At 72.4% G+C, this 57,078-nt stretch carries 48 protein-coding genes and 1 tRNA gene; 27 read left to right on the forward strand and 22 right to left on the reverse strand.

The window, feature by feature from the left end; translation table 11 throughout:
- Positions 1-321: 321 nt before the first annotated feature.
- Both ACFY3N_RS31000 and ACFY3N_RS31005 read left to right on the forward strand, forming a co-directional pair.
- Positions 322-408, forward strand: a tRNA-Leu gene (locus ACFY3N_RS31000).
- Between the two features lie 378 nt (positions 409-786).
- Positions 787-1,680 carry a Bax inhibitor-1/YccA family protein gene (locus tag ACFY3N_RS31005; protein ID WP_390820107.1) on the forward strand — a complete coding sequence of 298 codons (894 nt, stop codon included), beginning with the start codon at positions 787-789 and terminating at the stop codon, positions 1,678-1,680.
- A 64-nt stretch (positions 1,681-1,744) separates the two neighbouring features.
- Here the strand turns inward: ACFY3N_RS31005 and ACFY3N_RS31010 are convergent, their stop codons facing one another.
- Entirely contained in the window at positions 1,745-1,975 is a 231-nt protein-coding gene (locus tag ACFY3N_RS31010; protein ID WP_184765993.1) for a DUF4287 domain-containing protein, read from the reverse strand.
- Between the two features lie 102 nt (positions 1,976-2,077).
- Between ACFY3N_RS31010 and ACFY3N_RS31015 the strand changes: the two genes are divergently transcribed.
- Positions 2,078-2,389 carry a hypothetical protein gene (locus ACFY3N_RS31015; protein ID WP_390820108.1) on the forward strand — a complete coding sequence of 104 codons (312 nt, stop codon included), beginning with the start codon at positions 2,078-2,080 and terminating at the stop codon, positions 2,387-2,389.
- 11 nt (positions 2,390-2,400) lie between these two features.
- On the opposite strand, the gene ACFY3N_RS31020 is transcribed toward ACFY3N_RS31015, so the two are convergent.
- The 3 genes from ACFY3N_RS31020 to ACFY3N_RS31030 form a co-directional block, all read right to left on the reverse strand.
- Positions 2,401-3,180: a hypothetical protein gene (locus ACFY3N_RS31020; protein WP_390820109.1), complete on the reverse strand. Its 780-nt coding sequence runs from the start codon at positions 3,178-3,180 to the stop codon at positions 2,401-2,403.
- 285 nt (positions 3,181-3,465) lie between these two features.
- Positions 3,466-4,686, reverse strand: a complete 1,221-nt coding sequence (locus ACFY3N_RS31025; protein WP_390820110.1) for an acetyl-CoA C-acetyltransferase — start codon at positions 4,684-4,686, stop codon at positions 3,466-3,468.
- Between the two features lie 604 nt (positions 4,687-5,290).
- Positions 5,291-6,316: an SGNH/GDSL hydrolase family protein gene (locus ACFY3N_RS31030; RefSeq protein WP_390820111.1), complete on the reverse strand. Its 1,026-nt coding sequence runs from the start codon at positions 6,314-6,316 to the stop codon at positions 5,291-5,293.
- 162 nt (positions 6,317-6,478) lie between these two features.
- On the opposite strand from ACFY3N_RS31030, the gene ACFY3N_RS31035 reads away from it, so the two are divergent.
- Entirely contained in the window at positions 6,479-7,867 is a 1,389-nt protein-coding gene (locus ACFY3N_RS31035) for a cystathionine beta-synthase (RefSeq protein WP_390820112.1), read from the forward strand.
- Between the two features lie 445 nt (positions 7,868-8,312).
- On the opposite strand, the gene ACFY3N_RS31040 is transcribed toward ACFY3N_RS31035, so the two are convergent.
- Together ACFY3N_RS31040 and ACFY3N_RS31045 are read right to left on the reverse strand one after the other, a co-directional pair.
- On the reverse strand, positions 8,313-8,735 hold the full coding sequence (locus ACFY3N_RS31040) for a hypothetical protein (RefSeq protein WP_390820164.1): 423 nt from the start codon (positions 8,733-8,735) through the stop codon (positions 8,313-8,315).
- An 85-nt stretch (positions 8,736-8,820) separates the two neighbouring features.
- Positions 8,821-10,512, reverse strand: coding sequence for an LCP family protein (locus ACFY3N_RS31045; RefSeq protein ID WP_390820113.1), 1,692 nt, complete (start codon positions 10,510-10,512; stop codon positions 8,821-8,823).
- Between the two features lie 277 nt (positions 10,513-10,789).
- Between ACFY3N_RS31045 and ACFY3N_RS31050 the strand changes: the two genes are divergently transcribed.
- On the forward strand, positions 10,790-11,632 hold the full coding sequence (locus ACFY3N_RS31050) for a MurR/RpiR family transcriptional regulator (RefSeq protein WP_390820114.1): 843 nt from the start codon (positions 10,790-10,792) through the stop codon (positions 11,630-11,632).
- A gap of 101 nt (positions 11,633-11,733) precedes the next feature.
- A complete protein-coding gene (locus tag ACFY3N_RS31055) occupies positions 11,734-12,318 on the forward strand; it encodes a hypothetical protein (protein WP_390820115.1) in 585 nt (194 codons plus the stop codon).
- 49 nt (positions 12,319-12,367) lie between these two features.
- Here ACFY3N_RS31055 and ACFY3N_RS31060 read toward each other — a convergent pair whose 3' ends face one another.
- Positions 12,368-13,780, reverse strand: coding sequence for a diaminopimelate decarboxylase (locus tag ACFY3N_RS31060; RefSeq protein ID WP_390820116.1), 1,413 nt, complete (start codon positions 13,778-13,780; stop codon positions 12,368-12,370).
- A gap of 139 nt (positions 13,781-13,919) precedes the next feature.
- Between ACFY3N_RS31060 and hutU the strand changes: the two genes are divergently transcribed.
- From hutU to hutI, 4 genes are all read left to right on the forward strand, one after another.
- A complete protein-coding gene (gene hutU, locus ACFY3N_RS31065) occupies positions 13,920-15,584 on the forward strand; it encodes a urocanate hydratase (protein WP_390820117.1) in 1,665 nt (554 codons plus the stop codon).
- An 80-nt stretch (positions 15,585-15,664) separates the two neighbouring features.
- Positions 15,665-16,867: an allantoate amidohydrolase gene (locus ACFY3N_RS31070; protein ID WP_390820165.1), complete on the forward strand. Its 1,203-nt coding sequence runs from the start codon at positions 15,665-15,667 to the stop codon at positions 16,865-16,867.
- Positions 16,864-18,207, forward strand: coding sequence for a formimidoylglutamate deiminase (locus ACFY3N_RS31075; protein WP_390820118.1), 1,344 nt, complete (start codon positions 16,864-16,866; stop codon positions 18,205-18,207). The genes ACFY3N_RS31070 and ACFY3N_RS31075 overlap by 4 nt, the downstream gene beginning before the upstream one ends.
- A gap of 20 nt (positions 18,208-18,227) precedes the next feature.
- On the forward strand, positions 18,228-19,400 hold the full coding sequence (hutI, locus tag ACFY3N_RS31080; protein WP_390820119.1) for an imidazolonepropionase: 1,173 nt from the start codon (positions 18,228-18,230) through the stop codon (positions 19,398-19,400).
- Between the two features lie 75 nt (positions 19,401-19,475).
- Here hutI and ACFY3N_RS31085 read toward each other — a convergent pair whose 3' ends face one another.
- Positions 19,476-20,402: an RNA polymerase sigma factor SigF gene (locus ACFY3N_RS31085; protein ID WP_390820120.1), complete on the reverse strand. Its 927-nt coding sequence runs from the start codon at positions 20,400-20,402 to the stop codon at positions 19,476-19,478.
- 239 nt (positions 20,403-20,641) lie between these two features.
- Here ACFY3N_RS31085 and ACFY3N_RS31090 point away from each other — a divergent pair, with 239 nt between their 5' ends.
- Both ACFY3N_RS31090 and ACFY3N_RS31095 read left to right on the forward strand, forming a co-directional pair.
- The gene (locus tag ACFY3N_RS31090; protein WP_030870057.1) at positions 20,642-21,019 is read left to right on the forward strand and encodes an STAS domain-containing protein; all 378 of its coding nucleotides are present in this window, start codon (positions 20,642-20,644) and stop codon (positions 21,017-21,019) included.
- A gap of 239 nt (positions 21,020-21,258) precedes the next feature.
- Complete coding sequence (locus ACFY3N_RS31095; protein WP_390820121.1) at positions 21,259-21,822, forward strand: ATP-binding protein; 564 nt, start codon at positions 21,259-21,261, stop codon at positions 21,820-21,822.
- 388 nt (positions 21,823-22,210) lie between these two features.
- On the opposite strand, the gene ACFY3N_RS31100 is transcribed toward ACFY3N_RS31095, so the two are convergent.
- The gene (locus ACFY3N_RS31100) at positions 22,211-23,707 is read right to left on the reverse strand and encodes an oligopeptide:H+ symporter (RefSeq protein ID WP_390820122.1); all 1,497 of its coding nucleotides are present in this window, start codon (positions 23,705-23,707) and stop codon (positions 22,211-22,213) included.
- Between the two features lie 514 nt (positions 23,708-24,221).
- Here ACFY3N_RS31100 and ACFY3N_RS31105 point away from each other — a divergent pair.
- On the forward strand, positions 24,222-24,899 hold the full coding sequence (locus ACFY3N_RS31105) for a response regulator transcription factor (protein WP_030821646.1): 678 nt from the start codon (positions 24,222-24,224) through the stop codon (positions 24,897-24,899).
- Between the two features lie 40 nt (positions 24,900-24,939).
- Positions 24,940-26,214: an ATP-binding protein gene (locus tag ACFY3N_RS31110; protein WP_390820123.1), complete on the forward strand. Its 1,275-nt coding sequence runs from the start codon at positions 24,940-24,942 to the stop codon at positions 26,212-26,214.
- A 3-nt stretch (positions 26,215-26,217) separates the two neighbouring features.
- Here ACFY3N_RS31110 and ACFY3N_RS31115 read toward each other — a convergent pair whose 3' ends face one another.
- Complete coding sequence (locus ACFY3N_RS31115; protein WP_390820166.1) at positions 26,218-26,706, reverse strand: GtrA family protein; 489 nt, start codon at positions 26,704-26,706, stop codon at positions 26,218-26,220.
- Between the two features lie 153 nt (positions 26,707-26,859).
- Here ACFY3N_RS31115 and ACFY3N_RS31120 point away from each other — a divergent pair, with 153 nt between their 5' ends.
- From ACFY3N_RS31120 to ACFY3N_RS31135, 4 genes are all read left to right on the forward strand, one after another.
- Positions 26,860-27,999: a 5-(carboxyamino)imidazole ribonucleotide synthase gene (locus tag ACFY3N_RS31120; RefSeq protein WP_390820124.1), complete on the forward strand. Its 1,140-nt coding sequence runs from the start codon at positions 26,860-26,862 to the stop codon at positions 27,997-27,999.
- Positions 27,996-28,574, forward strand: coding sequence for a 5-(carboxyamino)imidazole ribonucleotide mutase (gene purE, locus ACFY3N_RS31125; protein WP_390820125.1), 579 nt, complete (start codon positions 27,996-27,998; stop codon positions 28,572-28,574). Before ACFY3N_RS31120 ends, purE begins: the two co-directional genes overlap by 4 nt.
- Positions 28,575-28,588: 14 nt before the next feature.
- The gene (locus tag ACFY3N_RS31130) at positions 28,589-29,767 is read left to right on the forward strand and encodes a dipeptidase (protein WP_390820126.1); all 1,179 of its coding nucleotides are present in this window, start codon (positions 28,589-28,591) and stop codon (positions 29,765-29,767) included.
- Positions 29,768-30,477: 710 nt separating this feature from the next.
- Positions 30,478-31,623, forward strand: a complete 1,146-nt coding sequence (locus ACFY3N_RS31135; protein ID WP_390820167.1) for a dipeptidase — start codon at positions 30,478-30,480, stop codon at positions 31,621-31,623.
- A gap of 19 nt (positions 31,624-31,642) precedes the next feature.
- On the opposite strand, the gene ACFY3N_RS31140 is transcribed toward ACFY3N_RS31135, so the two are convergent.
- Positions 31,643-32,035 carry a VOC family protein gene (locus tag ACFY3N_RS31140; RefSeq protein ID WP_390820127.1) on the reverse strand — a complete coding sequence of 131 codons (393 nt, stop codon included), beginning with the start codon at positions 32,033-32,035 and terminating at the stop codon, positions 31,643-31,645.
- A gap of 22 nt (positions 32,036-32,057) precedes the next feature.
- The gene (locus ACFY3N_RS31145) at positions 32,058-32,417 is read right to left on the reverse strand and encodes a VOC family protein (protein WP_390820128.1); all 360 of its coding nucleotides are present in this window, start codon (positions 32,415-32,417) and stop codon (positions 32,058-32,060) included.
- Positions 32,418-32,674: 257 nt separating this feature from the next.
- Between ACFY3N_RS31145 and ACFY3N_RS31150 the strand changes: the two genes are divergently transcribed.
- The 3 genes from ACFY3N_RS31150 (at position 32,675) to ACFY3N_RS31160 (ending at position 34,715) form a co-directional block, all read left to right on the forward strand.
- Entirely contained in the window at positions 32,675-33,097 is a 423-nt protein-coding gene (locus ACFY3N_RS31150; protein ID WP_390820129.1) for a peptidase inhibitor family I36 protein, read from the forward strand.
- Between the two features lie 75 nt (positions 33,098-33,172).
- Complete coding sequence (locus ACFY3N_RS31155; protein WP_390820130.1) at positions 33,173-34,132, forward strand: hypothetical protein; 960 nt, start codon at positions 33,173-33,175, stop codon at positions 34,130-34,132.
- Positions 34,133-34,208: 76 nt separating this feature from the next.
- Positions 34,209-34,715 carry a CGNR zinc finger domain-containing protein gene (locus ACFY3N_RS31160; RefSeq protein ID WP_390820131.1) on the forward strand — a complete coding sequence of 169 codons (507 nt, stop codon included), beginning with the start codon at positions 34,209-34,211 and terminating at the stop codon, positions 34,713-34,715.
- A gap of 90 nt (positions 34,716-34,805) precedes the next feature.
- On the opposite strand, the gene ACFY3N_RS31165 is transcribed toward ACFY3N_RS31160, so the two are convergent.
- Positions 34,806-36,149 (reverse strand): UDP-glucose dehydrogenase family protein, encoded by a 1,344-nt coding sequence (locus tag ACFY3N_RS31165; RefSeq protein ID WP_390820132.1) that lies wholly within the window; start codon positions 36,147-36,149, stop codon positions 34,806-34,808.
- Positions 36,150-36,331: 182 nt separating this feature from the next.
- Between ACFY3N_RS31165 and ACFY3N_RS31170 the strand changes: the two genes are divergently transcribed.
- Positions 36,332-37,489 (forward strand): acyl-CoA dehydrogenase, encoded by a 1,158-nt coding sequence (locus ACFY3N_RS31170; RefSeq protein WP_390820133.1) that lies wholly within the window; start codon positions 36,332-36,334, stop codon positions 37,487-37,489.
- Between the two features lie 73 nt (positions 37,490-37,562).
- Here ACFY3N_RS31170 and ACFY3N_RS31175 read toward each other — a convergent pair whose 3' ends face one another.
- Positions 37,563-38,726 (reverse strand): phosphatidylserine/phosphatidylglycerophosphate/cardiolipin synthase family protein, encoded by a 1,164-nt coding sequence (locus ACFY3N_RS31175; RefSeq protein WP_390820134.1) that lies wholly within the window; start codon positions 38,724-38,726, stop codon positions 37,563-37,565.
- Positions 38,727-38,964: 238 nt separating this feature from the next.
- On the opposite strand from ACFY3N_RS31175, the gene ACFY3N_RS31180 reads away from it, so the two are divergent.
- Positions 38,965-39,330 (forward strand): four-helix bundle copper-binding protein, encoded by a 366-nt coding sequence (locus tag ACFY3N_RS31180; protein ID WP_390820135.1) that lies wholly within the window; start codon positions 38,965-38,967, stop codon positions 39,328-39,330.
- A gap of 48 nt (positions 39,331-39,378) precedes the next feature.
- On the opposite strand, the gene ACFY3N_RS31185 is transcribed toward ACFY3N_RS31180, so the two are convergent.
- The gene (locus ACFY3N_RS31185) at positions 39,379-40,650 is read right to left on the reverse strand and encodes an LCP family protein (protein ID WP_390820136.1); all 1,272 of its coding nucleotides are present in this window, start codon (positions 40,648-40,650) and stop codon (positions 39,379-39,381) included.
- Positions 40,651-40,769: 119 nt separating this feature from the next.
- Between ACFY3N_RS31185 and ACFY3N_RS31190 the strand changes: the two genes are divergently transcribed.
- Positions 40,770-41,327 carry an acyl-CoA thioesterase gene (locus tag ACFY3N_RS31190; protein ID WP_390820137.1) on the forward strand — a complete coding sequence of 186 codons (558 nt, stop codon included), beginning with the start codon at positions 40,770-40,772 and terminating at the stop codon, positions 41,325-41,327.
- Between the two features lie 184 nt (positions 41,328-41,511).
- On the opposite strand, the gene ACFY3N_RS31195 is transcribed toward ACFY3N_RS31190, so the two are convergent.
- Entirely contained in the window at positions 41,512-42,873 is a 1,362-nt protein-coding gene (locus tag ACFY3N_RS31195) for an LCP family protein (protein WP_390820138.1), read from the reverse strand.
- A 242-nt stretch (positions 42,874-43,115) separates the two neighbouring features.
- On the opposite strand from ACFY3N_RS31195, the gene ACFY3N_RS31200 reads away from it, so the two are divergent.
- A complete protein-coding gene (locus tag ACFY3N_RS31200; RefSeq protein WP_390820139.1) occupies positions 43,116-44,153 on the forward strand; it encodes a glycosyltransferase family 2 protein in 1,038 nt (345 codons plus the stop codon).
- 53 nt (positions 44,154-44,206) lie between these two features.
- Here the strand turns inward: ACFY3N_RS31200 and ACFY3N_RS31205 are convergent, their stop codons facing one another.
- The 6 genes from ACFY3N_RS31205 to ACFY3N_RS31230 form a co-directional block, all read right to left on the reverse strand.
- Complete coding sequence (locus ACFY3N_RS31205) at positions 44,207-45,781, reverse strand: LCP family protein (RefSeq protein ID WP_390820168.1); 1,575 nt, start codon at positions 45,779-45,781, stop codon at positions 44,207-44,209.
- Positions 45,782-45,930: 149 nt separating this feature from the next.
- Positions 45,931-47,664: an LCP family protein gene (locus tag ACFY3N_RS31210; RefSeq protein ID WP_390820140.1), complete on the reverse strand. Its 1,734-nt coding sequence runs from the start codon at positions 47,662-47,664 to the stop codon at positions 45,931-45,933.
- A 202-nt stretch (positions 47,665-47,866) separates the two neighbouring features.
- Positions 47,867-49,549: an LCP family protein gene (locus ACFY3N_RS31215; protein ID WP_390820141.1), complete on the reverse strand. Its 1,683-nt coding sequence runs from the start codon at positions 49,547-49,549 to the stop codon at positions 47,867-47,869.
- A 161-nt stretch (positions 49,550-49,710) separates the two neighbouring features.
- Positions 49,711-51,450 carry an LCP family protein gene (locus tag ACFY3N_RS31220; RefSeq protein ID WP_390820142.1) on the reverse strand — a complete coding sequence of 580 codons (1,740 nt, stop codon included), beginning with the start codon at positions 51,448-51,450 and terminating at the stop codon, positions 49,711-49,713.
- A gap of 271 nt (positions 51,451-51,721) precedes the next feature.
- Positions 51,722-52,915 carry an LCP family protein gene (locus ACFY3N_RS31225; RefSeq protein WP_390820143.1) on the reverse strand — a complete coding sequence of 398 codons (1,194 nt, stop codon included), beginning with the start codon at positions 52,913-52,915 and terminating at the stop codon, positions 51,722-51,724.
- A gap of 316 nt (positions 52,916-53,231) precedes the next feature.
- The gene (locus ACFY3N_RS31230) at positions 53,232-53,993 is read right to left on the reverse strand and encodes a TIGR03089 family protein (RefSeq protein ID WP_390820144.1); all 762 of its coding nucleotides are present in this window, start codon (positions 53,991-53,993) and stop codon (positions 53,232-53,234) included.
- A 129-nt stretch (positions 53,994-54,122) separates the two neighbouring features.
- Between ACFY3N_RS31230 and ACFY3N_RS31235 the strand changes: the two genes are divergently transcribed.
- On the forward strand, positions 54,123-55,601 hold the full coding sequence (locus ACFY3N_RS31235; protein ID WP_390820145.1) for a peptidoglycan recognition protein: 1,479 nt from the start codon (positions 54,123-54,125) through the stop codon (positions 55,599-55,601).
- Between the two features lie 96 nt (positions 55,602-55,697).
- Positions 55,698-56,780 (forward strand): sugar phosphate nucleotidyltransferase, encoded by a 1,083-nt coding sequence (locus ACFY3N_RS31240; protein ID WP_390820146.1) that lies wholly within the window; start codon positions 55,698-55,700, stop codon positions 56,778-56,780.
- Positions 56,781-57,078 lie beyond the last annotated feature (298 nt).

Genomic DNA, 57,078 nt, shown 5'->3' on the forward strand with positions numbered 1-57,078 from the left:
GTGTAGTCACCCGCTGCTCCGGTTCCGGGGGGCGACTCGGGAGGGACCACCGGACGCGGTGTCATACCTGGGGATGACGGCGGCCTCTGAGCCGGGGGCGCGCGGAACAGGTGGAGCGCCCCTGTTCAGGCGGTGAAATTCCGTCATTCCGCGTGCGTGACGAAGTGCCACACGCAAGGCTGGTGGCATGTGCTGACGGCGAGTCCGTGGTGCTGATGCACCATCAGGCGCCAATAAAATAAGACAAGATCGGCCCCTCCCGTCGCTGTCGGCGGGAGGGTCACCGATAGGCTCGGGACCGCGAAGCGGAGCCCACGGCCTGCCCGGATGGTGGAATGCAGACACGGCGAGCTTAAACCTCGCTGCCCCTATGCGGGCGTGCCGGTTCGAGTCCGGCTCCGGGCACCATCACGTATGCCGCGCCCCCTCGCGCGTGCGACGCCCCCGTTCCGGACGCTCCCGTGTGATCGCGCGACGGGGCGCCCTCCCGGCGGTCACGTCCCGCGGATCCTCCGGCCGGCGCGCGTCCCGCCGCCCGGGCCCGCCCCGGAGGCGCCGGGCCACCGCGTGAGCACCGGGCCGGGGCGGACGGATGATCTCCGGCCGGTCCCGGGGAGGTACCGGGTCGGTCATGGTTCGGTGTCCCGCGGTGGAGGGAATCACCCGGCCGCGTAGCGTGTTGCGCAGCACAACGAGGGAAAGATCCTCCCCAAGCATTAGGGTCATTCCTTTGCCTACCTATTACTCTTGAGCCAAGGCCGCGCCGCGCGGCCATGGAGGAGTGAAATGAGGAGCAGTAACCCGGTCTTCTCGCGACGGGGGTTCGGCCGCGACAACGGCTACGCGGGCTTCAACACCGCGCCGCAGGCCGGGGGCCCCGCTGTCGCCACGCAGGCCAACCCGTACGCGCAGCCGACGGGCAACCCGTACGCCCAGAACCCCTACGCCCAGCAGGACCTGCAGTACGGCGCCCCGCCGCAGGCGCCGGCCACCACCGGCCGGATGACCATCGACGACGTCGTCATGCGCACGGGCACCACGCTCGGCGTGCTCATCGTCACCGCCGCGCTCTCCTGGGCCCTGCTGCCGGTCGACGACGCCAACATCAGCCGGTCCTACGGCATCGGCATCGGCGCCGCGCTGATCGGCATGGTCCTGGCGCTCGTGCAGTCCTTCAAGCGCAAGGCCTCGCCGGCGCTGATCCTGACGTACGCCGCGTTCGAGGGCGTCTTCCTCGGCGTCATCTCCAGCATCGTCGACAACCGCATCGCCGACGGTGCGGCCATGCAGGCAGTGATCGGCACCATGGCGGTCTTCGCCGGTGTGCTGGTGGCCTACAAGGCCGGCTGGATCCGCGTCAACCGCCGCTTCTACGGCTTCGTGATGGCGGCCGCGCTCGGCTTCATCCTGCTGATGACCGTGAACCTGCTGTTCGCGGTGTTCGGCGGCGGTGACGGCCTCGGCTTCCGCAGCGGTGCGCTCGGCGTCGTCTTCGGCGTCATCGGCATCATCCTCGGTGCCTGCTTCCTCGCCCTGGACTTCAAGCAGGTCGAGGACGGCATCGCCTACGGTGCCCCGCGCGAGGAGGCCTGGCTCGCCGCCTTCGGCCTCACGCTGACGCTGGTGTGGATCTACATGGAGTTCCTGCGACTCATCTCGATCCTCAACAGCAGCGACTGACGCCCAGCAGCGCGGACGAGGGCCCCGGGTTCCCACCCGGGGCCCTTCGCCGTGCCGGCGTGCGTCAGAGCAGTTTGCGCGCGGCCCTCCTCAGGTCGTACTCGTGGACGATCGCCTTGGCGTGGCCGTACGCCAGGTCGTACTCGTGCCGGAGCCAGCTGACCTTCTCCTCGAAGCGGAAGAGCGCCGGGCCTTCTTCGACGGTGCGCAGCCAGTCGGAGATCTCACGACCGGTGCAGTGGGGGATGCGGGCGAGCATGTTGCGGTGGGTCTCGGCGGAGAAGACTTGGGACATCGGCGCCTCCGGACGCATGGGGTGTGAGCCGGTCCTTCAGGTCACCGTGCCTGAGCGTTCGCCCGTTGGCAACAGTCCCGCCGCGCCGCGTACGCTCGCCGCGTGGTTGATACGACGCCCTTCACCCGTGCCGTGGATCATTTCGCCGACCGCCTGCGGGCCGCGCCGCAGAGCAGGCTGCAGCGGGGCGGGGCCGCCGAGGCGCTCGCCCTGGCCAGGGAACTGGCGCGGCGCACCCAGCGCGTCGAGGAGCCGGGCACCGAGCCCCGCGAGATGCCCGACGCGGGCATGTTCGCCGCCGCCGACCAGATCACCGTCGCCGGCCACGACCTGGCGCTCGTCCTGCGGAGCGAGGACGAGGTGCGGGAGGCCGTACGGCTGGTGGAGGAGGCGCGGGAGCGCGCCGGGGTGTAGCCGCCCCGGAGTCAGAGGGACGCGATGACGCGGTCCGCCAGGATGTAGACGTTCTCCTCGCCGCAGGAGAACGTCAGCGTGTACGCCCCCGAGATGCCGGAACCGCCCAGCAGGAACGGGGTCTCGCCCGCGCGCAGGGCCGCGGCCAGGCGCTCCGCGGTCTCGCGGTGGCCCGGCGTCATGCACAGCGTCGTCCCGTCGGCGAAGACGTAGACGTCGAGGGTGCCCAGCGGGCCCGGACGGACGTCGGTCAGCTCGGTCCGGGCGGCGGCCAGCCCCTCCAGGGCGGTCACCGTGCGCTCGTGGTCGTTGACGACCGGTGAGGGGTTCGGCACGAAGTCCGGGTGCGAGGGGTGGCGGCGGCGGGCCGCGGCCAGCTCCGGGGAGTCCCCGGAGTACTCCTCGGCGTCCGCGCCCGGCTCGCTCACCGGCTCCAGACCCACGAAATCGGCCTGCCGGGGCAGGAACAGCTCGCTGTCCGCCAGACCCAGCAGGGACGGCGCGTCGGACGCGTCACGCGCCTCCTGGGCGGCCCAGAAGGCCCGCGCCTCGGCGAGCTCGCGCTCCCGCTCCTCGGCGAGCGCCTCCGCCACGGCGGTGCGTATCTCGTCGGTGCCCGCCGTACGGGCGGGGGGAACGTGCGCGCGCGTGGCCGCGGCGCCGTCCTCGGCCAGTGCGGTGTGCAGGGCCGCGACCTGTCGGCGCAGCACCATGATGCTGCGCAGGACGGCGACGCCCACGGCGCCGGTGGCGGCCGTGGTGACCAGCAGGGCGATCGGCATGGCGCTCACTGACGTACTCCCGGTTCAAAGTCGACCCCCGACTTCCTACATCAGCTTGAAGGGTGGACTAACCATCTGTCAGTGCGTAACGTCACGAAACGGACAGTCCTTTGGGGGTGCACCCGAGAGGGGCCCGGTCCTGACCTGCGTGAATCCCTGCGGCGAGGGAGATAGGTCACATCCTGGGGGAGATTGGATCACGAATCGGCCCGGGCCTCCGGGGGTTCCGAAGGTCCGGGCCATTGACTGACGCAGCGTGTCGTGACGGCTACGGTGCGCCCACGGTGCGGGGGTTCAGCTGAGGCGCTCGATGACCATCGCCATGCCCTGGCCGCCGCCGACGCACATCGTCTCCAGGCCGAACTGCTTGTCGTGGAACCGGAGGGAGTTGATGAGCGTGCCGGTGATGCGGGCGCCGGTCATGCCGAAGGGGTGGCCGACGGCGATGGCGCCGCCGTTGACGTTCAGCTTCTCCAGCGGGATGCCGAGGTCGCGGTAGGAGGGGATCACCTGGGCGGCGAACGCCTCGTTGATCTCGACCAGGTCGATGTCGTCGATGGTGAGACCGGCGCGGCCCAGCGCCTGCTTGCTCGCCTCGACCGGGCCGAGGCCCATGATCTCGGGGGAGAGGCCGGAGACGCCGGTGGAGACGATCCGGGCGAGCGGGGTGAGACCGAGCTCGCGGGCCTTGGTGTCGCTCATGATGACGAGCGCGGCGGCGCCGTCGTTGAGCGGGCAGCAGTTGCCGGCGGTGACCAGGCCGTCGGGGCGGAAGACCGGCTTCAGGCCGGCCACGCCCTCCATGGTGACGCCCGCGCGGGGGCCGTCGTCCTTGGAGACCACCGTGCCGTCGGGGAGCGTCACCGGGGTGATCTCGCGCTCCCAGAAGCCGTTCTTGATGGCCTCCTCGGCGAGGTTCTGCGAGCGGACGCCGAACTCGTCCATGTCCTGGCGGGTGACGCCCTTGAGGCGGGCCAGGTTCTCGGCGGTCTGGCCCATCGCGATGTACGGGTCCGGCATCAGGCCGTCCTCGCGCGGGTCGTGCCAGGTGGAGCCCTCCGACTCGGCGACGGCGGCGGTACGGGCCTCGGCCTCGGCGAACAGCGGGTTGCGGGTCTCCGGGAGGCTGTCGGAGTTGCCCTTGGTGAAGCGCGAGACCGTCTCGACGCCGGCCGAGATGAACACGTCGCCCTCGCCGGCCTTGATGGCGTGCAGGGCCATGCGGGAGGTCTGCAGCGAGGACGAGCAGTAGCGGGTGATGGTGCAGCCGGGAAGGTGGTCCATCCCCATCTGCACGGCGACCACGCGGCCGAGGTTGTTGCCCTGCTCGCCGCCGGGGAGGCCGCAGCCGAGCATCAGGTCGTCGATGTCCCTCGGGTCCAGCTCGGGGACCTTGGCGAGGGCGGCCTGGATGATCGTGGCGGTCAGGTCGTCCGGGCGCAGGTCCTTCAGGGAGCCCTTGAAGGCGCGGCCGATGGGGGAGCGGGCGGCAGAGACGATCACGGCTTCGGGCATCACGGCTCCAGTGGTGAGGGGCGGCGCGTAGCGCCTCGTCGAGGGGTGGTGGTCGGGCGACGGGAAGGCGTACCGGGTGGTCGGTGCGGGGCTTCTTGGGAAGTTACCCGGACGTATGAGCGGGGTCACGGGTGGCGCGGTGTGACATGGACCGCAACTGTCTAAGCGCTTGCTTGGCTTACGTCCGCGGGCAGCCGTGCCGCCCACCGCGTCCGCGGGCAGTCGTGCCGCAGGGCGGCACGGGTGGGCGCGACGGCGCCCCGTGAGCGCCGGGCCGCGCGACACCCCCCGCCCCGCACCGGCACTGCTGACCGGTGTCGGCCGGGTGCTGAGACGCTCACGGCGCTCGCCGGGTGCCTCCCCCACTCTCGACTTCTCCCCCACTCTCGACTTCTCCCCCACTCTCGACTTCGCTCGAGCGGGGGGACCCCCATCGCCCACCCGTGCCGCCCTGGGGGTACCTCCCAGGCCCTTGAGGCACTGGGGGAGGCGCGACTTGCCCGTAGCTGCGTGGGGCCGGCGCTGACTGCCCGCAGCTGCGTGGGGCCGGTGCCGGCGGTCCGCGGCTGCGGCGCTCCGGCGAGGTCGCGGCGGTCGTCCGGCGCTACGACGGCTGGGGCGAGGGTTCCGGCTCCGTCTCCGCCACCCGCCGGCGCCGGCGGCGTTTCAGCAGGGCCCACGGCCCCCGCGGACCCGCCGGCATCACCGCGGTGACCTCCGTGCCCGCCTCCGCCGCCGCCTCCGCCGCCGCCTGGGCCACCGGCAGGAACCCCTCGCGGCGGGCGGCGTCCGGGCGCTCCTCCTCCGCCGGCCACAGGCCCAGCGCCGCGCACACCGTCGGCAGCACCGCCATCGCCGCCGTGGCGTACCCCTCCACCGAGGGGTGGTAGCTGTCCGGCCCGAACAGCTCGCGCGGGTTCGCCGCGAACTCGGGCCCCAGCAGATCGCCCAGCGACACCGTGCGCCCGCCCTGCTCGACGGCTCCGATCGTCTGCGCCGCCGCCAGCTGCCGCGAGGCCCGGCGGGCCAGCCAGCGCAGCGGCTGCCGCACCGGCTCGATCGTGCCGAGATCGGGGCAGGTGCCGACGACCACCTCCGCGCCGGCCGTCCGCAGCCGCCGTACCGCCGAGGACAGGTGGCGCACGGACCGGGCGGGCGGCATGCGGCGGGTGACGTCGTTGGCGCCGATCATGATCACGCAGATGTCGGGCGTCCGGGACGGATCCGCCAGCGCCCTCGTCACCTGCCGGTCCAGATCGTCGGAACAGGCCCCGGGCACCGCGACCGTGCTCAGCCCCACCGGACGTTCCGCGACCGCCGCGACGCCCGACGCCAGCAGCGCGCCCGGCGTCTGCCCGGCCCGGTGCACGCCCTGCCCGACCGCCGTGGAGTCGCCCAGCATCGTCAGCCGCAGCGCCGGCTCGCCCGGCACCGTGTACGCCGCGCCGTACAGCCCGTCCGCGTTCGGTACGTGGGGAGTCGTGCCGTTGCCCACGTGGCGCCGCGCCAGCTGGGCCTCGGCCATCAGGAGCCCCACGGTGGCCGCCCCGGCCAGACCGATCCCCCCGCCGCCGTACGCCGCGCCGGCGGCGATGCGCCGGGCCACCCTCGCCCTCGACAAGCCCGTCATGCCTCGCCGCCACCTCCTCGAACCCGTACACCCAGTGCTTGCCCCGTACGGACCGTGGTCCAATCCTTACGGCGAGTGAACGATCCGGCCGGGTTCCGACCGGCGAGGGCCTAGGCTGGCATCACCACTACGACCACCCTTTTGCAGCATCCGGAGACAACGGTGCAATTCCACGACTCGATGATCAGCCTCGTCGGCAACACCCCGCTGGTGCGGCTCAACAGCGTGACCAAGGGCATCAGGGCGACCGTCCTGGCCAAGGTGGAGTACTTCAACCCGGGCGGCTCCGTGAAGGACCGCATCGCCCTGCGCATGATCGAGGCGGCGGAGAAGAGCGGGGAGCTGCGGCCGGGCGGCACCATCGTCGAGCCGACCAGCGGGAACACCGGGGTCGGGCTCGCCATCGTGGCCCAGCAGAAGGGCTACAAGTGCATCTTCGTCTGCCCGGACAAGGTGTCCACGGACAAGATCAACGTACTGCGGGCCTACGGGGCCGAGGTCGTCGTCTGCCCGACCGCCGTGGCGCCCGAGCACCCCGACTCCTACTACAACGTCTCCGACCGGCTGGTGCGCGAGACGCCGGGGGCCTGGAAGCCCGACCAGTACTCCAACCCCCACAACCCGCTCTCCCACTACCACTCCACCGGCCCCGAGCTGTGGGAGCAGACCGAGGGGAGGATCACCCACTTCGTGGCCGGCGTCGGCACCGGCGGCACCATCTCCGGGACCGGGCGCTACCTGAAGGAGGTCAGCGACGGGCGGGTGAAGGTCATCGGCGCCGACCCCGAGGGGTCCGTGTACTCCGGCGGCTCCGGGCGGCCGTACCTGGTGGAGGGCGTCGGTGAGGACTTCTGGCCGAGCGCGTACGACCGTGACATCGCGGACGGGATCGTCGCCGTCTCCGACAAGGACTCCTTCCAGATGACCCGGCGGCTCGCCAAGGAGGAGGGCCTGCTGGTCGGCGGCTCCTGCGGCATGGCGGTCGTGGCGGCGCTGGAGGTGGCCTCGCGGCTCGGTGAGGACGACGTGGTGGTCGTCCTGCTGCCGGACAGCGGGCGTGGCTACCTCAGCAAGATCTTCAACGACGAGTGGATGGCCGACTACGGCTTCCTGGAGGACGCCGGCCCCAGCGCCCGCGTCGGCGACGTCCTCGAGGACAAGGAGGGCGGCCACATCCCCTCCCTCGTCCACATGCACCCCGACGAGACGGTCGGCCAGGCCATCGAGGTGCTGCGCGAGTATGGCGTCTCGCAGATGCCGGTGGTCAAGCCGGGCGCCGGCCACCCGGACGTGATGGCCGCCGAGGTCGTCGGCTCGGTGGTGGAGCGGGAGCTGCTGGACGCGTTGTTCAGCAAGAGCGCCTCGCTCGACGACCCGCTGGAGAAGCACATGTCCGCGCCGCTGCCGCAGGTCGGCTCGGGTGAGCCCGTCGCGGACCTGATGGCCGTCCTGGGCGAGGCCGACGCGGCGATCGTCCTCGTCGAGGGCAAGCCGACCGGTGTGGTCAGCCGCCAGGACCTGCTGTCCTTCCTGGCCAGGACCGGGAAGTGACGGAGCCTCGGGCGAACCGCCGGTGAAGCGGCGGTGAACGGCCGGGCGTCGACGCGGCGATGATCTTCGTGGACTTCGCGGAAGTGGTACGAGCGCGTCACGTTCGCGCAGCACTCGCTTAACACGGGTCCGGCAGATTGATGGGTGTCGGCGGAACGGGAGCGGCTCCCCGTTCCGGCCGGCGGCCAAACGGCGTCGAAGGACCTCCGGAGCGGCTCCCGGACCTCCATGGACGCCTCGGGCGCGCAGCCTGCCTCAACGGGCGCGCGTCCCCCGCGGGGACCGCCGTCGTCCCGCCCCCCGGTGACGGGGGTGCGGCGGTCCCCGCGCAGCACTCTCCCGCGCCCGGACCGGCGCCGCTCCCGCGGATGCGGCCGCCCGCCGTCGGGGTCGCCCGGCCGGTGGTCGCGGCCGTCGTCGCCCCGAACCGCCGCGCACCGCGGCCTCAGTCGTCCCAGTCGCCGTCCTGCGCCGGCTTGCGGCGGCCGAACAGGCCCGGGTTGCTCCGGACGGCCTGGACGACGTTGACCCCGACGATGCCCAGCCAGGCGACCACCAGGCCGGGCAGATTGCCCACGCCCCCGCCGATGGCGGACAGCGGCACCGCCAGGACCAGCGAGACGATGCCGAAGCCGAAGCGCTCGCCCCAGGTGTCCGTGGCCTTCGGGGACCGCGAGTCCCGGGCCGCCGTCATCTGCCGCTCGGCGAACTGCCGGCGCACCCGGCGCTCCACCGCGCCGTCGATGCGCTGGTCGACCTTCTCCAGGAACGAGTCGACCAGCGCGGACTCGTACTCCTCGCCCAGCTCCCTGCGGGCCTGCAGGGAGGCGTCGAGTTCCTTCTTCAGCTCGGTGTCCCGCGCGTCCATTCCGGTCATGCGTCCCACGGTAGGGAGGCGGGAGGCAGGTGGCACTGGGGGTAACCCCCCACTCGTTCTCGGGTTCGCCGCGCTCCTACTTCTTGCACATCTTCTCGTCGGCCCGGGACTGTTCGACGTCGACCTTCTTCGGCGGGGCGATGGGGACGCCGGCCTCCGTGAAGTCCGGCCCGAGGGTGAGCGTCATCGGTGTCGTCCCGTCGGCGTCCGTCGTGCCGGGCTTCATGGCCGAGGCGGGCAGGCCCATCAGGTCGGCGAGCTTGCGGGCCTGGTCGGCCTGGTTCGGCGCGTACTCCAGCCGGGTCCCGTCGACGTCGGCCGGGGCGTTGCCCTTCTTGGCGGACCTGGTCACGCCCTCGCTGGTCTGCAGCCAGGCGAGGGTCTCCTGCGCGGCCCCCTGCGGGCCGCCGCCGTTGAAGACGTCGACGAGGATCTCGGACGCCTCCGCCCGGGGGCCCTCCAGAAGCCTGGCCTGCTTGTCCTTGGCGTCCTTCTCCTTCTTCTTCACCTCGGTGAAGGAGACGTCGTTCCGCAGCATGGCGAAGACCTTCGGGGCCTTGGCCGGGTCCGGTACGACGGTGACGGGCGTGGGCTCGGCCGGGTTGTCCCTCACCGGCAGGGTCATCAGGGTGATGTTCTTCAGGTCGATCCTGCCGAGTTCCCTGGCGAGGGTGAGCAGCTTGGTGGGGCTGCCTATGCCCTTGTCCACGGTGAGGGACTTGGTGGCCGCGTCGGCGACGTCGAGCATCTTGGACGGGCTGTCCAGCGTGTCCTCCTTCAGCCGGCGGAGCATCGACGCGACGAACTTCTGCTGCATCCCGATGCGGTCCAGGTCGCTCTCGTTCTTCAGCCCGTGCCGGTTGCGGAGGAAGGAGAGCGCCTCCTCGCCCTGGACGGTGCTCCTCCCGGCCGGCAGGTCGAGCCCGGAGCCGCCGTCCAGGTCCTTGAGGGGCTTCTCCAGGCACACCTCGACGCCGCCCACCGCGGTGGACAGCGTCTTGACCGCGTTGAAGTCGAACATCATGAAGTGGTCGACCTCGAGGCCGGTGATCTCCTCGACGGTGAGCATGGTGCAGCCCGGATCGCGGCCGTTCACCCCGTAGGACTCGTTGAACCGGGTGGGGACCGTCGAACCGGGGATGTCCTTGGCCGAGCCGTCGGGCTGGATGGCCTGGCAGTCCGGGATCTCGATCATCAGGTCGCGCGGGATGCTCACCACGGTGGCGTTGGTGCGGTCCCCGGCCACGTGGAAGAGGAGCGTGGTGTCGGCGTGGCCGGTGACGTTGGTGCGGTTGCCGTAGTCCTCGTTGCCCTCGCCGGTGCGGACGTCGTTGCCGATGACCAGGATGTTGACCGGCCCGTCCGCCAGCACCTCGTCACTGCCCACGTCACCGATGTCGACGGTGTCGATGTTGCCGTAGAGGCGGTCGTACCAGTAGTACGCGAACGCCGAACCGCCCACGAGGACCAGGCCGAGGGCGCCTCCCGTCCACAGCAGCGCCTTCTTCCTGCCGCTCCTCCTCGGCCTGCGCCTGCGGCGGTCCTGGCCGGGCGTGTCCTCGGGGGCGGGTGCGGCGCGGCGGCCGCGCTGGCCGGGGACGCGGGCGGGCGCGGCGGAACCGGCGCGCGGGGCGCTGCGCGGGCGGGGCGCCCTCGGCCGCTCCGCGGAATCCTCCGGCCGCAGTTCGTATTCACCGGTCTCCGGGTTGAGTACCCACTGGTCGGCGGGATCGGTTCCGTCCGCCCGCCCACGGCTCTGCGCGTCCACGCCTGTACCAGTCCTCCGTCGGGTGCCACATGGGTCGCCTGTGCCTCAAGACGCTCTGTTGTTCGATGAGTTACGCTATCCGGCCCGTTCGGGACATGGTGGTGTCGTAACGAAATCGCCGGGTTTCCGGATCTGTCACCGAAACGGGCACGGTGCGCGATCCCCGCCCGTCGCGACGCGCGGTCGGCGCGGCCCCGCCTGCGCCTGTATAACGGTATGCAGGAATGTCGACGGGTGAATAAGCCAAGGCGCCGAGGCGTCGAGGGGGAGTCAGGTCATGAGCGGCACCGAGAGCTCCGCCGCGCGCCTCCAGGCGCTCTTCGAGGGGCATCGGCTGACGCCGACCCAGCGGCGCATCGCGCACAGCATGGTGCGGCGCGCCGCCGACGTGCCGTTCCTGTCCAGCGTGGAGCTGGCCGAGCTGGCCGGGGTCAGCCAGCCGTCCGTGACCCGGTTCGCCGTCGCCCTCGGCTTCGACGGCTACCCCGCCCTGCGGCGGCACCTGCGCGAGGTCGCGCCCGCCGAACCGGCGCCGGAGACCGGCTCGTACAACGAGTACCAGCAGGCCGTCGAGGCCGAGATCGAGAACCTGCGGCATCTGGCGGAGGCGCTGGCCGACCCCCGGCCGGTGCGGCGGGCGGGCCGGGTGCTGGCCGGGAGCCGGCCGCTGCCCGTGCTGGGGCTGAGGGCCGCGGCGGCCCAGGCGCACGGGTTCGCCTACTTCGCCGCCAAGGTCCATCCGGACGTACGGCTGCTCAACGAGGGCGGCACGATGCTCCACGACCGGATCGACGCCGCCGCGCGGGCCGGGGCGAGCGCCCTGCTGTGCTTCGCGCTGCCCCGGCATCCCCGCGAGGTCGTCGACGCCCTCGCCCACGCCAGGGAGGCGGGGCTGACCGTGGTCACCGTCGCCGACTCCCCGTTCGCGCCGGTCACCAAGGTGTCCGACCTGCTGCTGCCCGCCGCCGTCGGCACCGGTCTTGCCTTCGACACGGCGTGCGCGCCGATGCTGCTGGGCCGGGTGCTGCTGGAGGCGATGTGCGACGACCTGCCCGACGCGCAGGCGCGGCTGGAGGAGTTCGACGCGAAGGCGGCGGCGCGCGGGCTGTTCGTGGACTGACGGCGGGCGTGCCGGCGGAGGTCCGCCCGTCTTCTCAGACTCGTCTCACCTTGCGTCGCTAATCTCCTGTGTCCACTGGCGTGAGAGACGGGAGGCCGAACATGACGCGCGGAGGACATGGGCTGGCCCGGGTGGCCGTCGTCGTACGGGCCGGGGCCGCGCCACTGTGGTGGCTGGGAGCCGTGGCGGCGGGGATCGGGGTGCTGGTGCCGGGACTGACCGGGCGCCGGATCGGTGTACTGGCGGGTGCCGCGCTGTTCCTCGTGGCGGCGGCCGTCGTGGCGTACGGGCGGCGGGGGCGGTACCGCGCACTGGCCCGTTCGGCGGCCCGGGCGGGCAGGCACGACGTGCTCCAGGACCGGGCGGTGACCGTCCGCAACTGGCGTCGCGGGCACCGCTGGTGGCTGCTGCTCGCCTTCCTCGCCGCGCTGGGCACGGCGTTCGCGGTCCCCGCCGCCGGTGGTCTGCTGCTCGCCGGGTGCGGGGCGGGCCGGTGGCTGAAGGCGGCCTGGATCGGGCGTCTGGAGCGGTCGGACGAGGTCCTGCTGTGGGTGCGCGTCGACTGGCTCCGCGCGGGGGTGGGGCGGCCCGCCGGAAAGGCGGTCAAGGGGTACCGGGCGACCGGTGTCGCGGCGGGTGACGCGGCGCCCGGGGGCGCCCGCCGCCGGGCGCCGGCCCTCGTCTGAGGGCCGGTTCCCGCCGGGGGCGCCGCGGGCCGGCAGGGCCCCGCGCCCCCTAGAGGATCAGGGCGTCGGTGTGGGCGGCGCCCGATTCGGTCACGATCTCCTCGATCGTCTGGGGGGTGCGTACCGTCGCGAAGGCGACGCCTCCCGTGCCGTCCGGGGCGAAGCCGTGGATGCCGGGGCGGGGGAGCGAGTTGTAGGCGTAGTGGTGGGCGAAGTAGTACGCGCCCGTGTCCAGCGCCGCCACGTGGTCGCCCTGTTCCAGCAGGGGCAGTGACTGCGCCCGGGCGAGCAGGTCACCCGCGAAGCAGGCCGGTCCCGCCACGTCCTGCACGACCGCCGGGCCCTCCTTGGGCCGCCCCTTCGCGTCGTACGCGGCGATCCGCAGCGGCCAGGACGCCGGCGCGTACACCGTCCGCGTCGCCACCTGCACGCCCGCGTGCGTCACCGCGACCGGACGCCCGCCCGCGCTCTTGGCGTACTCCACGCGCGCGACCACCGTGCCGTGCTTGGCCAGCAGCGACCGGCCGAACTCGGTGACCAGCCCGTACCGCCCGTCGAACAGCCCCGGCACCGTCCGGCTCAGCAGCCGCGCGTACCGCCCGTACGTCGGCGCGCTCTCCTCGGAGGCGAAGTTCACCGGCAGCCCGCCGCCGATGTCGACGGTGTCGACCTGCCGGCGCCCGGCGCGCCGGTTGATCTCCTCCGCCAGCGCGTACGTCTCCGCGACCCCCCGCGCCATCATCGTCAGCGCGACGCCCTGGGAGCCGGTGTGCGCGTGCAGCCGGGTCAGCCACGGCCGGTCCAGATACGCCCGTACGACCCACTCCCGCGCGCCCTCGTCGCGCAGCGCCACCCCGAACTTCGAGGTCGCCGTGGCCGTGGACAACGCCTCGATGGAACCGCCGCCGACCTGCGGGTTCACCCGGATGCCGACGGGGGAGCGGGAGACCTGTTCCGCCATCAGGGCGTCGAGGCGGGCCAGCTCCTGCGCGTTGTCCGCGTTGACGGCGATGCCCAGCGCGAGCGCCTCCCGCAGCTCGGCGGGTGTCTTGGCGGGCGAGTCGAGGACCGTGCGCTCCGGCTCCACCCCCGCCGCCCGCGCCAGCGCCAGCTCGCCCGGGCTGGCCACCTCCGCGCCGATGCCCTCCGCGCGCAGCAGCCGCAGTACCGGCACCAGCGGGCTCGCCTTCACCGCGAAGGCGTGCAGCACGGGGGTGCCGGGCGCCGTCACCGCGTCGAACGCCGCCCGCAGCGCGGCCGCCGATTCCCGGATGCCGGTCACGTCGAGCAGGGCCACCAGCAGGGTCCCGGCGTCGAGCAACCCCTGCTCCACGGCGGCCCGCACCGCCTCGTCCCGCCGGGCCGCCCGCCCCTCGGCGTACGCGTCCACCTCGTCCGTCCGGCCGTCGTCGTGGGCCACCGGGTCCCTCGTCCCTTCGGCGTTCTCCGTGTTCGCGCGCATGAACCCAGGGTTCGCGCGCGGGGGCCCGGCCAAACATCCCCCGCGCGGCCGGGCCGGCCCGCCCCTGTGTTGACTAGCTCTATTCAGGTCGGGAGTATGTGAATATCCGCAGTAATCATCCGCAGCTGAGGAGGCAGACATGTCAGGACCCCGGCCCGTCCGAGCGCCCCGCGGCACCGAACCGAGCGCCCGGGGATGGCAGCAGGAGGCCGCCCTGCGGATGCTGCAGAACAACCTCGACCCGGAGGTCGCCGAGCACCCCGACAAGCTCGTCGTCTACGGCGGCACGGGGAAGGCGGCCCGCGACTGGCGCTCCTTCGACGCCATGGTCCGCACGCTGCGCACCCTCGAGCAGGACGAGACGATGCTCGTCCAGTCCGGCCGCCCCGTCGGCGTCATGCGGACCCACGAGTGGGCGCCGCGCGTCCTCATCGCCAACTCCCACCTGGTCGGCGACTGGGCCACCTGGGAGGAGTTCCGCCGTCTGGAAGCCCTCGGCCTGACCATGTACGGGCAGATGACCGCCGGCTCCTGGATCTACATCGGCACCCAGGGCATCCTCCAGGGCACCTACGAGACCTTCGCCGCCGTCGCCGCCAAGAAGTTCGGCGGCACCCTCGCCGGGACCATCACCCTCACCGCCGGACTCGGCGGCATGGGCGGCGCCCAGCCCCTCGCCGTCACCATGAACGACGGCGTCGCCATCTGCGTCGACTGCGACCCCCGCGCGATCGAGCGCCGCATCGGGCACCGGTACCTGGACGTGAGGGCCGACTCGCCCGACCACGCCCTGCGGCTGGCCGTCGAGGCCCGGGACCGGCGCGAGGCCCTGTCCATCGGCGTCCTCGGCAACGCCGCCGAGCTGGTGCCGCGGCTGCTCGCCATGGGCGCGCCCATCGACGTCGTCACCGACCAGACCTCCGCCCACGACCCGCTGGCGTACCTCCCCGCCGGGATCGCCTTCGAGGACATGGCCGACGCCGCCGCGAAGGACCCGGCCGGCTTCACCACCCGCGCGCGCGAGTCCATGGCCCGGCACGTCGAGGCGATGGTGGGCTTCCAGGACGCCGGCGCGGAGGTGTTCGACTACGGCAACTCCATCCGCGGCGAGGCGCGGCTCGCCGGGTACGACCGCGCGTTCGCCTTCCCGGGGTTCGTGCCGGCGTACATCCGGCCGCTGTTCTGCGAGGGCAAGGGGCCCTTCCGGTGGGCCGCGCTGTCCGGCGACCCCGCCGACATCGCCAGGACCGACCGGGCGGTCCTCGACCTCTTCCCGGAGAACGAGTCCCTGGCCCGCTGGATCAGGATGGCCGGGGAGCGGGTGCACTTCCAGGGGCTGCCCGCGCGTATCTGCTGGCTCGGCTACGGCGAGCGGGACAAGGCCGGGGAACGGTTCAACGACATGGTCGCGAGCGGTGAGCTGGCCGCGCCGGTCGTGATCGGGCGGGACCACCTCGACTGCGGCTCGGTGGCCTCCCCGTACCGCGAGACCGAGGCGATGCTGGACGGGTCCGACGCCATCGCCGACTGGCCGCTGCTGAACGCGATGGTGAACGTGGCCTCCGGGGCGTCGTGGGTCTCCCTCCACCACGGCGGGGGCGTCGGCATGGGGCGGTCGATCCACGCGGGACAGGTCACGGTGGCCGACGGGACCGCGCTGGCCGGGGAGAAGATCCGGCGGGTGCTCACCAACGACCCCGGCATGGGCGTCATCCGGCACGTCGACGCCGGGTACGACATCGCGGAGGCGGTGGCGGACGAACGCGGTGTCCGCGTGCCGATGCGGGAGGGTGACCCGGCGTGAAGGACGGCACCCCTCCGGCGGCGACGGAGGCGTCGCCGCCCGCCCCGCCCCCGGCCCACCACGCCGCCTCCTTCCACGAGATGTGGGGGCAGCTGCGCTCCGTCGGGCGCAGTGCCGCCTCCGGCGGATACCGGAGGTTCGCCTGGACCCGGGCCGACTCCGAGTGCCGGAGCTGGTTCGAGGAGCAGGTCCGCGGCCGGCGGCTGACCTACGAGGTCGACCGCAACGGCAACCAGTGGGGCTGGCTCGGGGATCCCGCGCGGGGGGACGCCGTCGTCACCGGGTCGCACCTCGACTCCGTGCCCGACGGAGGGGCCTTCGACGGGCCCCTCGGGGTCGTGTCCGCCTTCGCCGCGCTCGACGAACTGCGCCGGCGGGGCGTGCGGTTCGCCAAGCCGCTCGGCATCGTCAACTTCGGGGACGAGGAGGGCGCCCGGTTCGGGCTCGCCTGCGTCGGCTCCCGGCTCACCGCGGGCGCGCTCACCGTCGAGCAGGCCCACCGGCTCACCGACGGGGACGGCATCACGCTCCCGCGGGCCATGGAGGCCGCCGGACACGACCCCGATGCCATCGGCCCCGACCCCGAACGGCTCGGCCGCATCGGCGCCTTCGTCGAACTCCACGTCGAACAGGGCCGCGCCCTCGCCCTGTCCGGCGACCGCGTCGGCATCGCGTCCGCCATCTGGCCGCACGGCCGCTGGCGGTTCGACTTCCGGGGCGAGGCCAACCACGCCGGCACCACCCGGCTCGCCGACCGGCGCGACCCCATGCTGCCGTACGCGCAGACCGTCCTCGCCGCCCGTCGCGAGGCCGAACTCGCCGGCGCCGTGGCCACCTTCGGCAAGATCGCCGTCGAGCCGAACGGCGTCAACGCCATCCCCTCCCTGGTGCGCGGCTGGCTCGACTCCCGCGCCGCCGACCCGGAGAGCCTGGACGCCGTCGTGGACGCCGTGCGGCGGGCCGCCCGCGCCCACGCGCGGGAGCACGGCGTCACCCTCGACGTCGAACGCGAGTCCTTCACCCCCGTCGTCGAGTTCGACCACGCCCTGCGCGACGAGCTCGCCCGCATCCTCGGCGGCGGCACCAGCCTCGACGTGCCCGTCCTCGGCACCGGCGCCGGACACGACGCCGGAATCCTCTCCGGACGCGTCCCGACCGCCATGCTGTTCGTGCGCAACCCCACCGGCGTCTCGCACTCCCCGGCCGAGTTCGCCGCCGAGGACGACTGCGTGGCCGGGGTCCTCGCCCTCGCCGACGTACTGGAAGGACTGGCCCGCACGTGACTGCCACCCCGCGGACGTACTGGCTGGAGCACGCCTGGCTCGGCACCCACGTCGAACCGGGCGTCGCGGTGGACGTCCGGGACGGCCGCGTCACCGCCGTCCGCCCGGACACCCCCGCCCCGCCGCCCGGCGCCGAGATCCTGCGCGGGCTGACCCTGCCGGGACTGGCGAACGCGCACAGCCACGCCTTCCACCGCGCCCTGCGCTCCACCGTCCAGGTGGGCTCCGGCACCTTCTGGACCTGGCGCGAGACCATGTACGCCACGGCCGACCGGCTCACCCCGGACACCTACCACGCCCTCGCCCGGGCCGTGTACGCCGAGATGGCGCTGGCGGGCATCACGGCGGTCGGCGAGTTCCACTACGTCCACCACGCCCCCGGCGGCACGCCCTACGCCGACCCCAACGCCATGGGCGAGGCGCTCGTCGAGGCCGCCGCCGAAGCCGGTGTCCGCATCACCCTCCTCGACACCGCCTATCTCTCCTCCGGCTTCGGACAGCCGCCCACCGCCCACCAGCTCCGCTTCTCCGACGGCGACGCGGACGCCTGGGCCGCTCGCTGTTCCGCCCTCGGGGAACGGGACCACGCACGGATCGGGGCGGCGATCCACTCCGTCCGGGCCGTACCGGCGGAGCAGCTGGCCACCGTGGCGCGGTGGGCCGAGGAGCGGCGGGCCCCGCTCCACGTGCACCTGTCCGAGCAGACCGCCGAGAACGACGCCTGCCGGGAGGTCCACGGCTGCACCCCGGCGCAGCTCCTGGCCCTGCACGGCGTCCTCGGACCGCGCACCACCGGCGTCCACAACACCCACCTCACCGCCGAGGACGTCGCCCTCATCGGCGGCAGCGGCACCGGCACCTGCATGTGCCCGACGACCGAACGCGACCTCGCCGACGGCATCGGACCCGCCGCCGCCCTGCAGAACGAGGGCTCCCCGCTCTCCCTCGGCTCCGACAGCCACGCCGTGATCGACCTGCTCGAAGAGGCACGCGCGCTGGAGCTCGACGAGCGCCTGCGCACCCGCACCCGCGGCCACTGGACGGCCGCCGCGCTGCTGCGGGCCGCCACCGCCGACGGACACGCCGCCCTCGGCTGGGACGACACCGGCCGCATCGAGGCCGGGGCGCGCGCCGACCTCACCACCATCGGGCTCGACTCGGTCAGAACAGCGGGGCCACCGCCCGGGCTCGGCGCCGAGACGGCCGTATTCGCCGCGACCGCCGCCGACGTACGGCACACGGTCGTGGCGGGCCGGCACGTCGTGCGCGACGGGGCGCACACGCTCGTACCCGATGTGCCCGGAGCCCTCGCGCGGGCCGTCGAGGCACTGCGCGCCTGACGACCACCCACGAGGACGCCATGAACAGCACCGTCATCAGCAACATCGCCGCGCTGGTCACCAACGACCCCTCCCTCGGTGACGGGTCCCCCCTCGGTCTGGTCCGGGACGCGGCCGTCGTCATCGAGGGCGACCGCGTCGTGTGGACCGGTGGATCGAGCAAAGCACCCGCCACTGACAACCAGGTCGACGCCGGGGGCCGGGCGGTCCTGCCGGGCTTCGTCGACTCCCACTCCCACCTGGTCTTCGCGGGCGACCGCACCGAGGAGTTCAACGCCCGGATGTCGGGCCGCGCCTACGGCGCCGGCGGCATCCGCACGACCGTCGCCGCCACCCGCGCCGCCGGTGACGCGGAACTCGAGGCGAACCTCACCCGTTTCCTCGACGAGGCGCTCCGCCAGGGCACCACGACCTTCGAGACCAAGTCCGGCTACGGCCTGACCGTCGAGGACGAGGCCCGCGCCCTGCGCCTGGCCGCCCGCCACACCGACGAGGTCACCTACCTCGGCGCCCACGTCGTCGCGCCCGAGTACGCCGAGGACCCGGCCGGATACGTCGCCCTGGTCACCGGCGAGATGCTGGACGCCTGCGCGCCGCACGCCCGCTGGATCGACGTCTTCTGCGAGGAGGGCGCCTTCGACGGCGACCAGGCCCGCGCGGTCCTCACCGCCGGGAAGGCGAAGGGCCTGCACCCGCGCGTCCACGCCAACCAGCTGTCGTACGGCCCCGGCGTCCGGCTCGCCGTCGAGCTCGACGCGGCCAGCGCCGACCACTGCACCCACCTCACCGACGCCGACGTGGACGCCCTCGCCGGCGGGAACACCGTCGCCACCCTGCTCCCCGGCGCCGAGTTCTCCACCCGCGCCGAGTGGCCGGACGCCCGCCGGCTGCTGGACGCGGGCGTCACCGTCGCGCTGTCCACGGACTGCAACCCGGGCTCGTCCTTCACGTCCTCCGTCCCCTTCTGCGTCGCGCTCGCCGTGCGGGACATGGGGATGACGCCGGACGAGGCCGTCTGGTCGGCCACCGCGGGCGGCGCCGCGGCCCTGCGCCGCACCGACGTCGGCCGGCTGACCCCGGGCGCGTACGCCGACCTCACCCTCCTCGACGCCCCGAGCCACGTCCACCTCGCCTACCGGCCCGGGGTACCGCTGGTCGCGGGGGTGTGGCGACGGGGCGTGCGCAGGGTGTGAGCGCCCCCGGACGTCCCGAAGGGGGCGGCCCGGCCTCGGACCACCCCCTGGAGGACGGGTGTCACCCGGTGAGGATCACTCCTCGACCGTGAGCCCCTTGCGCAGCTTCACCAGCGTCCGCGACAGCAGGCGGGAGACGTGCATCTGGGAGATGCCCAGTTCCTCGCCGATCTCCGACTGGGTCATGCCCGCGACGAAGCGCAGGGAGAGGATCTTCCGGTCCCGCGGCGGCAGTTCGGCGATCAGCGGCTTCAGCGACTCGACGTACTCGATGCCTTCGAGCCCGTGGTCCTCGTAACCGATCCGGTCCGCCAGCGCGCCCTCGGTGTCGTCCTCCTCCGGCTGGGCGTCCAGCGAGGAGGCGGTGTAGGCGTTCGACGCCGCCATGCCCTCGACGACCTCGTCGTTGCTGATGCCCAGGCGCTCGGCGAGTTCGGCCACCGTCGGCGCCCGGTCCAGCTGCTGGGCCAGCTCGTCACCGGCCTTGGCCAGGTCGAGCCGGAGCTCCTGCAGCCGGCGCGGGACGCGCACGGACCACGAGGTGTCGCGGAAGAAGCGCTTGATCTCGCCGATGATGGTCGGCATCGCGAACGTGGGGAACTCCACACCGCGCGACATCTCGAAGCGGTCGATCGCCTTGATCAGGCCGATGGTGCCGACCTGGATGATGTCCTCCATCGGCTCGCTGCGCGAGCGGAAGCGGGAGGCGGCGAACTTGACCAGGGCGAGGTTCAGCTCCACGAGCGTGTTGCGCACGTACGAGTACTCGCGGGTGCCTTCCTCCAGCGACTCCAGGCGCTCGAAGAGGGTCTTGGACAGGGCTCGCGCGTCGACCGGGCCCACCTCGTCGTACGGGGGGATCTCCGGGAGTCCGGCGAGCGACTCGTCCGGGACGACGCCCGGGTCGTCACGCTCGATGGGATCCAGATGTTCCGGAGGGAGTGTCGACGTCGCTTTCGGGGTACGCGATGCGTCGAGCCGGGGTGACATGATGTCCTCCATCGTTCTCGGCATATGGCTGCCGAAGCCGATACGTGCACTGCGGTGTGCGGCGCCTCCAAAGCCGGCCGTGTCGGTTGTGTGTTCTTACTAGCCCTACCCGCTTTCCCGAGCCGACCGCAAGTGCGTTCCGTTTGCATATGTCTGTTTGTGTGCGATTGTTCGGCTGTCGAAGCGTGGCCATAAGGCGTAATGTTCGAGGACGTCAGCAGGCAGCCACGACGTCGGGAGAGAGAGACGGCATGGACCGCGGGACGGTCGGCAGCGCACAGTCTGGCCGGCTTCTGGTCGAGGTGCGAGAAGAGGGCCCCAGTGCCGTCGTGACTCCGGCGGGTGAGTTGGATCACCACACCGCCGATTTGTTGCGGGAGCCACTGGAGGACTGCCTCGCCAAGGGATTCAAGCGACTCGTCATCGACTGCTCCAGGCTGGAGTTCTGTGACTCCACGGGGCTGAACGTGCTGCTGGGAGCCCGGCTGAAGGCCGAAGCCGCCGGGGGAGGGGTCCATCTCGTGGGGATGCAGCCCGTCGTCGCGCGTGTCTTCGAGATCACGGGAGCGGACGCGGTGTTCACCGTCCACGACACGCTCGAGGCGGCGCTGGCCGACGATTCCGCGTGACGCGCGCGGGCAGGACCGGCCGGGCTTTCACACCGGCCCCGTCAAAGGGCCGCTTCCCCCACACCTTTTCGTGCGAATACGGGGGTGTCCCCTCGGCCCGCCAGGGCAGGAGACACCCTGAGCGTGTCGGACAGGGTGGTCGCGAGGGCGTCGGGAACCGAATGAGCCGTCCGTGCGTGACCGACCCAGTACGGAAACTTGTGAATCGTGAACTGGTGACACGGTGAGGTGAAGCGCTGATGAGCACCACCCGGCCCTACTCGCCGGGCGACCGCGGTCCGGAGCCCAGCGGCGCTTCCGGGACGCCCGGGGGCGGCGCACCGACGGGGAGCGCGCCCGACGGGGGCGTCGCCGCGCCCACCGCGCCACCGGAGTCCTCCGGGCCGTCGGGCGGCGGCCAGGTCCGCCGGCTGAGCTTCGACGACCAGAGCGGCGTCGTACCGCTCGCCCGCGACTTCACCCGCCAGGCGCTGTACGCGTGGGGCTGGCTGCCCGCCGCCACCGCCGACCAGCGGGCCGCCGCCGAGGACGTCCTGCTCGTCGTCTCCGAACTGGTCACCAACGCCTGCCTGCACGCCGAGGGGCCGGACCACCTGGCCATCACCTGCGACAAGAAGGTGATCCGGCTCGAGGTCACCGACCGGGGCACGGGCCAGCCGGCCCCGCGCACCCCGCACCGGGCGGGCCGCCCGGGCGGCCACGGCATGTTCATCGTGCAGCGGCTCTGCCTGGACTGGGGGGTCGTACGGGCCCCAGGCGTCGCGGGCAAGACGGTCTGGGCGGAACTCGGGGCGCCGGCGTAGCCCGGATCCGGGGCACCGATGCCATCCGGACTCGGGGCACCGTGTACGGCCCGGGCGGTCGGCGCGGGCGTGACCCGGACCCGACGTGCCCGCAAGCCGACGGTCCGGGCGGAACGCGGGACACCGGCGTAGCCCGGGTCCGGGGCACCGATGCCATCCGGGCCCGCGGTACCGGCACGGCCCGGACCCGCGGCACCGGCGGCATCCGGACTCGGGCACCGCGTACGGCCCGGGCGCCACGGCGGTCGGTGCGGGCGTGACCCGGACCCGGTACACCCCGTCACCCTGACCCGGCGCACCCGGCGCCCGCGCCCCACCCCCACGACGCCCGAAGGGCCCCGCATCCGACCGGATGCGGGGCCCTTCGTCCCGAGCCGTGGGGGAAGGCTCAGCGCACGTCGCCCATGAGGGTCTTGACCTTGTTGCGGTACATCCACACCGCGATGCCGGCGACCACCGCGAGGCTCGCCTCCATCGCGACGATGCCCGTCTTGTTCAGGTCGACACCGGCGATGGAGAGCAGACCGGTCGTGGCGTCACCGGCGGTGACGGCCAGGAACCAGACGCCCATCATCTGCGAGGCGTACTTCGCGGGCGCCATCTTCGTGGTGACCGACAGGCCGACCGGGGAGAGCAGCAGCTCACCGACGGTCTGCGTGAAGTAGATCGCCACCAGCCACAGCGCCGCGGCCTTGTGACCGCCCTCGGCGATCGACAGCGGGGCCAGGAAGAGGAAGAAGGACGCGCCGACCAGCAGCAGGCCGGAGGCGAACTTCACGATCGTGCTCGGCTCCTTGCCGCGCCGGTTGAGCGCCAGCCAGATCCAGGCGAAGACCGGGGCCAGCGCCATGATCAGGACCGGGTTGACCGACTGGTACCAGGAGACCGGGAACTCCCAGCCGAGAACGGTGTTGTCGGCCGACGAGTCGGCGAAGATCGACAGCGTCGAGCCGCCCTGGTCGTAGATCATCCAGAACACGGCCGCGGCGACGAAGAACCAGATGTACGCGGACATCTTCGACTGCTCGGCGCGGTCGAGCTCCCTGTCGCGCTTGATGCGGACCAGCACCATCACCGGGATGATCACACCGAGCAGCGTCAGCGGGACCAGGACCCAGTTCAGCGTGTAGTGGCCGGAGAGGCCGAGGGCGGCGTAGGCGACGACGGCGATGCCCGCCCAGAGGGCGGCCTTGCGCAGGGTGGAGGACTTCTCCTCGGCCGACAGGGGCTTCGGGACGACGCCGGAGCGCGCGTCCAGGTGGCGGCTGCCCAGCAGGAACTGGACCAGGCCCAGGCCCATGCCCAGCGCGGCGAGCGCGAAGCCCAGGTGCCAGTCGACGCTCTCGCCGATGGTGCCGATGATCAGCGGCGCGGCGAAGGCACCCAGGTTGATGCCCATGTAGAAGACGGTGAAGCCGCCGTCCCGGCGCGGGTCGTCCGGGCCCTCGTAGAGGTGACCGACCATGGTCGAGATGTTGGCCTTCAGCAGGCCGGAGCCGATGGCGACCAGACCGAGACCCGCGTAGAAGGTGCCGGAGGACGGCAGCGCCAGCGTCAGGTGGCCCAGCATGATGACGCCGCCGGCGACGGCGACGGTCTTGCGGGGACCCCAGACGCGGTCGCCGAACCAGCCGCCGGGCATGGCGAGCAGGTACACCAGCGACACGTACACCGAGTAGATCGCCGTCGCGGTGCCGGCGCTCAGGGCCAGGCCGCCCGGCGCGACGAGGTACAGCGGGAGCAGAGCCCTCATGCCGTAGTAGGAGAAACGCTCCCACATCTCCGTCATGAAGAGTGTGGCCAGTCCGCGGGGGTGGCCGAAGAAGGTCTTCTCGGAGCCGGGGGTGCCCGGGGTGACCGAGTCCTTCGTCAGGCTGGACGCCATGGTCGATCCTTGCTGGTCGGGACGCGTCGCGCGAGCGTGTACGCGCCCGGTGGGGGGCGGCCGGCACCGGCGGGGCCGTACCGTCCACCCCACGCCCGAGGGAGGCCGCTCCGGGTCGCGGAACGGCGGACGGCGACCACCGGGATCCACGCCCCGCCGTGCGTCTGCGCGCGACGGGGCCCGGCCACAGGTCATTCCTTCCGGGGCCGGCGCACGGGCCGGCCCGCACACAAAAGAGACCCTCGGCGTCAACTGCGCCAAAGGTCCCCATGGTGCAACAGGCGTTGATTCACCATACGGCAGGACAGTGCCGGATATGGAAGGGCTTGAGACAAGGATCACAGGTTTCACTGGAACCGCGGTCACCCATTCGAAGGTCAGCCCCAGGTTCGCACCCCACAGCCGCAGGTGCGAACCGGGACCGCCGCAGGTGAGAAACGGGTATGCCGGAGGTAAGAGTCAACGCCGGCGATCACACCCCGGGCCCCTCGGCGGCGGGACTACCATCACTGGCATGACCCGTGTACTGCTCGCCGAGGACGACGCGTCCATCTCGGAGCCGCTGGCCCGCGCCCTGCGCCGGGAGGGCTACGAAGTCGAGGTGCGTGAGGACGGACCCACCGCGCTCGAAGCCGGCATGCAGGGCGGCGTAGACCTGGTGGTGCTGGACCTCGGACTGCCCGGCATGGACGGCCTGGAGGTCGCCCGCCGGCTCCGCTCCGAGGGGCACACGGTTCCCCTGCTGATCCTGACCGCGCGCGCCGACGAGGTGGACACGGTCGTCGGGCTCGACGCGGGCGCCGACGACTACGTCACCAAGCCGTTCCGGCTCGCCGAACTGCTGGCCCGGGTCCGGGCCCTGCTGCGGCGCGGTTCCGCCGAGCCCCAGCAGCCGCCCGCCACCCACGGGGTGCGCATCGACGTCGAGTCGCACCGGGCCTGGATGGGCGACGAGGAGCTCCAGCTCACCGCGAAGGAGTTCGACCTGCTGCGGGTCCTGGTGCGGGACGCGGGCCGGGTCGTCACCCGCGACCAGCTGATGCGCGAGGTCTGGGACACCACCTGGTGGTCCTCCACCAAGACCCTCGACATGCACATCTCCTGGCTGCGCAAGAAGCTGGGCGACGACGCGGCCAACCCCCGCTACATCGCCACCGTGCGCGGCGTGGGCTTCCGCTTCGAGAAGAGCTGACCGAGACCGCCGTGGGGTCTTCCGTCTTGGGTAAGAGGACATGCGCCGCCGCCTGATCCAGTCCACGCTCGCCGTGGTGCTCGTCGTGATCGCCGTCTTCGGCGTCTCCCTGGTGATCGTCGAGACCCGCACCATCAGCGAGAGCGCCAGGGAGCGGGTGGAGTCCGAGGCGGTCCGGCTGGCCAGCATCGTCGACAGCCGGCTGATCGTCGAGGACCAGGTCACCGCCGAGATCCTCAGCGACCAGGTCACCGAGGACCGGTACGCCGTCATCCGGATCCCCGGCAAGCCGCTCATCGAGGTCGGCACCGAGCCGGACGGCGACGTCATCAGCGCCTCGGCGCCCGGCGAGGAGGGCGAGACGGTCACCGTGCAGGAGCCGCGCTCCTCGGTGACCCGGGAGGTCGGCCGTACGCTGCTGATCATCGGCCTGGTGGCGCTCCTCGCGGTGATCGCGGCGGTGCTGCTGGCGATCCGCCAGGCCAACCGGCTCGCCTCCCCGCTGACCGACCTCGCGGAGACCGCCGAACGCCTCGGCTCCGGTGATCCCCGCCCCCGCCACCGCCGCTACGGCGTTCCCGAGCTGGACCGGGTCGCGGACGTGCTGGACCGCTCCGCCGAGCGCATCGCCCGCATGCTGACCGCGGAGCGGCGACTGGCCGCCGACGCCTCCCACCAGCTGCGCACCCCCCTCACCGCCCTGTCCATGCGCCTGGAGGAGATCACCCTCACCGACGACCCGGACACGGTGAAGGAGGAGGCCACGATCGCGCTGACGCAGGTGGAGCGGCTGACGGACGTGGTGGAGCGGCTGCTGACCAACTCCCGCGACCCGCGGACCGGCTCCGCGGTCACCTTCGACCTCGACGAGGTGATCCAGCAGCAGCTCGCCGAGTGGCGCCCCGCCTACCGCAGCGCGGGCCGCGCGATCGTCGCCTCGGGCAAGCGGCAGCTGCGGGCGGTGGGCACGCCGGGCGCGGTCGCCCAGGTGCTGGCGGCGCTGATCGAGAACTCGCTGATGCACGGGGGCGGCACGGTCGCCCTGCGCACCAGGGTCACCGGCAACCAGGTCGTCGTCGAGGTCACGGACGAGGGCCCGGGCGTCCCCGCCGACCTGGGCGCGCGGATCTTCGAGCGGGCGATCAGCGGCCACAACTCCACCGGCATCGGCCTCGCCGTCGCCCGCGACCTCGCGGAGGCGGACGGCGGCCGGCTGGAGATGCTCCAGGCCGCCCCGGCCGTCTTCGGCCTGTTCCTCTCCCGCACGCCGCCGCAGAGGTCCCCGGACGACGAGTCCCGCCGGACGGTGCGCTGACGGCTACGGCACGCGCTGCGTCGCGCGGGAGCCGTCGGAGGGCGCGTCCCGCGGCACCGGCCTGCGGACCGGCAGCGCGCGGAACACCCAGGTGCGGTACGACCAGAAGCGGAACAGGGTCGCCACGGCGATGCCGAAGAACTTGAAGACGTTGCTCTGCAGCGGGCTGTCCCAGCCGAAGCCGTACGTCGCCGTGTACAGCACGCCGTTCTCGATCACCAGGCCGACCGCGCTGAACAGCAGGAACAGGGACATCTCCCGGGTGCGCCGGGACTTGTCGCGGTCGCGGTAGGTGAAGTAGCGGAAACCGACGTAGTTGAAGACGATCGCCACGACGGTGGCGATGACGCTCGCCCGCACCACCTGGAGGTCGGTCACCTGCCGCACCAGGTTGAAGACGCCCAGGTTGACCAGTACTCCGGCTCCTCCCACCGCGCCGAATTTGGCCACTTCCCGGAAGAGCCGCCGAAGCCCCGAGGAACCGCGTTCCATCGTCTGCAGGCTCCCGTCCGTCGAATGCGTCAACCCAGTCATGCTAACCACCCACCCGTGCGATCTTCCTGCGGACGCGGGCCGTGACCGCGGTCCTTCCCGTGCGACGGGCGCGAAATCGGCCACCGTGGCGCGGGCAGATACCCTGAGGGCGTGACGTTCCCGGTAGTCGGCATGGTCGGCGGTGGCCAGCTCGCTCGTATGACACACGAGGCGGGCATCCCGTTCGGCATCAGGTTCAAGCTCCTCAGTGACACTCCGCAGGATTCCGCGGCGCAGGTCGTCGGCGACGTCGTCGTCGGCGACTACCGCGACCTGGAGACGCTGCGCGCGTTCGCGCGCGGCTGCGACGTGATCACCTTCGACCACGAGCACGTGCCCACCGAGCACCTCAGGGCCCTGGAGGCGGACGGCATCCCCGTCCGCCCCGGCCCCGACGCGCTGGTGCACGCCCAGGACAAGGGCGTGATGCGCGCGAAGCTCGACGCGATCGGGGTGCCGTGCCCGCGGCACCGCATCGTCGCCGATCCCGAGGACGTCGCCGCGTTCGCGGCCGAGGGGGACGGTTTCCCCGTCGTCCTCAAGACGGTCCGCGGCGGCTACGACGGCAAGGGCGTGTGGGTCGTCGGTTCCGTCGAGGAGGCCGCGGAGCCCTTCAGGGCCGGTGTCGCCGTCCTCGCCGAGGAGAAGGTCGACTTCGTGCGCGAGCTGGCCGCCAACGTGGTCCGCTCCCCGCACGGGCAGGCCGTCGCCTACCCCGTCGTCGAGTCGCGGCAGGTGGGCGGCGTCTGCGACACGGTGATCGCGCCCGCTCCCGGCCTCGACGAGGCCCTCGCGCTGAAGGCCGAGGAGATGGCGCTGAACATCGCGGGGGAACTCGGCGTCGTCGGCCACCTCGCGGTCGAGCTGTTCCAGACCCGCGACGGCCGCATCCTCGTCAACGAGCTCGCGATGCGCCCGCACAACTCCGGCCACTGGTCCATGGACGGCGCGATCACCTCGCAGTTCGCCAACCACGTCCGCGCCGTCCTCGACCTCCCGCTCGGCGACCCCCGCCCGCGCGCGAAGTGGACGGTCATGGTCAACGTCCTCGGCGGCGACTACCCGGACATGTACTCCGCGTACCTGCACTGCATGGCCCGCGACCCCCAGCTGAAGATCCACATGTACGGCAAGGACGTGAAGCCCGGCCGCAAGGTGGGCCACGTCAACACCTACGGCGACGACCTGGACGACGTGCTGGAGCGCGCCCGTCACGCAGCCGGCTACCTGAGAGGCACGATCACCGAATGAGCGCCCACCCGTCGCCCGGCCACCACCCCTCAGCGAGCGCTGACGCGCGCCCCTTCCCTTCGGTCGGCATCGTCATGGGGTCGGACTCCGACTGGCCCGTCATGGAGGCGGCGGCCAAGGCCCTCGACGAGTTCGAGGTCGCCTACGAGGTCGACGTCGTCTCCGCGCACCGCATGCCCCGCGAGATGATCGCGTACGGCGAGCAGGCCGCGGACCGGGGACTGAAGGTGATCATCGCGGGTGCGGGCGGCGCCGCCCACCTGCCCGGCATGCTCGCCTCCGTTACCCCGCTGCCCGTCATCGGCGTGCCCGTGCCGCTGAAGTACCTCGACGGCATGGACTCCCTGCTGTCCATCGTGCAGATGCCGGCCGGTGTCCCGGTCGCCACCGTCTCCGTGGCCGGAGCGCGCAACGCGGGCCTGCTCGCGGCCCGGATCCTCGCCGCCCACGACGAGGAACTCCTCGGCCGGATGCGGGAGTTCCAGCAGGAGCTGAACGACCAGGCCACCGAGAAGGGCAAGCGGCTGCGCGCCAAGGCCGAGGGCTCCGGCAACGGCTTCGGTTTCGGGAAGTGAGCGGGGTGGGCTCCATGGCGTCCCTCGACGAAGCCCGCGCGCTGCTGGCCGAGTTCCCCGTCGTCGACGGGCACAACGACCTGCCGTGGGCGCTGCGCGAACAGGTCCGCTACGACCTCGGCGCCCGCGACATCGCCGGCGACCAGTCCGCCCATCTGCACACCGACATACCCCGGCTGCGCGCGGGCGGGGTCGGCGCGCAGTTCTGGTCGGTGTACGTCCGCGCGGACCTGCCGGACGCGGTGCCCGCCACGCTGGAACAGATCGACTGCGTACGGCAGTTGCTGGACCGTCACCCGCGGGAGCTGGCGCCCGCGCTGACCGCCGCCGACATGGAGGCCGCGCGCGGTCAGGGCCGCATCGCCTCCCTCATGGGGGCGGAGGGCGGTCACTCCATAGCCGACTCCCTCGGCACCCTCCGGGGGCTGTACGCCCTCGGCGTGCGCTATCTGACCCTCACCCACAACTTCAACGTGGCGTGGGCGGACTCGGCGACCGACGAGCCCGGCGTGGGCGGCCTGTCGGCCTTCGGCCGCGAGGTGGTGAAGGAGATGAACCGGCTCGGCATGCTGGTCGACCTCTCCCACGTCGCCGCCACGACCATGCGGGACGCGCTGGACGCCACCTCCGCGCCGGTGATCTTCTCCCACTCCTCCGCCCGCGCGGTCTGCGACCACCCGCGGAACATCCCCGACGACGTGCTGGAGCGGCTGCCCGCCAACGGCGGCGTCGCGATGGTGACGTTCGTGCCGAAGTTCGTGCTCCAGGCGGCCGTCGACTGGACGGCCGCGGCCGACGAGAACATGCGCGCGCACGGCTTCCACCACCTCGACACCACCCCCGAGGGGATGAGGATCCACCGCGCCTTCGAGGAGGCCCACCCGCGCCCGGTCGCCACCGTGTCCACGGTCGCCGACCACCTCGACCACATGCGCGAGGTCGCCGGCGTCGACCACCTCGGCATCGGCGGCGACTACGACGGCACGGCCTTCACCCCCGACGGCCTCGGCGACGTCTCCGGCTACCCGAACCTGATCGCCGAGCTGCTGGGGCGCGGCTGGTCGAAGGCCGACCTGGCCAAGCTCACCTGGCGGAACGCGGTACGGGTGCTGGGCGCCGCCGAGGACGTGGCGCGGGGCCTCCAGGCCACGCGGGGCCCGTCGAACGCGACGATCGAGGACCTGGACGGCTGACCGCCGGGGGTGGGGTGGCCGGTGCGGCCGTCCGCCCCGCCCACGTGCGCCGGGCAGCGGTCCCGCACCCGGTTCGGCGGCGCGCCGGGACGCAGCCGCCGCAACCGGGCCGGGGCCGGCGAGGAAGGGCTGGCCGAGGGCGATCGGATGGGCCCCGGCGGCCGGCAGCCGCCCGGAGGCGCGGTGCACGGCGTCGGAGGACATCTCCTCCGGCACCGGGCCGGCGACGGGCGCCCCCGGCCACGCGGCACGGATCCGCCCGGACACCGGCGTGTCCGGGTCGGCGGGCACCAGGTGCGGGTACGCCGCCCCGAGCCCGCCGAGCCGTTCGGCGAGCGCCGGGTGGATCTCCTCGGTCCCGTCCTCCGCGATTCGTCCGGATCCAGGAGCTGCACGCGGCCGGGCCGTGCAGCGGCAGGACCGCGCGGTTTCCGCCCCGCGTGCGGGACGCGGACGGCGGCCCTCCGGCCGTCGCCACGCCGCAGCCGGTCGCCGGCCTCACCGCCGGGCGCGACCGCGTCGACCGCATGACCGCCGGCCCGGTCCGCTCCCGGGAGACCCTGGACGAGGTGACCGAGGCGGCCCACGCGCTGATCCGGCGCCGTACCCCCGAACGGCACGTCCACCAGGAAGCACCCCGGGGCGCCGTGCGACGGTGGCCGTACCGCGAGCACGCACCCCCGCCGAGGTCACGACGGACGGAGCCCGACATGGCCGATCTCCAGGACGACCTGTATCCCGCCGCCGAGGTCGGCCGCGTCGACGGCGCTCCCGGCGAGGCCGGGCCCTACCCGGCCGAGGCGGTCGTCGTCCCGCCGGAGGAGTACCGGCCCGTCTCCGACCCGGACGACGAGCCCCTGACCCGGGCCCACGCCGTCCTCGCCGCCCACCCCGTCGCCGACGGTTACAGCGGACTGCCGCGGGCGCTGCGCCGGCTGCCCTGGTACGACCTCGACCTCGGGGAGAGCGCCGTCGACGCGGACGTGCCCCGCCTGCGCAAGGGGCGGGTCGGCGCGGTGTTCTGGTCGCTGGACCCGCCCGAGACGGGCGACGGCGACCGGGCCGTCGGCGCCACCCTGGAGCAGCTGGACCTGGCGAAGGCGGTGGTCGCCGCCCACGACGGGGGCCTGCGCCCGGCGCGCACCGCCGGAGAGGTCAGCGACGCCCGCAACTGCGGCCGGGTCGCCGTCCTGTTCGGCCCCGCCGGCGCCGCCGCCCTCGGCGACTCCCTCGGCGTCCTGCGCGCGCTGCACACCCTCGGTCTGCGCGTGCTCACCCTGGCCGGCGCCTCCTGGGCGGGCGCCGCGGGACTGACCCGGTTCGGCGAGGAGGTCGTCCGCGAGATGAACCGGGTCGGCGTGATCGCCGACCTCTCGTACGCCTCGACCCCGACGATCCGCCGCGCCCTGACCGTCTCCAAGGCGCCCGTGCTGTTCAGCCGCTCCGCAGCCCGCGCCCTGCGCCCCCACCCGGCCAACCTCCCCGACGAGCTGCTCGCCGAGGTGGGGAGGGCGAAGGGCCTGTGCATGGTGCCGCTGACCGCCGAGCAGTCCGGCCCGACCGTCCGTGACGTCGCCGACCACCTCGATCACGTCCGCACGGTCGCCGGACCGGAGTGCGTGGGCCTGTCCGGCACCTACGACACCGGCGGCGCCCATCCGCAGGAGCTCGCCGACACCTCCTGCTACCCGAGGCTGATCGCCGAACTGCTGCGGCGCGACTGGGACGAGGCCGAGGTGGCCCTGCTGACCTGGGGAAACGTCCAGCGGGTGCTGCGCGAGGCGCACTTCGCCGCCCATGTGGCCCAGCAGCGCCGCCCCCCGTCGACGGCGGACATCGCCGACCTGGACGGCTAGGCCCCGCCCGGCGGGGCGGTCAGGGCTGTTCGATCCGGCAGAGGCAGAACGGATGCCCCGCCGGATCGGCGTACACCCGGAAGTCCTTGCTCTCGTAGTCCTCCCGGTCCAGCACCCGCGCCCCCAGCGCCAGCACCTTCTCCTCCGCCGCGTCGACCTCCTCCCAGGTCCCGCCGGCGTCGAAGTCGAGGTGGAACTGCTGGGAGTCGTGGTCGGCGCTCGGCCACTCCGGCGGGGCGTACCCCGGCGCCCGCTGGAAGGCCAGCCGGGGCCCCGCGGGGATCTGCAGCACCACCCAGTCCGGGTCCTCCTCCACGGGCGTGCCCCCGCCGACGGCCGCGTAGAAGACGGCCAGTTCGCGCGGGTCGGGGCAGTCGAGAACGACGGAACGGAAACGGGCCACGGGGGCCATGGGTCCTCCAGGGATCAGCAGGTCAGCCGGCGCACAGGCAGAACGGGTGCCCGGCCGGATCCGCGTAAACCCGGAAGGTCCGGGAGCGGTCGTCCGCGTCCAGCGGCCTCGCGCCCAGCGCCAGCACCTCCTTCTCGGCCGCGTCCAGGTCCTCGACCGTCAGGTCCAGGTGGAACTGCTGCGAGCCGTCGGCCGACGGCCACCGCGGCGGTACGTACCCCGGGGACGCCTGGAAGGCGAGGCCCGGGCCGCCGGGCATCCTGAGGTCCACCCACTCGCCCTCGTCCACCACCGTGCCGCCGAGCACCTCGGCGTAGAACCCGGCCAGTGCGCGGGGGTCGGGACAGTCCAGGACGACGGCGCCCAGTTCGGCGAAAGCCATGACGTGCTCCTCGAAGTCTGCGGTGCGGTCGGAGACCCTCGGCGACCCACGTTACCGGTTATCCCCCTCTTGCGGTAACGAATTGAGCGGCATGGCCCCATCGATTCCCGGTGGACGTCCCTCCGGGCCTTCGGATAGCTTGTGCGCGGGAATGATCATCTTGGAAAGCCCTGGAGAACAGCGCCAGTTGACCTGGTCTTCGTGGGCGGTCCCCGGGTGACACCCGCACACCGGACCTTCGCCCCAGGGGGAGACACATGAAGAAGTCGCGACTCGGCGCGGTGGCGATGACGATCGCCGGCACGGCCGCCATGGTGGGGATCTCCGCGGCCCCGGCCCAGGCGGGCACCGCGGGCTACAACCTGTGCGCCGAGGCCACCGATCTGTGGTCCAACCGCCTCTGCCTCTTCTACAACTCCGACCAGCAGGGCTCGTTCGCGGGGTTCACCAAGAGCGTGGCCGACCTGGAGCCGTGGATCTTCGGCCACATCGGTACGACCACCGCCGGCCAGGGCCAGCCCGTCAAGAACAACGCGGCGAGCGCCGCCAACCCGGGCAGCCCCTGCTGGCGCGTCTACTACAACAGCAACTACGCCGGTCCCAGCGACACCATCAACGGCTACAGCTACCGGCAGCTCGTCAACACGTACAACGAGAACGCCTCCGTGAAGGTCTGCTGACGGCACCGCCCGCCGAACCGCCCCGTGGTGCGGCCGTCGCGGACGGCCGCACACCCCTTTCCGATGGAGTTCCCGATGAGACGCCCGCGCCCGTGCGCGACCCTCCCGGCCGCACTGGCGCCGATCCTCGTGACGGGCCTCCTCGCGGGCTGCTCGGCCGGCGGCGGGCGGGAGGAGCCCGCGGCGGCGAAGGCGTCGCCGTCCCGGACCGCGTCGCTCGGCTTCACCCCGCGGCGCCTCGATCTCCCGATCCACGCCTACCAGTTGAGCCCTGCCGACCAGGCCGGGGTCACCGAGGCGAAGAACCTCCTGATCGCCGCGTGCATGAAGCGGTACGGGTTCTCCTGGAGCGCGCCGGCCACCCCCACGGCCCCGCGTCAGGACCGCAGGTACGGCGTCATCGACCTCCCGGCGGCCCAGCGGTACGGCTACCACCTCCTGCCCACGGACGACACGGCCCCCTCCCGGCTGGACGAGCCCCCGTCGAAGGCGGAGACGGAGGCGCTCACCGGCGGGCAGCTGCTCGACGCCGACACCGGCCGGTCCCGCCCGATCGCCGGGTACACCGGCCCCGTGCGGGAGGTCGACGGCAAGCCGCTGCCGCCCGGCGGCTGCGCCCAGGAGGCGGAGCGGGAACTGCTGGGCCGTGAGGACCTCTCCTCAAAGGCCGGGGTGGTGAGCCGCATCAACACGGACTCGTTCACCGAGTCCCTGAAGACCCCCGCCGTCAAGGACGCACTGGGCGAATGGTCCGCGTGCATGAGGAAGGCGGGGTACGACTACGCCGATCCGCTGGAGAGCATCGCCACCGCCCGCCTCGACTCCCCCGAGGTGCCCGCCGCCGAGATCGAGCTGGCCACCGCCGACGTGACCTGCAAGGACTCGGTCGGCCTCGTGGACGTCTGGAACCGCGCGGAGTCGGCCATCCAGCGGCGCATGATCGAGGAGCACGCGTCGGCCACCGCGCGACAGCGTGCCGACAACGCGGCGCGGGTCCGCAACGCGGCCGCGGTGACCGGCGCGTCCGAGGAGTGACGGGCGCGGTCGCCGTGCGTCGCCACCGAGCGGCGCGGTGACCGCATGCACGGGTGAGAGCGGTAACGTCGCAGGCATGAGTGAGAGGTCGCCCGCGCCGGCGGGGCTGGCTCTGGTCGAGTCCCTGGTGAACACGCTGGACGTCGAGACCGGCGCCGACTCACTCGGCACACCGGAGGGCCGGGCGCGCTTCGGGCTGACGGAGGACGAGCTGCCCCGCGCCCGCGAGCTGCGCGAGTCACTGCGCGCGGCCCTGCTCGCCCACGCCGGTCACCCGCCGCACCGCGCCGTGACCCCGCTGGGCGAACTGCTGGCCCGGGCGCCCCTGGTGGTCACCGTCGACACCGCGGACGGCTCCGCCGCCCTCGCCCCCGTCGACGACGGGCCCCTGCTCTCCCGGGTGGCCGCCGCCGTCGCCGAAGCGGTCACGGCGGGCACCTGGACCCGGCTGAAGGCCTGCGAGGCCACCGACTGCCTCTGGGCGTACTACGACCGCAGCCCCGCCGGACGCGGCCGCTGGTGCTCGATGCAGGTGTGCGGGGCGCGCGCGAAGATGCGCCGGTACCGGGCGAAGGGGGCGTAGCCGCACCGCGCCCGCGCCCGGTGGGGCAGAATGCAGCAGGACGCCGGTTCGGCCGACTGAGCCTCGGCCGAACCGGCGTCATTCGTTCCGTCAGGCGGTGGGGCGCCCCATCGCGCGGTAGCGCCAGCCGGCCCGCCGCCACACCTCCGGGTCGAGCGCGTTGCGCCCGTCGAGGACCAGCCGCTGTGCCGCCACCTCGCCCAGCGCCGCCGCGTCCAGCTCGCGGAACTCCCGCCACTCCGTCAGGTGCAGCACGACGTCCGCGCCGCGCACCGCCTCCAGCGCCGAGTCGGCGTACCCCAGGGTCGGGAAGAGGCTGCGGGCGTTGTCCATGCCCTTCGGGTCGTACACCGTGACCTGGCCGCCCTGGAGGTGGATCTGGCCGGCCACGTTCAGCGCCGGCGAGTCCCGGACGTCGTCCGAGTCCGGCTTGAAGGTCGCGCCGAGCACCGCCACCCGCCTGCCCAGGAACGACCCGCCGCCCAGCGCCTGTCTCGTCAGCTCCACCATCCGGCCGCGCTGCCGCATGTTGATCGAGTCGATCTCCCGCAGGAACGTCAGCGCCTGGTCCGCGCCCAGCTCACCGGCGCGCGCCATGAACGCCCGGATGTCCTTCGGCAGGCAGCCGCCGCCGAAACCGATCCCGGCCCGCAGGAACTTCGCGCCGATCCGGTCGTCGTAGCCGATGGCCTCCGCCAGCTTGGCGACGTCACCGTCCGCGGCCTCGCACACCTCGGCCATCGCGTTGATGAACGAGATCTTGGTGGCCAGGAAGGAGTTCGCCGAGGTCTTCACCAGCTCCGCGGTCGCGAAGTCGGTCACCACGAACGGCGAGCCCTCCTCGATCGGCGTGGCGTACACCTCCCGCAGCACCTTCTCCGCCCGCTCGCTGCGCACGCCCACCACCAGCCGGTCCGGGTGCAGGGTGTCCTCGACGGCGAAGCCCTCGCGCAGGAACTCCGGGTTCCACGCCAGTTCCGCGTCCTCCCCGGCCGGGGCGTGCTCGGCCAGGTAGGCGGCCAGCCGGTCGGCCGAGCCGACGGGCACCGTCGACTTGCCCACGACCAGCGCGGGACCCTTCAGGTGCGGTGCGAGCGAGGCGATCGCGGAGTCGACGTACGACATGTCGCAGGCGTACTCGCCGTGCCGCTGCGGGGTGTTCACGCACACGAAGTGGACGTCGCCGAACTCGCCGGCCTCGGCCCAGTCCATCGTGAACCGCAGCCGTCCGCTGGACCCCTCGATCCCGGCCACGTGCCTGCGCAGCAGCTCCTCGAGTCCCGGCTCGTACATCGGGACCTCACCGCGCCGGAGCTTGTCGATCTTCTCCGGTACGACATCGAGGCCCAGCACCTCGAACCCCAGCTCCGCCATGGCCGCCGCGTGGGTCGCACCGAGATAACCGGTGCCGATCACGGTGATCTTGAGGGCCATGAGTGCTCCAGGGGATGTGCGGCATGCAGTGCGGGCCTGAGCATAACCGGGGGCCCGGGGCCGCCACCGGCGGGCTGTCACCCAGCTCACCTATCCACGAACGCCGGTGAAGGCATAAAATTTGAGTTACTTAACGGTAGTTAGCGTGACCAGCATCGCAGCGTTTTGGAGCGTGAGAGACCTTGGCCGGATCGGCTGACTTCGACCTGTACCGCCCGTCCGAGGAGCACGACATGCTCCGTGACGCCGTCCGCGCGCTGGCCGAGGCGAAGATCGCGCCGTACGCCGCCGCGGTCGACGAGGAGGCCCGCTTCCCCCGGGAGGCCCTGGACGCGCTGACCGCGAACGACCTGCACGCCGTCCACGTCCCCGAGGAGTACGGCGGCGCCGGCGCGGACGCCCTCGCCACGGTGATCGTGATCGAGGAGGTGGCCCGCGTCTGCGCCTCCTCCTCCCTCATCCCGGCCGTCAACAAGCTGGGCTCGCTGCCGGTGATCCTCTCCGGCTCCGAGGCGCTGAAGAAGAAGTACCTGACCCCGCTCGCCAAGGGCGACGGCATGTTCTCGTACTGCCTGTCCGAGCCCGACGCCGGCTCCGACGCGGCCGGCATGAAGACCCGGGCGGTCCGCGACGGCGACACCTGGGTCCTCAACGGCGTGAAGCGCTGGATCACCAACGCCGGCGAGTCCGAGTACTACACGGTGATGGCGGTCACCGACCCCACCAAGCGCTCCAAGGGCATCTCCGCCTTCGTCGTGGAGAAGTCCGACGAAGGCGTCTCCTTCGGCGCCCCGGAGAAGAAGCTCGGCATCAAGGGCTCCCCGACCCGCGAGGTCTACCTCGACAACGTCCGCATCCCCGCCGACCGCATGATCGGCGAGGAGGGCACCGGCTTCGCCACCGCGATGAGGACGCTGGACCACACCCGCATCACCATCGCCGCCCAGGCCCTCGGCATCGCCCAGGGCGCCCTCGACTACGCCAAGGGCTACGTCACCGAGCGCAAGCAGTTCGGCAAGCCGATCGCCGACTTCCAGGGCGTCCAGTTCATGCTCGCCGACATGGCCATGAAGATCGAGGCCGCCCGCCAGCTCACCTACGCGGCCGCCGCCAAGTCCGAGCGCGGCGACAGCGACCTCACCTTCCAGGGCGCCGCCGCCAAGTGCTTCGCCTCCGACGTCGCCATGGAGGTCACCACCGACGCCGTCCAGCTCCTCGGCGGCTACGGCTACACCCGCGACTACCCGGTCGAGCGCATGATGCGCGACGCCAAGATCACCCAGATTTATGAGGGCACGAACCAGGTCCAGCGGATCGTGATGGCCAGGAACCTGCCGTAACGGCCGGCGGGCCGACGGGTGAAGGGCGTCCGCGGGCCGGGCGCCCTTCGTTCCTCCCGGCCGCCGCGCGCCGTCACAGGAAGCGGCGGATCGGGGTGACCGAGGCCTCGGCGAGGCGTGCGGTCAGGGGGCGGCGCCGCCAGCGTTCCGGGTCGATGGGCTCGCTCAGCTTGCGGTCGGCGTCGAAGTCGGCGTCCAGCGCGGCGGTGAAGTCCTCGTCGAGGACGGCCAGCATGACCTCCTCGTCGTGCTCCAGGGAGCGGCGGTTGAAGTTGGTGGAGCCGATGAGGGAGCAGACGCCGTCCACGGTGATGATCTTCGTGTGCAGCATGGTCGGCTGGTACTCCCGCACGTCCACGCCCGCATCGACCAGGGTCTGGTAGTGCTGCCGTCCGGCCAGCAGGCAGGCCCGCTGGTCGGTGTACGGGCCGGGCAGCAGGATCTCGACCCGCACCCCCCGGCGGGCGGCGTCGGCCAGGAGGTCGATGAAGTAGGCGTCCGGGGCGAAGTAGGCGGTGGACAGCCGGAAGCGCTCCCGCGCCGAGGTGATCACGACGCGCAGCAGCGTCTGCATGTCCTGCCAGCCGAAGCTCGCCGAGCCCCGCACGACCTGGACCGTGGCCCGCCCCGGCTGCTCCTGCGCGGTGAAGCGGTCGTGCTCGTCGTACAGGTCGTCGTGGCACTCGGCCCAGTTCTGGGCGAAGGCCGCGGCGATCCCGTCCACGGCGGGACCCCGGACCCGTACGTGGGTGTCGCGCCACTCGTCGGGTCCGCGGGCGTCGCCGCACCACTCCTCGGCGATGCCGACGCCCCCGGTGAAGGCGGTGTGCTCGTCGGTCACCAGGACCTTGCGGTGGCAGCGGTGGTTCTGCCGCATCGGCGACAGCCGGGTGGGCTTGCGGAACCAGGCCACCTGGACGCCGGCGTCGTCCATGGCGTCCAGCAGGTCCGGCTCGATCTCCTTGGCGCCGAAGCCGTCCAGCAGCAGCCGCACCCGGACCCCCGAGCGCGCCCGCTCGGCCAGGGCGTCGGCGAACTCCCGCGCTATGTCGCCGCGCCAGTACACGAACGTCATCATGTCGACGGTGTGCTCCGCGGCGCGGATCGCCTCCAGCATCGCGGGGAAGATCTGGTCGCCGTTGCGCAGCGGCACCAGTTCGTTGCCCTCGGTCGCGGCGATGCCGATGAGCCGCTCCAGCCGTCTGCGCAGCCGCTGTCGCTCCGCCTGTGGTGTCACGTGTGCTCTCCTCCCCTTGGCCGCTCGTCCCGCCCCCGTGGCGTGGCCGGTGCGCTCCGGCCGCGCCCCACCTCTTTTTGCCGCTGCCGGAGGTTCCACGCAGGCATCCCGTGTGTCCTGCCCGACAGTGGAGCGGGGCGGCGGGTTGTCCCGTCTCCTGTGGTGCTCATGGGGCCGGGGGCGTAGGACGGAGGGGCGAGGGCCGGGAAGCGGTCCCCGCCGTCCCCCGGGAGGAACCATGACCCAGCAGCAGCCGACCATGGAACCGATGAGCAAGGAGATGCAGGACTGCGTCCAGGCGTGCATGGCCTGCCACGGTGTGTGCGAGGAGACCATGAGCTCCTGTCTGCAGATGGGCGGCCAGGCCCAGATGCGGATCATGCGGGCGCTCATGGACTGTTCGGAGATGACCCGCATGTGCGCGGACATGATGATGCGCCGCTCGCCGCTGGCGAACGAGATGTGCATGATGTGCGCGCAGGCCTGCGACATGTGCGCCGAGGCGTGCATGTCCATGCCGGACGACGAGAGGATGACGCGCTGCGCCGAGTCCTGTCGCCGCTGCTCCGAGATGTGCCGCGCCATGGCGGGCGCCACGATGTGACGCCTCCGGACGCAGGTGTGGGCACCCCGCGGGGTGCCCACGACCGGTTCAGTTGCCCTTGACGGTGACCTTTTCGTCCTTGTTCAGCTCGCTCACCAGCTGCTTCACCTTCGCCTTGTCCCAGAGCAGGTTGCCGCCGGTGGAGCCCGCGATCGGCATGTTCATGGACGTGCCCTCGCCGCCGCTGACGCCCTTCATCGACCAGAACATGTCGGCGAGGTCGAACAGGCCCATGTCCTTGTCGACGATCAGGGAGTCCAGGCCGGCGCCCATGGTCGGGTAGAGCGTGAAGGGGTTGAGGACCGTGCCCGGCGTGGCCACCTGGTTGGCGAGGGCGGAGAGGAACTTCTGCTGGTTCTTCGTGCGGTCCAGGTCGGAGCCGGCCAGCGCGTAGCGGGTGCGGACGAAGGCGAGGGCCTCCTCGCCGTTCAGGGTCTGCTTGCCCTTCTTGAGGTCGGCGCCGGACTTGGTGTCCTTGATGTCCTGCGGGATGTCCATCTCGACGCCGCCGACCGCGTCCACGATGTTCGCGAAGCCGGCGAAGCCGATCTCCACGTAGTGGTCGATGTGCAGGCCGGTGTTGAACTCGACCGTGCGGACCAGCAGTTCGGGCCCGTCCTCGGCGTAGGCGGCGTTGAGCTTCACCTGCCGGCCGGTCCCCTGGTAGGTCTTGCCCGACTCGGAGCCCACGAAGGACGGGATCTCGACGTTGGAGTCCCGGGGCAGCGAGATCAGGGTGGGGCCGTTGTCGCCGGTGTGCAGGATCATCATCGAGTCCGTGCGCTTGCCGTCGGCGGACCCGGTGTGGAGCTTCTTCTTGTCCTCGTCGGTCATGCCCTCGCGGCTGTCGGAGCCGACGATGAGGTAGTTGGTGCCCTCGCCCTTCTCGGGCCGCTCGATCACCTTCGACAGGTCGACCTCGCGGTTGAGCTTGGAGTCGGCCCAGAAGTACGTGCCGACGGTCGTCACGACCAGCACCGTCCCCACGGTGATCGCCGTCCACTTGATGCGGCGGCGCCAGTCCGGCGCGGGGCGCTGCGGGCCGTGGCCGGCACCGCCCGGCCCGGCGGGTCCGCCGCCGCCGGGCGTGCCGTAGACCTGGCCGGTGTTGTAGCCGCTGTCGTAGCCGCCGCTGCCGTGGCCGTCCACGTACGACGGCTGCTGCGGGACGCCGCCGTGCGCGCCCTGCCCGGGAGGGGCCGCCGGGCCGCGGCGGACCTGCCGCATGACGCGGGCGCCCTCGGGCTGTGCGCTCGCGCTGCCGCGTCCGTAGCGTCCGCCGCGGTTGTCGTCGGGCCGTGCCTCGGGCCAATCAGTCATGGAAGACAGTGTGCAGGTCCCTGCTGTGCGCCATACAAGGGACGTCGGAAAATCAGGTCACCGCTGTTGCGAAGCTGACACAAATTCCGCAGGCGCGACCTCGGCATAAGGTGGAGGCCATGACAGAACAGGCCCCTGCCGCAAGCGTGGAGAGTCCGGACATCCCGGGCAAGCCCACCTCGGCGTCCCGGACGACCCTCAGCCACATCATGACCCACAACGACACCAACCTCCTGGGCACGGTGCACGGCGGGGTGATCATGAAGCTGGTCGACGACGCCGCGGGCGCCGTCGCCGGACGGCACTCCGGGGGGCCCGCCGTCACGGCCTCCATGGACGAGATGGCCTTTCTGGAGCCGGTCCGCGTCGGTGACCTGGTCCATGTGAAGGCCCAGGTCAACTGGACGGGGCGGTCCTCCATGGAGGTCGGGGTGCGGGTGCTGGCCGAGCGCTGGAACGAGTCCACGCCGTCCACCCAGGTCGGCTCGGCCTACCTCGTCTTCGCGGCCGTCGACGCCGACGGCAGGCCGCGCCGGGTGCCGCCGGTGATACCGGAGACCGAGCGGGACAGGCGCCGCCACCAGGAGGCCCAGATCCGCCGCACCCACCGTCTGGCCCGCCGCCGGGCGATCATGGAACTGCGGGAGAAGCGGGCCGCCGAGGGCTTCGAGGACTAGGCCCTGTCGTCGGACTCCCGTCTGCCGCGCGACGCCGTGCACGCGCTCTCGCCGCACCGGGCCCCGACCCGAGTGCATCCGGTACGAGGGTCGGGGCCCGGCACGCCGGGAGCACGCACCCGACGCCGTGCGGCCCGCCCTCCGGGCGGTCGGCGGGAGTCCGACGACAGGACCCGGGCGCGGGTCAGGAGCAGCCCACCTCGTCGCCCCGCACCACCCCGAACTCGCCCTGCCCCGGGTCCTGCGCCCGCACCTTGCGGACCTTCTCGAAATCGGAGCCCGCGATCACCTTCAGCGTGGCGCCCTGGCCCCTCACCGCGCGCAGCTCGCTGCCGGGAAGGGCCGTCGCGAGGGACTTCGCGGAGCGGTCCCAGCGGGGGTCGTAGGAGACGACCGTCCGTTTCACGTCCTGCTCCGCCGCGTTGACCGGGGCGCGGGTGGTGGCGAAGCCGGTCGCCGCCAGCGCGGCGTCCACCCGCCGGCCGAGGCCCGCGGTGCGGGTGCCGTTCTCGACCTGGACGCGGATCTGCCGGGGATCCACCGGGACGCGGAGCGCCGCGCCGGGGGTGCGGTGCGCGGAGAGCGGCTCGTCCCTGCGCAGCGCGTCGAAGATGCGCCCGGACTTCTCGGGGTCCCACTTCAGCGTCGAGCCGATGCCCTTCACGGCGTACCCCGTCCGCGCGATCGGCACGGTGGTGAACTCGGAGGAGGAGGGCGAGAAGTTCCGCATCGCCCGGCCGAGGTCCAGGAGTTCACCGGTGCCGAAGCCCTCGTCGGCGCGGACCGAGCCGAGCACCGCCCGGGTCACGTCCCGGAACCTCAGCGGGTTCAGCAGGATCCCGGAGGAGGTGACCCGGTCCACCAGGGCCGCCATGAAGCGCTGCTGGCGCCTCATCCGGCTGAGGTCGGCGGCGCCGTCGACGTGCCGGGCCCGGACGTACTGCAGGGCCCGGCCGCCTCCGAGGGTGTGCCGGCCGGCCGGCAGGTCGAGTCCGGTGTGACTGTCCTTCAGCGGCTCGCCGGTGCAGATCTCCACGCCGCCGACCACGTCCACGGTCTTCATGAAACTGGTGAAGTCGACCTCAAGGTAGTGGTCGATCTTCACCCGGGTCATCCTCTCGACCGTGCGCACGGTCAGCCGCGGCCCGCCCTCGGCGTACGCCGCGTTCAGCCTGACCGGGTGCCCCTTGTGCCGCTCGCCGCTCACGCGGTCGGTGTGCGGGGGCGTCACGGCGTACGAGTCGCGGGGCAGGCCGACCACGCTGGCGCGGTCCCGGTCCTCCGAGACGTGCACGATCATGATCGTGTCGGTGCAGTGGCAGGGCGCCCCGCCGAGCCGGTACCTCTTCCGCTCCCGGGCGCCGATCCTCTCCCGGCCGTCGGTGCCGACCAGCAGGATGTTCATGCCGTGACCGGCCTCCGGCCGGTTCTTCATGTCGCGGAACGGGTCGACCCGGGCGATGTCCTCGTCGAGGCCGCTCATCACCGCGTGCCCGATCCCGGCGCAGGCGAGCACCACGACCGACAGCGTGGTGACGGTGCGCACGACCCAGCGCGGCCTCCCCCGCGGTGGTACGGGCGGCCGCGGGCTCCTGCGGGGCGGCCGCGGGGGACGCTGCGGTGCGGTGCGGGGCCGGGAGGACCGCGGCGGCGTGGGCAAGGGGGACACCTCCGGACGACGGCCGTGCGTGGGACCGTGAGCACGGTAGGCCGATACGATCTGCGGCCCGGCGCATCGCCCCCGGCGCGCGCGTCGGTGTCATCCGTTCGCGGTAACGTGAGCCCCCTATGAACGCCAATCCCGACGTGCGGCTCCCCGCCGTTTCCGTGATCATGCCCGTCCTCAACGAGGAGCGGCATCTGCGCGGCGCCGTCCGCGCGATCCTCGCCCAGGAGTACGCCGGCGAGATGGAGGTCGTGATCGCCCTCGGTCCGTCCACGGACCGCACGGACGAGATCGCCGCCGAGCTCGTGGCCGAGGACCCGAGGGTGCACACCGTGCCCAATCCGACCGGCCGCACCCCGGCCGCCCTCAACGCGGCGATCAAGGCCTCGCGCCATCCGGTCGTGGTCCGCGTCGACGGGCACGGGATGCTCTCCCCGAACTACATCGCGACCGCCGTGCGGCTCCTGGAGGAGACCGGCGCGCAGAACGTCGGCGGCATCATGCACGCCGAGGGGGAGAACGACTGGGAGCACGCCGTCGCGGCCGCGATGACCTCGAAGATAGGTGTGGGCAACGCCGCGTTCCACACCGGCGGCCGGGCGGGCGCCGCCGAGACGGTCTACCTGGGGGTGTTCCGGCGCGAGGCGCTGGAGCAGCAGGGCGGGTACAACGTGGAGTTCATCCGCGCCCAGGACTGGGAGCTGAACTTCCGCATACGTGAGGCCGGCGGGCTGATCTGGTTCTCGCCGGAGCTGAAGGTGTCGTACCGGCCCCGGCCGAGCGTGCGGGCGCTGGCCAAGCAGTACAAGGACTACGGCCGCTGGCGGCACGTCGTGGCCCGCTACCACTCCGGTTCCATCAACCTGCGCTACCTGGCCCCGCCGGCCGCGGTGTGCGCGATCGCGGCCGGGACCGTGGTGGGCGCCGCGCTGACGCCGTGGGGCTTCGTGGTGCCCGGCGGTTACCTCGCGGCGATCGCGCTGGGATCCGTCCCGGCCGGCCGGGGACTGCCGCTCAAGGCGCGGCTGCAGATCCCGGTGGCGCTGGCCACCATGCACATGTCGTGGGGCTGGGGCTTCCTGACCAGCCCGAAGTCGCTGGCGCGCAAGGTGATCGCGAGCCGCCGCCCCGCGGTCCGCGCGGACGCCGCCTCGCACTGACCGGACGCCACCACGGGCCCCTCTCCCCCGCGGAGAGGGGCCCGTCGCCGTTCTCACCAGGTGAAGGCGGGGTTCACCTTCATGCAGGCCCCGTCGTCCGCGCCGTTGAGCGCCTCGGCGGTCTCCGGGACCTCGTCGTCCTCCTCCGGGGCCCGGTACGTGGTGCCCTCGCGCCAGTCCGCGCCCACCACGAGCGTGACCCCGGAGACGTCGGTCGACCTGCGCACCGCGTCCGGCTCGAGCCCCAGGGCCTCGGCGACCGCCTCGGCGTCGCCCTCCAGGTCCGCGCTCGGGTAGCGGACGACGGTCGTCTTCTCGCTCGGGGACCCGCCCGGGTCGGCGACCGCCTTGGCGAACCCCTTGTCCACGAGCAGCTCCGCCACCTCGCCGGCCCGTTCGCGCACCGCGCCCAGCGTGTCGGTGCGGGTGCCGTTCCGCACCAGGACCGCGATCTCGGCGTCCTCGGCCGCCGGGTCGTCCGGGGTCCGGTCCTCCTGCGCCGGGGCGGTCTTCTCCTTCGTGTCCTCGCCGTCCAGGGAGATGTCCTCGCGCACCAGCCGGAAGAGCTGCTCGGCGTCCTCCGTGGGCTCCACCCGGGCGCCCACGTACCGGTTCGGCATGGTGGTCATGGTGATGCGCTTCGGCTCCACCTTCCGCAGCTCGGTGCTGAGGTCGTAGAGCTTCTTGACCGAGTCCAGGCCCGGGTCGACCGTGAGCGCCTCGGTGGCCTTCTCGGCGAGCCTGCGCAGCTTGTTCGGGTTGCTCAGGGTGGCGTTCTCGCGCAGCTCCCGGACCATCGAGTTCATGTACATGTGCTGGGCCTTGGCCCGGGCCAGGTCGCTGCCGTCCTCGAAGCCGTAACGGGTGCGCAGCCACTGCAGGGCCTGCTCGCCCTTGACCGGGTGGGTGCCCTTCTCCAGCTTCAGGCCGGAACCGTGGCCCTGGCCGTCGCGCGAGTGGATGTTGGCGTCGACGCACACCGGGACACCGCCGACGGCGTCCGCCATCGACACGACACCCGCGAAGTCGACCATGAGGAAGTGGTCGATGTGGATGCCGGTGAGCTCCTGCCAGGTGGCGACCGTGCAGCCCGGACCGCCGTGGCCGAGGCTCTGGTTGGTCATCACCCGGCCGTCGCTCGCCGGGTACACCGTGCCGTCGTCGGGGTCGGTGCACTTCGGGATCTGCACGAGGGTGTCCCGCGGCATGCTGACGACCGACATGTTGCTGCGGTCGGCGGACAGGTGCACCAGCATCTGGACGTCCGCCAGCGGGGTGGAGCCGAACGTCTCCCGGGCGCCGCCGAGTTCCTGGTTCTCCTTGCTGTCCCGCGCGTCGGAGCCGATGAGCAGGATGTTCAGCGGGGTCTGGCCCGCGGCGTTCGGCGTCGGCTCCGGGACCTTCGTGTCACCGAGGTTGAGCTCCTGCTGCTCGATGTTGGCGTTGAGGTGCCGGTAGTAGAGGTAACCGGCGCCGGCCGCGCCCGTTATCAGCACCGCCAGCACCATCGCCGACCAGCGGAGCACCCGGTGCTTGCGCGGCGCTCTGCGCCCGTCACCCGGGCCCTCGCCGCTCCCGTCCTCGCGGGCGGCTTCGTCCTCGGCGGCCGGTACGGCCTCCTGCACCATGTCCTGCGTCAACTTCCACGTCCTCCCCAGCCCTTGGGGCCTGCCCGGCGGATCACGACGGACAGGCTCCAACGCCCCTGGCGCCCACGGCACGGGCCCGTCGTACGTCCTGGAGACAGACGACGGGCCCGTGAGGTTGCGCTACCGCCTCAACTGGCGCACTGAACTTTGTCGGCCGTGGACTTCTCCACCTCGGGCGTCTCGATCGACGTGGCGTCGAGTTTGACCCCGGCGCCCTTGAAGTCCTTGCCGAGGGTGAGGGTCATGGCGGGCAGGCCCTGGGAGTTGATGACGCTTTCGCCGGGTTTCATGGCGGATCCGGACAGGCCGAGGATGTCGGCGAGGCGGCGGGCCTGGTCGGCCTGGTCGGGGTCGTACTCGAGGGTGGTCTTCTTGACGTCCTCGGGTGCGTTGCCGGCGTTCTCGGACTTGGTGACGCCGGCCTTGATCTGGAGGTAGTTGAGTTCCTGCTGGGCGCTGTCGGCGGGGGCGCCGCCGTTGAGGATGCGGACGCGGACCTCGGAGGCGTCGGACTTGGGGCCCTTCAGACGGGCGGCGACCGCGGCGGCCTCCTTCTTCTTCTCCGCCTTCTCCTTCTTCTCGACCTCGGTGAAGGAGACGTCGTTCGCGATCATCTCGAAGACCCGGGGCGCCTGCGTCTCGTTGGGGACGACCGTCGCCTTGACCTTCTCGGCCGGGTTGTCGACCACCGGCACCGTCAGGAACGTGATGTTCTTCGGCGGCACCTTCTTCAGCTCCAGGGCGATGTCCTTGAGCGTGCCCACCGTGCCGATGGCGCTGTCCACGGTGAGCGCCTTGGTCGCGGCCTCGGCCAGACCGACCAGCTTGGTGGGGCTGGTGAGGGTGTCGCTGGAGGACATCTGCCGCATCAGGGAGCCCAGGAACTGCTGCTGCACCTTGATGCGGTCCAGGTCGCCCTCGTTGCCGAAGGAATGCCGGGTGCGGAGGAAGGCCAGGGCCTGCTCGCCCTCGATCTCGGACTCGCCCGCGGGCAGCTTCAGATGGGACTTCGGGTCGTCGACGGCGTGCTCCACGCAGACCTTCACCCCGCCGACCGCCGTGGTCAGCGTCTTGACCGCGTTGAAGTCGGCCATCATGAAGTGGTGGGGCTGGATGCCGGTCGCCTCCTTCACCGTGCGCATGGTGCAGCCGGCGTCCCGGCCGTCCTGGCCGAGGCTCGTGTTGAACCGGACGCCGACGGAGCCGGGGACGATCTTCTCCGTCCCGTCCTCCTGCGTGGTCGGGCAGTCGGGGATGTCGACGATCATGTCGCGCGGGATGCTGAGCGCGGTCGCGTTGGAGCGGTCCTCGGAGACGTGCAGCAGGATCGTGGTGTCCGCGTGGCCGGCGCTGCCCGCGTCGCCGTAGCCCTCGTTGCCCGCACCGGTGCGCTTGTCGGTGCCGATGATGAGGATGTTGAAGGCCTCGTCCTTCTTGAAGCTGCTGCTGCCCGCGTTGCCCACGTCGGTCGTCGTGACGTTGCCCTCGAGGTGCTTGAGGTAGAGGTAGCCGCCGACGCCGGTCGCGAGCACGGCGAAGGCCAGGGTGCCGCTGGTCCACAGCAGCACCTTCCTGCCCCGTGACTTCTTCTTCGCGGGCTTACGTCCGCGCCGTCCGGGTACAGGTTCCTCGGGCGCCGTACGGCGTCGCCGCTGGGGCGGGACCTCACGGCCGGGCGCGGCCGTACGACGGCCCCGCGCACCGTCGGCGGTGTCACGGCGGGCGGACCTGCGCGGGCCCGGAACGGCCGGCTCCGGTGCGCCGTTGGGCAGGCGCAGTTCGTATTCGCCGGTACGCGGATTCAGTACCCACTGGTCTGCGGGATCGACGTCGTCTGCCCGCCCACGTCCTTGCGCGTCCACGGTTTTCCCATCCTCCGTCAGGGCCACGCGGCGCCTGCTCCGAAGGCGCACGGTAAAGGTCAGCAAGTGCACTGCGCCAGAGCGGACCTCATGGCGGGGGCACGGGGGTGCTCACACTATCTGCCAAGTTGAGCGTCGAACGGTACAGGTGACGTATCCGACGTTCCCACTCCCGGCGCAAGTGCTCGTATATACCGACTTCCTACCATCGGTAGGGCTTGTACACGTCCATGCATGCGCCCGTCTCCGATCCGTTCAGGGCGTCGCTGCTGTCGGGCAGGTCCCCTGCCTCCGGCTTCCTCTGCCGCGGGTACAACGCGCCCGACCGCCAGTCCGCTCCGACGTCGACCGTGACCCCGGTCACATCCGTCGACTTGCGCGTCGCGCTCGCCGGAATGCCCAGCGCCTCGGCGACCCGGCGGGCGTCCTCGGCCGACTCGTCGCCCGGATAACGGACGACGGTGCGCTGCCCGGAGAGCGCCGCCGAGGTGTCCGCCCTCGCCCTGCCGAATCCCTGTTCCGCCAACGTCCGGGCGACGGCGCGCGCACGGCCGTCGACCGGTCCGAGCGTGGTGGACCGGGTGGCGTTCCGCACCAGGACGTCGATGCCGGCGGCTTCGGCGGCTTCGGAGGTCTCGGCGGCCTCGGAGGCCGAGTCGCCCGGCGGCTCCGCGGAGGCCTTCGCGGAGCCGCCGGCGGTGCTCCCGCCGCCGTCCTTGCCGCCGTTGTCGTCGAAGGGCACGTCGTCGCGGAGCATCGCCCACATCCGCTCGGCGTCGTCACCGGCCGGAAGCAGGTGGTTCGCGTTCTCGGGGTCCGCGACGGTGGGCATCGTCGTCATGGTGATGCGGTTCGAGGGAACCGTCTTGAGCTGCGTACCGAGGTCGAACAGCTTCTTGACCGTGCCGATCTCCTCGGACACCACCAGGGACTTCGTGGCCGCCTCGGCCAGGTCCATCAGCCTGCCGGTGTCGGTGAAGACGTTCTGGTCCCGCAGGGTGCGCATCGCCGAGTTCATGTACATGCGCTGCGCCCGGGTCCGCAGCACGTCGCTGCCCCAGGCGTGGCGGGTGCGCAGCCACTGCAGCGCCTGTTCGCCCTCGACCTTCTTCGACCCGGCCCTCATCTTCAGCCCCGAGCCGCCGGGCACCCCGGGCAACGGGCGGTCCCACACGTTCTGGTTCACGCAGACCTCGACCCCGCCGATGGCGTCGGCCATCCGCACCACGCCCGCGAAGTCGATGGTCATCCAGTGGTCGATGTAGACGCCGGTGAGGTTCTCCCAGGTGGCCAGGGTGCAGCCGGCTCCGCCGCGGCCGAGCGACTCGTTGATGATCGTCTCGGTCGCCGGATAGGCCGTACCGGTCTTCGGGTCGGTGCACTCGGGGATGTCGACCCGGGTGTCCCGCGGGATGCTCACCACCGCGGCGCTCCTGCGGTCCGCCGCCAGGTGGATCAGCATCTGCACGTCGCCCAGCGGCACGCTGTCGCGGTGGTCCTTGCCGCCGCCCAGCGCCACGTTCGCGTCGGAGGCGCGGCTGTCGGAGCCGATCAGCAGGATGTTCAGGGGGGTCTGGCCGGCGGCGTTCGGCCCGGTCCTGCGGGCCTTGGAGTCGCCGCTGCTGCGCTCGCCCTTCTCGATGTTGCCGTTCAGGTGCCGGTAGTAGAGGTATCCGGCGCCGGCCGTGCCGAGTATCAGGACCGACAGCGTGACCGCGGACCATCTGAGCACGCGGTGCCGCCGCCGGGGCCGTCTGCCGTGACCGCGCCCCGTGCCTGCCCCGCCGCTCCCGCTGGCCCCGCCGTCCCCGTCGAACGCGCCGTCCCCGTCGGGCCGGACCGCGTCCGCCCGCGCTCCCTCTCCCCGCACACCGCTGTGTGTCATGCCCTTCTCCCCGCCCTCGCTCCCGCGGACGTGCCCGCGCCCGGCTCCTCCGCGCAGTCGGACACGCACTGTCCCCCATGGCTGTACGACCGTGCCGGTGGACCGGTTGCCCCCGGGCCGTAACAGGCTCGTCCTGTAGGACGCGTGACGGGCCGCTCAGGTCACTTGGCGCACTGGACCTTGTCCGCCGTGGACTTCTGGACGCCCTCCGGAGCCTCCGCGGACGTGGCGTCGAGTTTGACCCCGGCGCCCTTGAAGTCCTTGCCGAGGGTGAGGGTCATGGCGGGCAGGCCCTGGGAGTTGATGACGCTTTCGCCGGGTTTCATGGCGGATCCGGACAGGCCGAGGATGTCGGCGAGGCGGCGGGCCTGGTCGGCCTGGTCGGGGTCGTACTCGAGGGTGGTCTTCTTGACGTCCTCGGGTGCGTTGCCGGCGTTCTCGGACTTGGTGACGCCGGCCTTGATCTGGAGGTAGTTGAGTTCCTGCTGGGCGCTGTCGGCGGGGGCGCCGCCGTTGAGGATGCGGACGCGGACCTCGGAGGCGTCGGACTTGGGGCCCTCGAGGCGGGCGGCGACCGCGGCGGCCTCCTTCTTCTTCTCCGCCTTCTCCTTCTTCTCGACCTCGGTGAAGGAGACGTCGTTCTTGATCATCTCGAAGACCTGCCGGGCGGGCGTCTCCCTGAGGACGACCGTCGCCTTGACCTTCTCGGCCGGGTTGTCGTCCACCGGCACCGTGGCGAAGGTCAGGTTCTTGGTGTCGAGCTTGCCCAGCTCCAGACCGAGGTCCTTCAGCTTGCCGATGCTGTTCAGCTGGGAGTCGACGGTCAGCGCCTCGGTGCCCGCCTCGGCGAGCTTCAGCATCTTGGACGGGCTGGTGAGCGTGTCGTTCGACTTCAGCTTGCGCATCAGCGCGCTGAGGAACTGCTGCTGGATCTCGATCCGGCTGAGGTCGCCGCCGAAGCCCACCGAGTGCCGGGTGCGCACGAAGGCCAGCGCCTGCTCGCCCTCGATGGTGTGCGTGCCCGCCGACAGCTTCAGGTGCGAGTCCGGGTCGTCGATGTCCTTGGCCAGGCAGACCTCGACCCCGTCGACGGCCGTGGTCAGCGTCTTGACCGCGTTGAAGTCGGCCACCATGAAGTTGTCGGGGGTGACGCCGGTCAGCTCGGTGACGGTCCGCATGGTGCAGCTGGGCGTACGGCCGTCCTGGCCGAGGCTCGTGTTGAACCGGACGCCGACGGAGCCGGGGATGATCTTCTCCGTCCCGTCCTCCTGCGTGGTCGGGCAGTCGGGGATGTCGACGATCAGGTCGCGCGGGATGCTGAGCGCGGTCGCGTTGGAGCGGTCCTTGGAGACGTGCAGCAGGATCGTGGTGTCCGCGTGGCCGGCGCTGCCCGCGTCGCCGTAGCCGTCGTTGCCGGCGCCGGTGCGCTTGTCGGTGCCGATCAGCAGGATGTTGATGGCCTTGTCCTTCTGGAAGCCACCGGTGCCGGCGCCGTCGTCCGGGAGGGACTTGATGTTGTCGTTGAGGTGCTCCAGGTAGAGGTAGCCGCCGACGCCGGTCGCGAGCACGGCGAAGGCCAGGGTGCCGCCGGTCCACAGCAGCACCTTCCTGCCCCGTGACTTCTTCTTCTTCGCGGGCTTGCGTCCGCGCCGTCCGGGTACAGGTTCCTCGGGCGCCGTACGGCGTCGCCGCTGGGGCGGGACCTCACGGCCGGGCGCGGCCGTACGACGGCCCCGCGCGCCGTCGGCGGTGTCGCCCGGGGCGGGCCTGCGCGGGCCCGGGACGGTCGGCTGCGGTGCGGAAGGGGGCAGTCGCAGTTCGTATTCGCCGGTGTGCGGATTCAGCACCCACTGGTCCGCGGGATCGACGTTCTCCACCCGCTCACGGCCTTGCGCGTCCACGATTGTCCGAAACCTCCGTCGGGGCCACGCGGTGCGTCCTCCCCTCCAGACGCCCGGTCTCGCTCTTCCCGGTGCGCGCTCCTCCTCGCGGCGGGACCTCGTGGGCACCGGCGCACCGGACCGTCACATTAACCGCCCGGTTCGCCGCGGGGCGACGGCGGCCTCGCATTCTCAGATTCCTTACAGCGGGCAATGCATGCGTTTCCCGAACCAAGGGGCCATTGTTCCGGCCGGGTTCCGCGCCGGTCCTGTGCCGGTCCCGGAGTCCGCCTCACCCGCAGAGGTCCTCGGCGGCGGAGTTGCCGGAGAACGTGGGCGCCGGAGAGGCGCCGCCGGGGCCGCCGTCCGGTGCGGAATCCCGCGCGGCCGGCGCGATCGTCACGGGTCCGTCCGTGCGCAGCCGGGTGAACAGCTCTTCCGCCGCGGGCTGCGCGAGCTGGTCACGATTGACGTCCCCGGCGTACGGCTCCCTGGGGACGGTCAGGAATCGCACCCGTTCCGTGGGGATCTCGCGCAGCCCGCGCGCGAGTTCGTACAGGCCCCGCAGGTTCGCCAGTCCCGGATCGGTGGTGAGCGAGGAGGTGGCCGCGTCCAGGACGGGATACAGCTTCACCGGGTTCAGCAGGACGTCGTTGCCGCTCACCTTGTTGACGAGTGCGCCGAGGAAGCGCTGCTGCCGCTCCATACGGCTGGTGTCGCTGCCGTCGCCCAGGGTCTTGCGGGCGCGGACGTAACCGAGCGCCTGCTCCCCGTCCAGCGTCACCCGGCCCGCCGGCAGTCTCAGCTCGGCGTCCTCGTCGTCGACGGGCTCGCGCAGGCACACCTCGACCCCGCCCACCGCGTCGACCATGTCCTTGAAGCCGTCGAAGTCGACGACGACGTGGTGGTCGACGCGGATGTCCGTGAGCTTCTCCACCGTGCGGATGGTGCAGGCCGAACCGCCCACTGCGAAGGCGGAGTTGAACATCGTGAACACCGGCTCGGAACGCGACCCGTCGGGGCGGCGGCAGCCGGGCACGTCCACCATCAGGTCCCGGGGGACGGACACCGCGGTGGCGCTGCGCCGGCCCGCCGACAGGTGCAGCAGGATCACGGTGTCCGAACGCTCCGTCCCCGCGTCCCGCCCGTAGCGGGCGTTCTCGTCCCCGGAGCGCGAGTCCGAGCCGATCAGCAGGATGTTCCGGGCGTCCTTGACGAGCGACGTGGGCCGTTCCTCCTCGAACCGCGCGAGTTCGGCGGCCGCCGCCTCGTCCGGGGTGATGTTCCCCTCCAGCTTCACGTACACCGCCCACCCGGCGCCCGCGGCCGCGAGCAGCACGACGGCGCCGGCGAGCCCGGTACCACGCGCCCAGCGCCGCCGCCGGCGCCGGGCCCGCCCCCGCCCGCTCGCCGAGGAGCCCGTCCCCGGGCCGAGGGCACGGCCGCCCTCCGGCTGCGCGGAGGACGCGCCTGCGGTGTCGCTCATGACCGGGTCCATCCCTCACTGCGTACGGCGTGCGGTGGTGCCGCTGCGTACGACGATGACCCGGGACGGCGGTCCGGGGCGGGTGGTGGTGCGCCGGACGGGGGAGGGGCCGGGGCGGACGGGGGGTGTCGCGGGGGGACCGGTTCGGTGGTGGACGGGGGGTGTCGCGGGGGGACCGGTTCGGTGGTGGACGGGGATGTGGGCCCGCGGGTGAGCGGGGTGGTGGCGGGTGGTGGGAGGCAGGGGCCGGGGGCGGGGTGATCGCGTCGGTGGGGCGACGGTTCCCGGGGGCGCGGGCCGCCGGCGGCGCCTTCCGTCAGCGGGCGATGACCGTCACCCGTTCGCTCTCCACCCGCTTGTCCAGGGCGCCGCCCCCGAGACGGTCCAGGTTCCGGCACAGCACCACGGAGCCACCGGTCGCCAGCGGCCCGTACAGGCCCGTGTTCAGGCCCTCCCAGGTGTCGTACGGCCGACCCGACAGGATCCGCGAGCCCGGCCCGGTCAGACCGAGCTCCGGCGCCTCGGCCCGGGCCCGCTCGACCACCTCCGCCCCGGTGAACTCCCGGCCCGCCACGATCAACGCCGGCTCCTCGGGGTCGACGGGCGCGTACGGCACGAAGCGGTCGCCCTGCCCCGGTACCTCGACGGCGTAGTCGGCGAAGCCCTCCGGCGGTTGCGGGAAGCGCCCGCCGAGCGGCCTGAGCGCCAGCGCGATCCTGGACCCCGAGCAGGCCCGCGCGGCCGCCAGCGACTCCGGCTCCGGACCGCTCACGGCCACGTCCGCCGCCGCCGGGTTCCCGGCCATGTCCGCGACCGCGCCCACCGACGCGCACGCCAGCAGCCAGACCGCCGTCTGCCAGTGCGCGGGCAGCAGCAGGGCCACCCGGTCGCCGGGTTCCACGGACAGTTCGTCCTGGAGGAGGTTGGCGGTCTTGGCCACCCAATTGGCGAAGGTGGCCACGGACAATTCGACGCGTTCGCCCGTGGCGTCGTCGTAGAAGGTCACCAGGGGGCGTCCCGGGTCCGCGGCCAGCGCGGAACTCAGCAGGTCGGCAGGGGTGCGGTCGGTGGCGTTCACCCGCGCAAGCGTACGCGGACCCGTCCGTGCGCACCGCCCGCCGGGGGCACCGGTTCGGGGGAACGGGCTCCGACAGGCCGTCAACTTCCCGATGGACAGATTTGTCTGACTATGTCCAAGCTCAGGGGCATGCGTGGAATTCTTGCTTCCTCAATCGGTGTCACCTGCGCCGCCGCCCTCGCCCTCCCGCTCGCTCCGCCCGCCACCGCGGCGGACGCGAGACCGGTGCCGACGGCGGAAGCGGCCACGCGCGCAGCGGTGACGGCCCGGCCCGACGTACCCGGCAGCACCCAGTCGCTGCCCCTGGGACGTCTCGCCCGTGACCGTGCCTCCGGCGCCGCCGTCCTCGGCCTCGCCCCGCGGGCGGTACGGCCCTTCTCCCTCCTCGGCGTCGTCTGGGACGACCCCGCCGCCGAACTCCACGGCCGCGTCCAGGTCCGCACCCGGGCGGCCGGCACCGGCGCCTGGTCCGGCTGGCGGGACGTCGAGACGCACTACGCCGACCACGCGGCCGATCCGGGCACCGCGGAGGGCGCCGCGGACGGGGTCCGCGGCGCCACGGCGCCGCTGTGGGTGGGGGAGTCGGACGGGGTGGAGATCCGGGTTCGGCCGGAGCCCGGCGAGGGCGGGGCCGGTGAGGGCGGGGCCGGTGAGGGCGGGGCCGGTGAGGGCGGGGCCGAGGAGAACGGGGTGGATGAGTCGGAGGTCGGTCAGTCCGGGGTCCGTGAGGCCGGGCTCGGTGAGCCCGAGGGCGGAGGGGCCGGTGACCACGCGGTGCTGCCCTCCGGGCTGCGGCTCGAGCTCGTCGACCCGGGGGACGAGGCACCGGAGGGCCCGCGCACCGGCGTCATGAGCGCCGGGGCGACCGCCGCCTCCGCGGCCAACTCCGCACTCGCGCCGCTCGGCACCCTGGAGATCCCCGCGCTGAACGGCGAGCAGACCCGGCAGGAGCACCTCACCCTGAACGGAGCCGAACTGACCGAGCGGCAGCGGGCCAAGCCGTACATCGGGCCGCGCCCCGCCATCGTCACCCGGCGCGGCTGGGGGGCCGACGAGAGCCTGCGGGGGAAGCGGTTCGTGTACACCGGCAAGGTCAAGGCGGCCTTCGTGCACCACACCGCCTCCGGCAACACCTACGCGTGCTCGCAGGCCCCCGCGCTCGTCCGCGGGTTCTACCGCTATCACGTGCGGAGCCTGGGCTGGCGGGACATCGGTTACAACTTCCTCGTCGACAAGTGCGGCAGGATCTACGAGGGCCGGGCCGGGGGAGTGGCGGAGCCGGTCAAGGGGGCCCACACCATGGGCTTCAACACCAACACCACGGGCATCGCGGTGATCGGGTCCTACGGGTCCAAGAAGCCGTCCTCCTCCGCCGTGAAGGCCGTCGCCCGGCTCGCCGCGTGGAAACTCGGACTGCACGGGATGAATCCGAAGGCCAAGACATATCTGAAGTCCGCCGGTGGCAATCTCTACCGAAAAGGTAAGAAGGTACGACTGAATGTGATCTCCGGTCACCGGGACGGTTTCAACACCTCGTGCCCAGGGGGGAAGCTGTACAAGAAGCTCGGCACCGCGCGTTCCACGGCGGCTCGTTACCAGGGCCGCTGAGGCGGGCCGGGCGCTCCTTCCTGCCGGAGACGGTCTGCATACACTGGCCGGCCGAAAGACAGTTCGGCCGGTCCCGGCAGGAAGCAGAGACGACAGGTGACAGAAGCGATCCTCCTGGTCGGCGGCAAGGGCACGCGGCTGCGGCCGCTCACGGTGCACACGCCCAAGCCCATGGTCCCGGCGGCCGGGGTGCCCTTCCTCACGCACCAGTTGGCGAGAGCGAGAGCGGCGGGCGTCGAGCACATCGTCCTGGCCACGTCCTATCTGGCCGAGGTCTTCGAGCCGTACTTCGGCGACGGGGCGGCCCTCGGGCTGCACATCGAGTACGTGACGGAGGAGGAGCCGCTCGGTACGGGCGGAGCGATCCGCAACGTCGCGTCCCGGCTGCACTCGGGGCCGGACGAGCCGGTGCTGGTCTTCAACGGGGACATCCTGACGGGACTGGACATCCGGGCGCTGGTGCGGACGCACGAGACGACCGGAGCGGATGTCTCGCTGCACCTGACGAAGGTGACGGATCCGCGGGCGTACGGGCTGGTGCCGACGGACGAGTCGGGGCGGGTGCGGGCGTTCCTGGAGAAGCCGCAGACGCCGGAGGAGATCGTCACCGACCAGATCAACGCGGGGGCGTACGTCTTCCGCCGGTCGGTGATCGACACGATCCCGGCGGGGCGGGTGGTGTCGGTGGAGCGGGAGACGTTCCCGGGGCTGCTGGAGGCGGGGGCGCATCTGCAGGGGATGGTCGACTCCACGTACTGGCTGGACCTCGGGACGCCGGCGGCCTTCGTGCGGGGCTCGGCGGATCTGGTGCTGGGCCGTGCGCCGTCGCCGGCGGTGCCCGGGCGCTGCGGGGACCGGCTGGTGCTCCCCACGGCGACCGTGGCGCCGGACGCGAAGCTGGCGGGCGGGACGGTGGTGGGCGAGGGCGCGTTCGTGGCGGAGGGCGCGCGCGTCTTCGGCAGCACGATCCTGCCGGGGGCGGTGATCGAGCCGGGCGCGGTCGTCACGGACTCGCTGATCGGTACGCGGGCACGGGTGGGCGAACACTCGGTCCTCACCGGCACGGTCATAGGCGACGGCGCGGTCATCGGCCCCCGCAACGAACTCCGCGAGGGCGTCCGCGTCTGGTGCGACGCGACGATCCCAGCGGGCGCCCTCCGCTTCTCCTCGGACCAGTAACGCCTGCGGTTTCGGCGGGGGTGCGGGCCTTGTGCCTGCGGCGCAGCGCGTCGGTCCGGTGGGGGGTGGGCGGGCGTAGCGCCCACTGTCCGGTGGGTGGGGCGGGGCCGGGTCGGGGGTGTCCGTCCTCGGACCGGCGCGGAATCGGCCCGCTGGAGGGGGTGCGGGGTGCGGACGCGCCGGCCACTGCGGGCGGCCACCCCCGCCCCGACCCCTTCCGTGGACCGCGGGCAGTCGTGCCGCTGGGGCGGCACGGGTGGGCGCGACGGCACCCCGCAAGCGCCGGGCTGCGCGGACA

This window comes from Streptomyces sp. NPDC000348 (genome assembly GCF_042898795.1).
Taxonomy (GTDB): domain Bacteria; phylum Actinomycetota; class Actinomycetes; order Streptomycetales; family Streptomycetaceae; genus Streptomyces.

Coding starts and splice junctions, on each gene's coding strand:
- ACFY3N_RS31235 (WP_390820145.1), top strand. CDS start 54,123: ATGCGTGGAATTCTTGCTTCCTCAATCGGTGTCACCTGCGCCGCCGCC.
- ACFY3N_RS31180 (WP_390820135.1), top strand. CDS start 38,965: ATGACCCAGCAGCAGCCGACCATGGAACCGATGAGCAAGGAGATGCAG.
- ACFY3N_RS31155 (WP_390820130.1), top strand. CDS start 33,173: ATGAGACGCCCGCGCCCGTGCGCGACCCTCCCGGCCGCACTGGCGCCG.
- ACFY3N_RS31070 (WP_390820165.1), top strand. CDS start 15,665: ATGTGGGGGCAGCTGCGCTCCGTCGGGCGCAGTGCCGCCTCCGGCGGA.
- ACFY3N_RS31225 (WP_390820143.1), bottom strand. CDS start 52,915: ATGAGCGACACCGCAGGCGCGTCCTCCGCGCAGCCGGAGGGCGGCCGT.
- ACFY3N_RS31055 (WP_390820115.1), top strand. CDS start 11,734: ATGACGCGCGGAGGACATGGGCTGGCCCGGGTGGCCGTCGTCGTACGG.
- ACFY3N_RS31135 (WP_390820167.1), top strand. CDS start 30,478: ATGGCCGATCTCCAGGACGACCTGTATCCCGCCGCCGAGGTCGGCCGC.
- ACFY3N_RS31090 (WP_030870057.1), top strand. CDS start 20,642: ATGGACCGCGGGACGGTCGGCAGCGCACAGTCTGGCCGGCTTCTGGTC.
- ACFY3N_RS31005 (WP_390820107.1), top strand. CDS start 787: ATGAGGAGCAGTAACCCGGTCTTCTCGCGACGGGGGTTCGGCCGCGAC.
- ACFY3N_RS31085 (WP_390820120.1), bottom strand. CDS start 20,402: ATGGAGGACATCATGTCACCCCGGCTCGACGCATCGCGTACCCCGAAA.
- ACFY3N_RS31145 (WP_390820128.1), bottom strand. CDS start 32,417: ATGGCTTTCGCCGAACTGGGCGCCGTCGTCCTGGACTGTCCCGACCCC.
- ACFY3N_RS31060 (WP_390820116.1), bottom strand. CDS start 13,780: ATGCGCGCGAACACGGAGAACGCCGAAGGGACGAGGGACCCGGTGGCC.
- ACFY3N_RS31130 (WP_390820126.1), top strand. CDS start 28,589: ATGGCGTCCCTCGACGAAGCCCGCGCGCTGCTGGCCGAGTTCCCCGTC.
- ACFY3N_RS31110 (WP_390820123.1), top strand. CDS start 24,940: ATGCGCCGCCGCCTGATCCAGTCCACGCTCGCCGTGGTGCTCGTCGTG.
- ACFY3N_RS31025 (WP_390820110.1), bottom strand. CDS start 4,686: ATGCCCGAAGCCGTGATCGTCTCTGCCGCCCGCTCCCCCATCGGCCGC.
- ACFY3N_RS31115 (WP_390820166.1), bottom strand. CDS start 26,706: ATGGAACGCGGTTCCTCGGGGCTTCGGCGGCTCTTCCGGGAAGTGGCC.
- ACFY3N_RS31030 (WP_390820111.1), bottom strand. CDS start 6,316: ATGACGGGCTTGTCGAGGGCGAGGGTGGCCCGGCGCATCGCCGCCGGC.
- ACFY3N_RS31140 (WP_390820127.1), bottom strand. CDS start 32,035: ATGGCCCCCGTGGCCCGTTTCCGTTCCGTCGTTCTCGACTGCCCCGAC.
- ACFY3N_RS31010 (WP_184765993.1), bottom strand. CDS start 1,975: ATGTCCCAAGTCTTCTCCGCCGAGACCCACCGCAACATGCTCGCCCGC.
- ACFY3N_RS31215 (WP_390820141.1), bottom strand. CDS start 49,549: ATGACACACAGCGGTGTGCGGGGAGAGGGAGCGCGGGCGGACGCGGTC.
- ACFY3N_RS31200 (WP_390820139.1), top strand. CDS start 43,116: ATGAACGCCAATCCCGACGTGCGGCTCCCCGCCGTTTCCGTGATCATG.
- ACFY3N_RS31040 (WP_390820164.1), bottom strand. CDS start 8,735: ATGGACGCGCGGGACACCGAGCTGAAGAAGGAACTCGACGCCTCCCTG.
- ACFY3N_RS31185 (WP_390820136.1), bottom strand. CDS start 40,650: ATGACTGATTGGCCCGAGGCACGGCCCGACGACAACCGCGGCGGACGC.
- purE (WP_390820125.1), top strand. CDS start 27,996: ATGAGCGCCCACCCGTCGCCCGGCCACCACCCCTCAGCGAGCGCTGAC.
- hutU (WP_390820117.1), top strand. CDS start 13,920: ATGTCAGGACCCCGGCCCGTCCGAGCGCCCCGCGGCACCGAACCGAGC.
- ACFY3N_RS31095 (WP_390820121.1), top strand. CDS start 21,259: ATGAGCACCACCCGGCCCTACTCGCCGGGCGACCGCGGTCCGGAGCCC.
- ACFY3N_RS31165 (WP_390820132.1), bottom strand. CDS start 36,149: ATGGCCCTCAAGATCACCGTGATCGGCACCGGTTATCTCGGTGCGACC.
- ACFY3N_RS31160 (WP_390820131.1), top strand. CDS start 34,209: ATGAGTGAGAGGTCGCCCGCGCCGGCGGGGCTGGCTCTGGTCGAGTCC.
- ACFY3N_RS31105 (WP_030821646.1), top strand. CDS start 24,222: ATGACCCGTGTACTGCTCGCCGAGGACGACGCGTCCATCTCGGAGCCG.
- hutI (WP_390820119.1), top strand. CDS start 18,228: ATGAACAGCACCGTCATCAGCAACATCGCCGCGCTGGTCACCAACGAC.
- ACFY3N_RS31205 (WP_390820168.1), bottom strand. CDS start 45,781: ATGGTGCAGGAGGCCGTACCGGCCGCCGAGGACGAAGCCGCCCGCGAG.
- ACFY3N_RS31050 (WP_390820114.1), top strand. CDS start 10,790: ATGAGCGGCACCGAGAGCTCCGCCGCGCGCCTCCAGGCGCTCTTCGAG.
- ACFY3N_RS31100 (WP_390820122.1), bottom strand. CDS start 23,707: ATGGCGTCCAGCCTGACGAAGGACTCGGTCACCCCGGGCACCCCCGGC.
- ACFY3N_RS31150 (WP_390820129.1), top strand. CDS start 32,675: ATGAAGAAGTCGCGACTCGGCGCGGTGGCGATGACGATCGCCGGCACG.
- ACFY3N_RS31190 (WP_390820137.1), top strand. CDS start 40,770: ATGACAGAACAGGCCCCTGCCGCAAGCGTGGAGAGTCCGGACATCCCG.